General features: G+C 71.0%; 40 protein-coding genes and 1 pseudogene. 19 read left to right on the top strand and 22 right to left on the bottom strand.

The features are described from left to right. Positions 1-115: 115 nt before the first annotated feature. Complete coding sequence (locus AB0E05_RS34740; RefSeq protein WP_361971264.1) at positions 116-739, bottom strand: hypothetical protein; 624 nt, start codon at positions 737-739, stop codon at positions 116-118. Positions 740-1,108: 369 nt separating this feature from the next. Between AB0E05_RS34740 and AB0E05_RS34735 the strand changes: the two genes are divergently transcribed. The 5 genes from AB0E05_RS34735 to AB0E05_RS34715 all read left to right on the top strand — a co-directional run bounded on the left by AB0E05_RS34735 (position 1,109) and on the right by AB0E05_RS34715 (position 6,934). Then, positions 1,109-1,765, top strand: coding sequence for a class F sortase (locus tag AB0E05_RS34735; RefSeq protein WP_361971262.1), 657 nt, complete (start codon positions 1,109-1,111; stop codon positions 1,763-1,765). Positions 1,766-2,160: 395 nt separating this feature from the next. Further along, on the top strand, positions 2,161-3,723 hold the full coding sequence (locus AB0E05_RS34730) for a recombinase family protein (RefSeq protein WP_361971260.1): 1,563 nt from the start codon (positions 2,161-2,163) through the stop codon (positions 3,721-3,723). 547 nt (positions 3,724-4,270) lie between these two features. Next, positions 4,271-4,645: an HNH endonuclease signature motif containing protein gene (locus AB0E05_RS34725; protein WP_361971258.1), complete on the top strand. Its 375-nt coding sequence runs from the start codon at positions 4,271-4,273 to the stop codon at positions 4,643-4,645. An 811-nt stretch (positions 4,646-5,456) separates the two neighbouring features. Further along, positions 5,457-5,954: a phage terminase small subunit P27 family gene (locus AB0E05_RS34720; protein ID WP_361971257.1), complete on the top strand. Its 498-nt coding sequence runs from the start codon at positions 5,457-5,459 to the stop codon at positions 5,952-5,954. Between the two features lie 44 nt (positions 5,955-5,998). After that, positions 5,999-6,934: a major capsid protein gene (locus AB0E05_RS34715; RefSeq protein WP_361971255.1), complete on the top strand. Its 936-nt coding sequence runs from the start codon at positions 5,999-6,001 to the stop codon at positions 6,932-6,934. 75 nt (positions 6,935-7,009) lie between these two features. On the opposite strand, the gene AB0E05_RS34710 is transcribed toward AB0E05_RS34715, so the two are convergent. Continuing rightward, a complete protein-coding gene (locus AB0E05_RS34710) occupies positions 7,010-7,513 on the bottom strand; it encodes a GNAT family N-acetyltransferase (protein ID WP_361971254.1) in 504 nt (167 codons plus the stop codon). A gap of 1,568 nt (positions 7,514-9,081) precedes the next feature. Here AB0E05_RS34710 and AB0E05_RS34705 point away from each other — a divergent pair. The 4 genes from AB0E05_RS34705 (at position 9,082) to AB0E05_RS34690 (ending at position 10,195) form a co-directional block, all read left to right on the top strand. Then, positions 9,082-9,261: a hypothetical protein gene (locus AB0E05_RS34705; RefSeq protein ID WP_361971252.1), complete on the top strand. Its 180-nt coding sequence runs from the start codon at positions 9,082-9,084 to the stop codon at positions 9,259-9,261. A gap of 205 nt (positions 9,262-9,466) precedes the next feature. Beyond that, the gene (locus tag AB0E05_RS34700; RefSeq protein WP_361971250.1) at positions 9,467-9,706 is read left to right on the top strand and encodes a hypothetical protein; all 240 of its coding nucleotides are present in this window, start codon (positions 9,467-9,469) and stop codon (positions 9,704-9,706) included. Further along, positions 9,703-9,870: a hypothetical protein gene (locus tag AB0E05_RS34695; protein WP_361971248.1), complete on the top strand. Its 168-nt coding sequence runs from the start codon at positions 9,703-9,705 to the stop codon at positions 9,868-9,870. Before AB0E05_RS34700 ends, AB0E05_RS34695 begins: the two co-directional genes overlap by 4 nt. A 112-nt stretch (positions 9,871-9,982) precedes the next feature. Further along, a complete protein-coding gene (locus tag AB0E05_RS34690; RefSeq protein WP_361971246.1) occupies positions 9,983-10,195 on the top strand; it encodes a DUF397 domain-containing protein in 213 nt (70 codons plus the stop codon). 556 nt (positions 10,196-10,751) lie between these two features. Here AB0E05_RS34690 and AB0E05_RS34685 read toward each other — a convergent pair. After that, entirely contained in the window at positions 10,752-11,597 is an 846-nt protein-coding gene (locus tag AB0E05_RS34685) for a polysaccharide deacetylase family protein (protein WP_361971244.1), read from the bottom strand. 196 nt (positions 11,598-11,793) lie between these two features. Between AB0E05_RS34685 and AB0E05_RS34680 the strand changes: the two genes are divergently transcribed. Continuing rightward, positions 11,794-12,291 carry a universal stress protein gene (locus tag AB0E05_RS34680; RefSeq protein WP_361971242.1) on the top strand — a complete coding sequence of 166 codons (498 nt, stop codon included), beginning with the start codon at positions 11,794-11,796 and terminating at the stop codon, positions 12,289-12,291. 25 nt (positions 12,292-12,316) lie between these two features. Here the strand turns inward: AB0E05_RS34680 and AB0E05_RS34675 are convergent, their stop codons facing one another. Continuing rightward, the gene (locus AB0E05_RS34675) at positions 12,317-13,534 is read right to left on the bottom strand and encodes a CapA family protein (protein ID WP_361971240.1); all 1,218 of its coding nucleotides are present in this window, start codon (positions 13,532-13,534) and stop codon (positions 12,317-12,319) included. 407 nt (positions 13,535-13,941) lie between these two features. Here AB0E05_RS34675 and AB0E05_RS34670 point away from each other — a divergent pair, with 407 nt between their 5' ends. Both AB0E05_RS34670 and AB0E05_RS34665 read left to right on the top strand, forming a co-directional pair. Next, positions 13,942-14,493, top strand: a complete 552-nt coding sequence (locus AB0E05_RS34670) for a sigma-70 family RNA polymerase sigma factor (protein WP_361971238.1) — start codon at positions 13,942-13,944, stop codon at positions 14,491-14,493. 246 nt (positions 14,494-14,739) lie between these two features. Then, positions 14,740-15,261 carry a hypothetical protein gene (locus tag AB0E05_RS34665; RefSeq protein ID WP_361971237.1) on the top strand — a complete coding sequence of 174 codons (522 nt, stop codon included), beginning with the start codon at positions 14,740-14,742 and terminating at the stop codon, positions 15,259-15,261. A gap of 99 nt (positions 15,262-15,360) precedes the next feature. On the opposite strand, the gene AB0E05_RS34660 is transcribed toward AB0E05_RS34665, so the two are convergent. The 5 genes from AB0E05_RS34660 to AB0E05_RS34640 form a co-directional block, all read right to left on the bottom strand. Beyond that, the gene (locus tag AB0E05_RS34660; RefSeq protein ID WP_361971235.1) at positions 15,361-16,578 is read right to left on the bottom strand and encodes a histidine kinase; all 1,218 of its coding nucleotides are present in this window, start codon (positions 16,576-16,578) and stop codon (positions 15,361-15,363) included. After that, on the bottom strand, positions 16,575-18,353 hold the full coding sequence (locus AB0E05_RS34655) for a cation acetate symporter (RefSeq protein ID WP_361971233.1): 1,779 nt from the start codon (positions 18,351-18,353) through the stop codon (positions 16,575-16,577). The genes AB0E05_RS34660 and AB0E05_RS34655 overlap by 4 nt, the downstream gene beginning before the upstream one ends. Positions 18,354-18,441: 88 nt before the next feature. Beyond that, complete coding sequence (locus AB0E05_RS34650; protein ID WP_361971231.1) at positions 18,442-18,822, bottom strand: hypothetical protein; 381 nt, start codon at positions 18,820-18,822, stop codon at positions 18,442-18,444. Positions 18,823-18,952: 130 nt separating this feature from the next. Then, positions 18,953-19,231: a hypothetical protein gene (locus tag AB0E05_RS34645; protein ID WP_361971229.1), complete on the bottom strand. Its 279-nt coding sequence runs from the start codon at positions 19,229-19,231 to the stop codon at positions 18,953-18,955. A gap of 163 nt (positions 19,232-19,394) precedes the next feature. Continuing rightward, positions 19,395-20,195: a LytTR family DNA-binding domain-containing protein gene (locus AB0E05_RS34640; RefSeq protein ID WP_361971227.1), complete on the bottom strand. Its 801-nt coding sequence runs from the start codon at positions 20,193-20,195 to the stop codon at positions 19,395-19,397. Positions 20,196-20,749: 554 nt separating this feature from the next. Between AB0E05_RS34640 and AB0E05_RS34635 the strand changes: the two genes are divergently transcribed. Next, positions 20,750-21,445: a zf-HC2 domain-containing protein gene (locus AB0E05_RS34635; RefSeq protein WP_361971225.1), complete on the top strand. Its 696-nt coding sequence runs from the start codon at positions 20,750-20,752 to the stop codon at positions 21,443-21,445. Positions 21,446-21,470: 25 nt separating this feature from the next. Here the strand turns inward: AB0E05_RS34635 and AB0E05_RS34630 are convergent, their stop codons facing one another. The 4 genes from AB0E05_RS34630 to AB0E05_RS34615 all read right to left on the bottom strand — a co-directional run bounded on the left by AB0E05_RS34630 (position 21,471) and on the right by AB0E05_RS34615 (position 27,702). Continuing rightward, on the bottom strand, positions 21,471-22,331 hold the full coding sequence (locus tag AB0E05_RS34630; protein ID WP_361971223.1) for a DNA-formamidopyrimidine glycosylase family protein: 861 nt from the start codon (positions 22,329-22,331) through the stop codon (positions 21,471-21,473). Between the two features lie 315 nt (positions 22,332-22,646). Then, entirely contained in the window at positions 22,647-24,026 is a 1,380-nt protein-coding gene (locus AB0E05_RS34625; RefSeq protein WP_361971221.1) for a wax ester/triacylglycerol synthase family O-acyltransferase, read from the bottom strand. 178 nt (positions 24,027-24,204) lie between these two features. Continuing rightward, entirely contained in the window at positions 24,205-26,271 is a 2,067-nt protein-coding gene (locus AB0E05_RS34620) for a SpoIIE family protein phosphatase (RefSeq protein WP_361971219.1), read from the bottom strand. Between the two features lie 231 nt (positions 26,272-26,502). Continuing rightward, positions 26,503-27,702: a DUF6777 domain-containing protein gene (locus AB0E05_RS34615; RefSeq protein WP_361971218.1), complete on the bottom strand. Its 1,200-nt coding sequence runs from the start codon at positions 27,700-27,702 to the stop codon at positions 26,503-26,505. Positions 27,703-27,930: 228 nt separating this feature from the next. On the opposite strand from AB0E05_RS34615, the gene AB0E05_RS34610 reads away from it, so the two are divergent. Then, on the top strand, positions 27,931-28,479 hold the full coding sequence (locus AB0E05_RS34610; protein WP_361971265.1) for a DUF1990 domain-containing protein: 549 nt from the start codon (positions 27,931-27,933) through the stop codon (positions 28,477-28,479). Then, positions 28,463-29,872: a lipase maturation factor family protein gene (locus tag AB0E05_RS34605; protein ID WP_361971216.1), complete on the top strand. Its 1,410-nt coding sequence runs from the start codon at positions 28,463-28,465 to the stop codon at positions 29,870-29,872. The genes AB0E05_RS34610 and AB0E05_RS34605 overlap by 17 nt, the downstream gene beginning before the upstream one ends. Before the next feature lie 47 nt (positions 29,873-29,919). Here AB0E05_RS34605 and AB0E05_RS34600 read toward each other — a convergent pair whose 3' ends face one another. The 3 genes from AB0E05_RS34600 to AB0E05_RS34590 all read right to left on the bottom strand — a co-directional run bounded on the left by AB0E05_RS34600 (position 29,920) and on the right by AB0E05_RS34590 (position 32,716). Then, on the bottom strand, positions 29,920-30,093 hold the full coding sequence (locus AB0E05_RS34600; protein WP_361971215.1) for a hypothetical protein: 174 nt from the start codon (positions 30,091-30,093) through the stop codon (positions 29,920-29,922). A gap of 277 nt (positions 30,094-30,370) precedes the next feature. Beyond that, positions 30,371-31,834, bottom strand: coding sequence for an SDR family NAD(P)-dependent oxidoreductase (locus tag AB0E05_RS34595; protein WP_361971214.1), 1,464 nt, complete (start codon positions 31,832-31,834; stop codon positions 30,371-30,373). A gap of 186 nt (positions 31,835-32,020) precedes the next feature. Continuing rightward, complete coding sequence (locus tag AB0E05_RS34590; protein ID WP_361971212.1) at positions 32,021-32,716, bottom strand: IucA/IucC family C-terminal-domain containing protein; 696 nt, start codon at positions 32,714-32,716, stop codon at positions 32,021-32,023. Between the two features lie 231 nt (positions 32,717-32,947). Here AB0E05_RS34590 and AB0E05_RS34585 point away from each other — a divergent pair, with 231 nt between their 5' ends. Continuing rightward, positions 32,948-34,288: a DMT family transporter gene (locus AB0E05_RS34585; RefSeq protein WP_361971210.1), complete on the top strand. Its 1,341-nt coding sequence runs from the start codon at positions 32,948-32,950 to the stop codon at positions 34,286-34,288. On the opposite strand, the gene AB0E05_RS34580 is transcribed toward AB0E05_RS34585, so the two are convergent. Further along, complete coding sequence (locus tag AB0E05_RS34580; protein WP_361971208.1) at positions 34,190-35,581, bottom strand: transglycosylase family protein; 1,392 nt, start codon at positions 35,579-35,581, stop codon at positions 34,190-34,192. The genes AB0E05_RS34585 and AB0E05_RS34580 overlap by 99 nt on opposite strands. A gap of 340 nt (positions 35,582-35,921) precedes the next feature. Between AB0E05_RS34580 and gndA the strand changes: the two genes are divergently transcribed. Further along, entirely contained in the window at positions 35,922-37,364 is a 1,443-nt protein-coding gene (gene gndA, locus AB0E05_RS34575; RefSeq protein ID WP_361971206.1) for an NADP-dependent phosphogluconate dehydrogenase, read from the top strand. 12 nt (positions 37,365-37,376) lie between these two features. Here gndA and AB0E05_RS34570 read toward each other — a convergent pair whose 3' ends face one another. From AB0E05_RS34570 to AB0E05_RS34550, 5 genes and pseudogenes are all read right to left on the bottom strand, one after another. After that, positions 37,377-37,574 carry a hypothetical protein gene (locus AB0E05_RS34570; RefSeq protein ID WP_361537311.1) on the bottom strand — a complete coding sequence of 66 codons (198 nt, stop codon included), beginning with the start codon at positions 37,572-37,574 and terminating at the stop codon, positions 37,377-37,379. A gap of 112 nt (positions 37,575-37,686) precedes the next feature. Continuing rightward, positions 37,687-38,046: pseudogene (locus AB0E05_RS34565) on the bottom strand (GNAT family N-acetyltransferase); the annotation flags it as partial. Positions 38,047-38,116: 70 nt separating this feature from the next. Then, positions 38,117-38,536 (bottom strand): aspartate 1-decarboxylase, encoded by a 420-nt coding sequence (panD, locus tag AB0E05_RS34560; protein ID WP_361971205.1) that lies wholly within the window; start codon positions 38,534-38,536, stop codon positions 38,117-38,119. Between the two features lie 153 nt (positions 38,537-38,689). Continuing rightward, a complete protein-coding gene (locus AB0E05_RS34555) occupies positions 38,690-40,444 on the bottom strand; it encodes an FG-GAP-like repeat-containing protein (RefSeq protein ID WP_361971203.1) in 1,755 nt (584 codons plus the stop codon). 115 nt (positions 40,445-40,559) lie between these two features. Further along, positions 40,560-42,215, bottom strand: a complete 1,656-nt coding sequence (locus tag AB0E05_RS34550; protein ID WP_361971201.1) for an RICIN domain-containing protein — start codon at positions 42,213-42,215, stop codon at positions 40,560-40,562. 537 nt (positions 42,216-42,752) lie between these two features. Here AB0E05_RS34550 and AB0E05_RS34545 point away from each other — a divergent pair. Both AB0E05_RS34545 and AB0E05_RS34540 read left to right on the top strand, forming a co-directional pair. Further along, on the top strand, positions 42,753-43,442 hold the full coding sequence (locus tag AB0E05_RS34545) for a type 1 glutamine amidotransferase domain-containing protein (protein ID WP_361971199.1): 690 nt from the start codon (positions 42,753-42,755) through the stop codon (positions 43,440-43,442). A 343-nt stretch (positions 43,443-43,785) separates the two neighbouring features. Beyond that, positions 43,786-44,144: helix-turn-helix domain-containing protein (locus tag AB0E05_RS34540; protein WP_361971198.1), on the top strand; the 359-nt coding region annotated here is incomplete at its 3' end.

The raw sequence follows: 44,144 nt of genomic DNA, 5'->3' as shown, positions 1-44,144 counted from the left end.
AACACTGGGATGGGTTTTTCTTTGTTGTGCTTTCCCTACACCCCGCGGCCGGCCCGTTTGCCCGCAGCGGGGGGGGGGCCCGGGGCGGTTGCGCCGACCGGGAGGTTCGATGCGGTCAGGCCCGTCCGCCGGCGGCCCCGCGACGTCGGGTCAGCGCGAAGGCGCCGCCGGCCAGCGCAACGGCCACGAGCCCGCCGCCGACCGCCATTTCGGCGGTGGTGGGGGCGACGGTGCCACCGAGGCCGCCGTGCGCCCCGCGCCCTCGGAGCACGGTGAACTCGGCCGTCTCGACGCGGTTGCTGCCGTGGCAGCGGACCGCGAGGTTGTAGTCGCCGGGGGCCGTGTTGTCGCGGACGCGGGCGAAGGCGGTCAGCTCGCCGCGCTCCCGCCCGTCCCTGTTGTCCCGGGCCTCGCGGTTGTCCCCGCCGTCCCTGTTGTCACGGTTGTCGCCACGGTTGTCACGGTTATCGCGGTTGTCCCGGGCATCTCGGTTGTCACGGCCGTCGCGGTTCTCCAGGCGGGCCGTGGGAAAGGCGTTCGACGTCACCGTCCCGCCGCGGTTGCAGCCGTTCACCGTGATGGTCAGGGTGCCGCCCTCGTGGACGGCGCGCGGGTGGACGGAGATGTTGAACGGCCCCAGATCCTGGTTGTCGCCGCCGCCGGCCGCGGCCAGCGGGGCCGGGACCCCGATGGCCGCGCACGCGACCGCGGCCACGGCGAGAGCGCGTGAAGCACGCATCGTGAACCTCCATCGGAAGACGCCCGGAGCGGTGCTCCGGGTAAGTCGACGAGTACGCCTTCCATGACGAACCCTCACCAGGCTCGCCACCCGCCGCATGTCGACGCTCGTCCGGCCCGGTGAGCCGACACGCCCACGTCACGCCCAATGGATTCCACGGAGCCGCAGGTCACGGACCGTCACACCGGTCCGGAAGTTTTATCGGACCGATGGCACGGATGGGTCACCCCGGGTGGCGGTCGCCACCCGTTCGCCCCTTCCTCCTCGCCAAGATCGCCTCTCTCCCCTAACGTGCCGTTGAAAATCAATAAAAGTGACATGTCATAAGAAAAGCCCGAAGTGCGGCGAAGGACATGAAGGGGAGTGCCCATGGGCGCGGAGTACCGCGACCCGGAGGCGAGACGGCGACGCTCGCCCTGGGGAGTGCTGGCGCTGGTGATGCTCACCGGCATCGCGCTGATGAAGAACGGCGTGGACGTGGCCCTCGGCCCGCCGCAGCCCGCTGCCGCCGCCTCCCTCGGCCGTTCGCAGGGGGAGACCTTCGCCCCCGTGACCGCGGTCGAGACGCTGGAGCACGCGCCCGCCGACCGGATCCGCATCCCCTCGCTCGACATCGACGCCCCGCTCATGAACGTCGGCCTCGACCCCGACGGCTGGATCGAGGCGCCGCCTGCCGAGGACCCCGACATCGCCGGCTGGTACCAGAACGGTGTCGCCCCCGGCCAGCGCGGCACCGCCGTGGTCGTCGGCCACGTCGACAACGCCACCGGCCCCGCCGTCTTCTACGGCCTCGGCTCCGTGAAGACGGGCCGGCGCATCGAGGTGCCCCGGCTCGACGGCAGCACGGCGGTGTTCGAGGTGTACGGCGTGGAGGTGTACGACAAGGAGGAGTTCCCCGGCTCCCAGGTGTACGGGGACACCGGCTACCCCGAGCTGCGCGTGATCACCTGCGGCGGCGCGTACTCCCGCGAGCGCGGCTACGACGCGAACGTGGTCGTCTTCGCCCGCATGGTCTCCTCCCGCTGACGCGCTCCACCGGCAGCCAGTCGTGCGCTCGGCCGCTCCCGGGGCGCCCCGACGCGGCCGTCAGGTCGCGCCCTCTTGCGCCTCTGGGCGAAGCCGCCGTTTCCCTCCGGGAGCGCCGGTCCCTGCGGCCCGGTGGTGGGTTGTTCGCGCAGGTAGTCCCAACACCCTGGGAACTGCCCGGCACGGGCCGAACCCGCAGGTCAGAAGGGGTAGCCATGACTACCGCCACCCTCCCCGCGCGCTCCCGTAGGACATCCTCGGTCTCTACCAGGGCCATGAAGAAGCATTCAGGCAGCAGCACGGACCGTGGTCCCGGGAACCCCTCGCACTCCACCGAGCGGACGAAGGGAACTACCGAGGTCATGGGGGTGTGCACGTGCCACGGTCGCCCCCAGGTGGATCTACTGCTGCGAAAGTCCAAGGTGGTGCGCGAGGGCGAGCGGGCTTTGTCCATCCGGGACCAGGAAGACCGGGGCCGACGTTGGGCCGACGAGAACGGCTACTGCGTTCGCAAGGTGTGGAAAGAGAACCTGTCGGCTTGGTCTGACATCCGGCGCCCGAAGTACGACGCGGCGATGACTGCGGTACTGGCCGGTGAGGTGCCGTGCCTGTGGGTGTTCGCGCTCGACCGGTTCAGCCGCAAGGGCGCGGAAGCAGTCGTTCCGATCCTCGGCAAGGCCCGAGTCATCTTCGACTACGAGCGCCTGGACAGCATGGACGAGCGTGACCGGCGGTGGATCATCGACCGCGCCGAGAACGCACGCGAGTACAGCCAGCGGCTGAGCTACAACGTCAAGAGCACCAAGGCGACGCAGCGGCGCGAGGGCAAGTGGCTCGGGCGCGCCCCCTTCGGGCTGACGGTTGACCCCGGAACCCGGAAGCTGCGCCCCAACACAACCCCCTACATGTGTCTGGTGAAGGGGCAGAAGGAAGTCACCCCGTGGGAAGTGATCGTTCGCGTCTTCACGGAGATAGCCGAGGGTGTGTCCTCGCATGCGCTGTCCCGCAAGTTCAACGCTGAAGGGCTCCGGACACCGTTGGGGGCGGTGTGGCGGGCTGACTCCATCCGCGCCATCATCATCCACCCCGTGTATGAGGGGTGGCTCACACACTCCCCGGGCGGGAAGTCCCACACCGACCGGGTTCCGTTCCTCAACGAGAAGGGCGAGAAGGTCCGCGTCGTCACCCCCAACGTGCTGCCCGACATGATCCCCGCCGAACTCGCCGCCCGAGCCCGCCGCGTACTGTCCGGCAACCAGGTGCCCAGCATGGCCCCGCGCACCGAGCGACCGGGCCGCGTCGCACACAGCATGTCCGGGCGCATGCGGTGCGCCGGATGCGGCGGTTCGATGACCCTCAACGGCGCGTCGTACGTCTGCCTGCGCAGGGCCGACGGACCCGAAGCATGCCCCGCACCCGCCACGGTGAGCCGCGCTGTCATAGAGCGGTACATCGTGCCCACGTGGTCCGATCGTCTGTACCGAGCCGGTGAAGACGATCCGTTGTTGGTCGCCGTGGGCGAGCGCTGGCAGGCATGGAGGCAGCCCGACGAGACACAGGATGTCGCCGACGCACGCGCCGAAGTACGAGCCGCACAAGCCGCGCTCGACCAGTGGCACAGCGATGACCGGGCCGGCTTCTACACGGGACGCTCCGCCAAGTACCGCATCCCCCACAAGAACGCAGCAGAAGCACGGTTGGACGCGGCGGAGGAACGCCTCACCGAGCTTGCCGGCTCCGGCACGGTCGACCTGTCGCTACTCGTCAACGGCCGCGCTTACGGGATGTGGGAAGCGTCCGACCCGATTGCGCGTAGGGACCTCATCGGGTTGGCGATTGACACGGTGACGGTCACCAAAGCCCCTTCCCGTGGCGTGCGGTTCGACGGAGCCGCGCGGGTTTCGATCCAGTGGGCTGAGCCCGAGTCCGACCCGGACAGGTTCGCTGAAGCCGCGTAGCCACCCCGTCGCACCACCTACGATCACCTGTAGTCCGTGCCGACATGGGTGCACGGGTCAGGCTCGGTCCCCGGTGACGGGGCGCAGTACGGCCGTAGCCGCCCTAACAGCCCCGGATGGTCCCCGTGACCGTCCGGGGCTTTCCCATACCCGCACACGGTTGCTCGGAGCCATGAGGAGCAAGCCGGCTCGGGTTCGGCAGCGGGGGCAGTCAGCAGACGGAGCCATGACGGTATGACGTTTTGATAGGTGTTTTTGATTGCACATAAAAAATTATAGAGAAAACGAGAAACGCCATCGAACCGTCATGTCGTCATGGTCGGGACGTGACAGGCCACTGTCGGTCCTTACTACTAGTGCAACCGAGAGAACGGGACTACCGCACACCCGCCCGACAGGGGGACACAGGTGGTCTGAGTGCCCGGGGCTCTCGCCCGAAGCTTCGTCCGCTGCGAAGCGCGCACCGGACAGAGCGCGGGGAGACCACAGGAACGCGTAGTTCGTGGTCTCCCCATGGTGTCCGAGTACACGACATGAGGGGGCGCCCATGCCTTGTATCGACTGCACCGAGCCGGCGACCCATCGGGGCCGCTGTGAACAGCACCACCGCATGTACGAGGGGCGGGCTCCGGTCCGGTCCCGTGCACGCCGAGGACGACGCAGAGCGGCCCGGTACGACGGTGCGGCACGGCTCCGGGCCAGGGTGGACGCTCGCGGCTCGGGCTGGTGCGCGTGGTGTCTCGGAGACTTCCCCGCTGATGGCCTGGAGATTGACCACGTGAAGCCGCTCGCCCTTGGCGGGGACGACACAGACCGGAACGTCCATGCGCTCTGTGTCGAGTGCCACGGGCTCAAGACGAGTGCGGAGTTCCGTCGTGTTGCACCACTGGTGACACCCTCACGCCTGAGCACGTACCTCTAGGGCTCTGACAGTGAGTGCCGCGAGAGCGACAAGAAAGACCATTGTGAGTCCAGCCATCTGCACGTGCTCCGACACTCCCTTGAGACGCAAGTAGCTCTTCCCAAAGCCGATTTCAATGCAGCCGTCCGCGTCCGCGTCCGCGTCGCGCTCGGTCTCGTGTGTAGACATGGCAGCAGGAGACAGGGTTTCGTCCGGTCCGTCAAATTCATCTATGTGGGCCGCGCGGATGTGCGAAAGGCACTCTGCATATCGCACGATTGCGCTCCCCGTTGGGAGGTGATCCCCCTGCCCCGTAGACCCCGCCGGCCCTGCACCATCCCGGGGTGCCCTGAGCTGACCCCCCGTGGTGGTCGGTGTCCCGCTCATGAGCGTGAGGCGACTCGACTCCGTGAGACTCCGGGCACCAGCGCGTACGGCCCGCAGTGGCCCGGTGCCCGCCGTAGGTACCTGTACGCGAACCCGTGGTGCGTGCTCTGCTCTGCCGCTGCGACGGTTGCCGACCATCACCCTGTGAGCCGGCGAGAGCTGGTGGCGAGGGGCGAGCCGAACCCTGATGCGTGGAAGCACCTTCGGCCCTTGTGCACGTCGTGCCATGGCCGCGAGACGGCTCGGCACCAGCCTGGCGGGTTCGCTGCTGAGCGACGTTCGCAGCGTGAGTCAGGCGAGCGTCCGCCGTTCTGACGCGGTGGCCCCGGGCGGGGTCCCCCTGCCCCTCCCACAGCCGCACGAGTGGGAGCGAAAAAACTTTCTCCGGGGCTGAAAGTGTTTTTGGGTGCCCGAAATCGGGTCCATCGTCGTAAAGGGAGAGTGAATGGCAGACCGATATAGACCGAAACCCGCGATCCAGCGGGCACGTGAAGGGAACCCTTCCAAGACAGCGATCACGGAAGGTGTAGTTGTTCCGTGCGCTGTCCTCGCCGAACCGGATTGGGTGGGAGTCTTCCGGTTCTCGTCCGATCCCAAGGTTGAATCAGCGAACGTCCGTTGTCGTGACATGGCTTTGCAAGAGTGGCGACGCGTGGTCCCCGTTCTGGAAGTAGCGGCCGGTATCGGGGAAGTCGACCACACCACCGTGAATGACATGTGCGTGTGCGTCGCGCGTATCGACCAAGCCGAGCGGGACATTTCCGAACGCGGGCTCATGGTCACCGCTGAGCGCGGAACGGTGAAGAACGGGGCCGCAACCATCGCGGGGCAGTACCGGACGCAGCTCGCCCGCTACATCCGAGAACTGGGGCTCTCGCCGAGTTCCCGCGCCGCGATCAAAGCACCGGAATTCGATGAAGACGACGACGGAATCTTTGACTGATCTTTCAGTCAGTAACAACATTTCACTAGATAAGGGAGTTCATCATGGCGTTGACGCTTGCCGAGTCCGCGAAGCTTTGCACCGAGCATCTTCAGATGGGAGTGATCCAAACCTTCGTTGAGGAGTCGCCCATTCTTGACCGCCTGCCGCTGATCACGTTCGAGGGCTCCGCCTACGCCTACAACGAGGAATCATCGCTTCCCGGTGTTTCCTTCCGGGCCGTAAATGAGGCATACCCGGAGAGCACGGGTTCGGTGAACCAACGAATAGAGACGCTGGCAATCCTCGGCGGTGACGCGGACGTTGACCGATTCATCGTCAAGACCCGGGGCGACAAGAACGATCAGCGGGTAGTCCAAACCGTGATGAAGGTCAAGGCTGCGTCCATGCATTTCTCGGACCAGTTCTTCCACGGTGACACCATGGTGAACCCGAAGGGGTTTGACGGTCTGCGAAAGCGGCTCATTGGGCGCCAGGTCATCGACGCGAACGGAGTCGGACCTATCGCCAACGGCCATGAGTTCTTTGATGCCCTTGATAGGCTCGCCGCTTCCGTGCGCGGTATCAACGGGTCGAACGGCGCGCTCTACATGAACAGCCAGCTTATCGCACGAATTCGCTCCGGATTCCGCCGCTTGGGCGGTGGTGAACTCTTGATGAGCGACATCGCAGGGAAGCGCACCATAATGTGGAATGGCATCCCACTGCTGGACGCTGGCCAAAAGCTGGACGGTACGGATGTGCTGCCGTTGACTGCCGGTACGGGTGGCAAGGAAACCGGGGATATCTACGCTGTTCGCTTCGGGACCAACGAGGCTGACGCGGCGGTCACGGGCCTGACGAACGGCGGAATCCAGGCGACCGATCTCGGTGAGGCACACGACAAGCCGGTATATCGAACCCGGATCGAATTCTACTGCGGCATCGCCGTATTTGGTGGGAAGGGCGCCGCGCGTCTGATGAATGTACTGAACGGCTGATGCAGAGGATAATTATCCGCCCCGGCCGTTATGGTCGGGGTTTCCTTTGTTATGGCATCCCAGCAGGGTGCCTGTTTACAGTTGCCGGACCATGACTGCGTATGTCGGGGAGTCGTCAGAAGGCTTCGCTTCGCCTACCTTTGTATATTTCCAGCGCTCATACATGGCCTGGATTCTGGGGCGTTGGGTTTCCACTGTAAGCGAGACCATGTCGGCCGTCACTTCATTGAGTAGCGTGTCGTGAAGTGTCTGTGCGCGCCCACCGCCGCGCCATTTTGGAATTACCATGAGTTCCGACAGGGCGAAGACGGATCCTCTGAGCATCCGGGGGCGGGGGTGCCCCTTCCACCAACCGCCCGGTTTGAACATGGAGCCGTAAGCAAAGCCAACTGGGCCACCCTCCTCCCAACCTGAAATGCATAGCCAGTCTTCTCGCGAAGACCAGCGGTCAACGAAGTGGGAGAAGCGCTCCCGCGAGTGGAACTCGTCCGAGGTATCGGCGTACGCCTCGTCGTGGATGTCCAAGAGAAGGGAGCGCACATCCCGTGCGTCCGCGTGCGTGTAGCACTTCAGGTCCATTCGGCAGACTCCTCAATCCATTCGACCACTTCGGAGACCTTTGACCCTGAGGCTACGAGCATCTTGCGCGTGGCAGTCAAAGTACGAATCGTGCGCCCTGACTCAGACGTAAAAGGTAGCGTCACATACGCCTGTCGACTTGTCGCGCTGGCTAGCTCCAAATCGCCTTGTCTGGCCTGAGCGAGAGACAAATGCGCGGTATACAAGGCTCGATCGCGAGTCTTTTCCTTCGAGATGGATGCAAGAGTGCGATGGAGGCAATACTCAGACCTCTCGTGCTCCCCCAGTGCCACCCATACGAAAGCGGACAGGGCATCAAACTCGCTGCTGTCGTAGAACCTGATCCACACGGGCCGCTCTTGGTCGGAAGCACGCGCAAAGGCGCGTTCGGCATCGCTGAGGGCTCGCAGAGCGTCGGACCGCCGTGCCGGTACGCGGGCAAGTCCGTTGGCGTTGCGTAGGTGCCCGAGAGAGGCGTATAGGGGATCTCGCCGTGCGATTGACGAGCGCTTCATCACCTCTGCCCCTGCCACAGCTTCAGGGTGGTTCTCCCGCATGCTGGACGCTAGGAACATGTGGTTCCAGACATGAAACGCTGCCTCGCTGTCCCGAGACAGGACAGCGAAGGTCAGGGCCCTGTCGAGGTGCGTACGCGCCCGCTTCGGTGCCTTAGCGTCAAGCGAAGCGAACGCAGCGGAGCAAGTGACCTCCGCGACAAGCCGATGCAGCATGCCTTGTACGCGGGCTGAGGCCGTGGACTGCACCAGGGCAGACTGGATTCGAGAAGCCAGCTCGACCGCCAGGTTCTCCACCCTCTTCGAGCCCCGCCCTACGTCGTCGTCCCGAAGAATGGCCACGTAGTCCTGATGAAAGCGCCGAACATCGTTGATGCCAAGTCGCTGAGAGGCGGTGGCGTCCGGGGCCCCTACGGCCAGGGTTGCCCCGCCCGCAGCGCTGAGGAGTGTGCGACGACGCATGGGGTCTTCCTCCGTGGGGACAGCTCGCTTCTTGCGCGGCACGAACCCTAGATCCACAGCACTCGCAGAGAGAACCCTCTCCAGACCGATCCTGATTCGCTCCTGCGGCCACTTGGTCTCGCCGCGTAACCATCGGCGCACATCTGCGTCAGTGACGTTGCCCGACTTCCCTGTTAGAGCGCCGATCTCAGTATTGATGAGACGTGCTAACTCTCTCTGTTTGAGCCGGAGTTCTTCCATCCGAGCTGCAAGCTTCCGGTTCGGCTGTGGCATGCCCCCAAGGTAGCTCTGAGCGACGCCAGAAACACGAGCGAAGGTAAAATTCACCGGTGTCACGCGAGGACGTACCTCGCCTTTTCACCTGTCCCGGGTGCTGCAACGGCCGTTGACTGTGTGTCACAAGGACCCCCGCGACGCGCGAACGTCCGGGGGCGTGGTCACCAACCCTCGTGGAGGTTGACGACAGTGCCCAAACTTACAAGCGGACTTCCCGTACGTCCTCGGGATCGAGACGTCGTGAGTGTCGGCGGTTGTTCTGAGTCGCTGCCTGATGGCTGGTCGTGGTTCACGTCGATCCCGTATCGCGACGCGTTGCCGTCCCACTGGTACGCGACGTCTCCGTACCCGGTGGACGGGCTGAAGGAGAAGTACGGGAAGCGCGCGTGGGACCTGTGCTCCACGGTCTCGGGTGAGTCGTGGGAGTCGCTGTGCGCCGAGGTTCAGGCGCAGGTGGAGTTGTATCGGGAGTTCACGGGTGGTGGTGCGGTGTGACTGCACCCGTCCATCACACGGGCGCTCTCGTGGCTCCGGGGCTGGTGGGTTTCGCCAGCGGCTCCGTGGACCCGAGGACGCCTGACGGTCGTCCGTGGTGGGAGGCGTACGGCGGTCGGCGAGACGAGGCGTCCGGAATGATCGCGTTCCCGGCTGTCTCGCTGCCTCAGTGCCCGTTCCCGTGCCCGCAGTGCAGGGGGCAGTGATGGCACGCTCCACGTACCGATTCCGGGAACACGCTCTGGGCCCGGACACGTCGCCCGACGCTGAACCCTTCCTGCACGCCATGGAGTGCAAGGAGTGCGGAAGCAGTAGCGACACGTCCGAGGAGTCCGGACACGGCTCCGTGTGGGCGGTCGCTCACCTCAAGGCCCACCCCGGTCATCTGACCTACCGGGCGTACATCATGCGCCCTTACCGATTCGAGCCGGGAGAGTGGCTGTGAAGGACCGACACTCACCCGCTGTTCGAGAGTTCACCGGCACGGCGGGCGATGATCTGCTGACCGTTCACCTCCTCAAGGACGGACAGCCCAAGTGCGGGGCGCCCGGCAAGGTCGATCAGTGGCAGCGCACTGCGAACTGCCCCGCCTGCCTGGCGTCCGAGTGAGCCCCCGCCCTGGTGGACGCTCCGAACGGGCAAGGGGGTGAGCGTTTGCCGGGGCGGGTCGCATGACGGCGCGGGGACCGACTCCCCGCAGCACGACGAAGGGAAACGAACCATGGCCGAGCGGCCCGCATTCGAGTTCGTCGGCATGACCATGTGCCGCCCCCGCTCCGGTGTGCAGAACTGCCCGGAGGTGGCCACCAACGTTCCCGGCACGGTCGCGTTCCGGGACAGCAACGCCCCGGAGGCCGTCGTTACCATGACGTCGGAGTCGTGGGCGTTGTTCACGGCCGCTGTGAAGGCCGGGGAGTACGACATCACGGCATGACCTGAGAGGGCGACCATGCAGGAGTGCCCGCACTGCCACGCCGAGTGTGTGACAGACCCCGAGACGGGGTGGGGCTACTGCCTGCCGTGCGGTGAGCCTGTCTCCGCTCCGGAACCTGCGCCGTGTTCCGGTCCGGAGCCGTGGCGGGGCAGGCTCACTCGGTTGCCATACCGGCCACGCGAACACTGAGCCGGTACTCACGCGACGGTCGTACGCCCTCTCTGGTGTGCGACAGAGGTAGCAACGTATCCGGCCAAGCCGTACCCACCGGACCAAGCTGAACCCGTGCAACGTGATCAGCTAGCCCCGAACCAGACCACAGAACGCCCCGTTCGGCCACGCGCCGGACGGGGCTTTTTCTGCATCTGACCTGGCGCTTTTCGAGTTATAAGGGTGTAGGGTCTGCGCAGTTCCCCGCGCCCCTCAATGCCTCCGCCTCACGCCCGCAGATGAATGACGGGGCAGCGAAGCATGTGGCGCTGGCGGAACTGCGCGACAAGCCACAGGCGGCCCGCGGACGCCAACACGGCACACGTGCCCCGGCGTGCCGGGCGCGTCAGCGCTGGGGGACCGTGATGCGGTACCCCGCCTCCAGGAGCCTCGGCAGATAGTTCCGCAGCGCCACCACGCTCTGCGAGCGGTCGCCGCCCGCGTCGTGCGAGAGCACCACCACGCCCGGCCCCGCCCCGTCCAGCACCCGGCTCACGATCGTGCCGGCGCCCGGCTCGGTCCAGTCCAGGGTGTCCACCGTCCACCCCAGCGGTTCCATGCCCAACTCGGCCCCGATCTGGAACGAGAGCCGGTTCCAGGCGCCGAAGGGGGCCCGATACCACAGCGGCGGATGCCCCAGCACCCCCTCGACGGCGTCGCTGGTGCGCCCCATCTCGCTGCGGATCCGCGCCGCCGACAACGACGGCATCAGGGGGTGCGACCAGGTGTGGTTGCCGATGACGTGACCGTCCTCGGACATCTGGCGCAGCAGGTCCCGGTGTTGGGCGACCATCTCGCCGCAGACGAAGAACATCGCGGGCACGCCGTACCGGCGCAACGTGGTCAAGATGTCCGGGGTGTAGCTCGGATCGGGCCCGTCGTCGAAGGTCAGCACCATGCTGCGGCCCTCGGCGGGCAGGCTGAGGAACGGGTGCTCACGCACGGGCGGCCTGGTCCGGCGCGCCCGCCGCGGCACGGTGGTCATCGGCTGGAGCCGGTAGGCGGAGGCCCGGACCCGGTGCGCCGAGGTGCCCGGCGCCCCCGCAGCCCCGGCCCCGACCGGGCCCGCCTTGGGCGCGGCGGACTGTTCCCCGGTCCCTTCGGTGACGAGGAGGCCGGCCGTGGCGAGCGCGCCGAGGCCCGCGGCGATGCGGAGCACCGAGCGGCGCTCCGGCGTCTGATCCTTCTTCATGACCAACTGCTCGCACGAGTGCGCGGTCGGTTCGCACACCAACACGCCACCGCACGGGAAAGCACCCGATGAGAGCAGTCGAACAAGCCTCGCCAGAACACGCCATCGACCGCCGGGGTCCCTCGCCCTGGACGGGCCCGGCGACCTGACGGCATCCCGGGTCCGTCCCTGCGGACGACGGCATAGCCTCGGTGGTGTGACAGAGCCCGAGCCTCCGCAGCCCCCACGCTCCCCCGACCCGGGAAGCTCCTCCCGCTTCGAACGCGGCACCGACGGTCCGAAGGTGATCCTCGCCGGCGTGGACGGCTCCGACGCGTCCTTGCGCGCGGTCGCCTACGCCAGCGGGCTGGCCCGCCGGCAGAACGCGCTGCTCGCCATCGTGTACGTGCAGCCGGTGGTGGCGGCGGGCGCGGCGCTCGGCGCCCCGGTCGTGGACGTCACCGAGGAGATCGCGGAGGGCCTGGTCGCCGAGATCCGGGACGCCACGGAACGCGTCCGGGGCATCTGGGACGTCCGGTGGGAGTTCCACACCTTCCGCGGGGACCCGTACGGCGGGCTGACGCGGGCCGCGGAGGAGCTGACCGCGGACGCGGTGGTCGTCGGCCTGTCGGAGTCCGCGGGACACCGGTTCATCGGTTCGGTCGCGGTACGGCTGGTGAAGGCGGGCCGGTGGCCGGTGACGGTGGTGCCCTGATCCACCGTCCGACTACGGGCCGGGGTCAGCGGGCGAGGACGAGGCCGTCCCGGTCCGCGCCCCGGCTGAGGACGGCTGCGCTGATCGCGTCGTGGATCGCCTGGTGGTCCTCCCGCTCGGGGTCCTCGGCGAGGGCGGCGGGCAGGTTGACGACCCGGCCGGCCGAGGTGTCGTACCACTGGGGGACGAACTCGGCCTTGGTGACGGCCCACCGCTCCCCCGGCCGGGCGGGCGGGGCGAAGGTGAAGCGGCCGATGGAGCCCTGGTTGCCGCGGTGGTCGCGGGCGCCGGTGTGGTCGAACATCGGGCCGGCGATCTGGTCCCCCATGCCGTAGATCACCCAGGTGCCGTTCACCTTCTCGTACGCCTGGGGGACGTGGGCGTGGGTGCCGAGGATCAGGTCGACGTCGGGTCGGCCCTCGGTGGTGGACGCAGTGAGGCCGCGGGCGAGGGCGATCTGCTGCTCGTCCGGTTCCGTCTGCCATTCGGTGCCCCAGTGCAGGCTGAGGACGACCACGTCCGCGCCGGCGCCGCGCGCCGCCCGGGCATCGGCGACGATCTTCGCCTCGTCGATCAGCTGGACGGCCCAGGGCTGGTCTTCGGGGGTGTCGTTGCCGTTGGTGCCGTACGTGTAGGCGAGGTGGGCGACCTTGGCGCCGCCGGCCTTCAGCCACCCGGGGGTGGTGGCCTCCTGCGGCGTACGGGCCGATCCGTGGTGGGCGAGCCCGGCGGTGTCCATGGCGTCCAGGGTGCGCCGGATGCCGTCGGCCCCGTCGTCGAGGGAGTGGTTGGAGGCGGTGGAGCAGGCGTCGTAGCCGGTGGCGGCGAGGCCCCGGGCGACCTCGGGCGGCGAGGTGAAGGCGGGGTAGCCGCGGTAGTCGCCGTCCGCGCCGTACACGGTCTCCATGTGACAGATCGCCAGGTCCGCTGTGGACACCACCGGGCGGACGGCGGCGAGCATCGGCCGGAAGTCGTGGTCGCCGCTCGATGCGCTGGTGGAGTCGCTGGCGGCCTGGGCGATGACGGAGTCGTGCGGCAGGACGTCGCCGCTGGCGACGAGCGTGAAGCTGCGCGTGGGGTCGGCGCCGCCGCCTCCGGTGGAGGGCCGGGCGGCGCCCGGGGCGGAGCCGCGGTCCCGCTCGCCGCCGGGCGCGCTGCAGGCCGCGGCGGTGACGGCGGTCAGGAGGAGGGCGGCGAGGACGACCGTCCGACGTCGTCTGCGCGGTGTGGTGCGCTCTCCCATGGACCGACTCCCGGTGCAACAAGCGAAGGAAACAGACAAAAGCCACTCAATATGACTATGTGACTGCACAGGGCGCCCGAGCGGGAGTCAAGCGTCACGGCCCGATCGGTCACTCAATCGGAGTTCCGCAATCCGGTTTTCGGCCGTTCATCGATCCGCTTCCCCGGCCGTCCGGATCCGGCCGCCCGTTCACCGCACCACTCGCCGCGGCAAGCGACCGCTCGCCGACGACCGCGCCCGGCCGTCTGTCCCTCGCCGTGCGGATGGGTTCGGATACGCCACAACCCCGAAAGCACCACCCAGAGCACGCCCCGAACCGCACCCCCACCCCACGACCCCGGCGGCCGATCCGGACCGGACGCCCGACCGACCTCGACCGACAGCGAGCACGCGAAAGGGCGTTGGCCATGACGACGGCGACCGCGACCGCTCCCTCGACCGCCGACGAGGGGACCATCGTCGATCTGCACCGCCAGCACGGACCGGCGCTGCTCAGCTTCCTCCAGGGCCTGACCTACGGAGACCAGCAGCGGGCCGAGGACCTGCTCCAGGAGACCCTGGTACGGGCCTGGCAGCACCCCGAGGCGTTCGAGGGCCCCTACGAGTCCATGCGCCCGTGGCTGTTCACCGTGGGCCGCCGGCTGGCGATCGACGCCCGCCGCTCCCGGCTCGCCCGGCCCGCCGAGATCGGCGACGGCGTGCTCGCCACCACCCCGGACCCCTGCGACGTCACCGAGACCGCCGTGGCGCAACTCGACGTCCGCGCCGCCGTCGGCACCCTCAGCGACGACCACCGCGCCGTCCTGGACCGGCTCTACTTCCAGGGACTCAGCGTCAACGAAGCCGCCGAGTCCCTGGGCATCCCCCCGGGCACGGTCAAGTCGCGTACGCACTATGCGCTGCGCGCCCTCGCCCGCTGTCTACCCGGCTATGCGCGCCCCGGCCGCACGGCGGCCTGACCCGGGCGGCCGGCTCCCCGCCCCGGGTCCCGGCCGTGCCGCTGCGTCCCGCCCCTCCCCACCTCCCGATCCGGCCCGTGGGCACCCTGCGCCCCGCTGGCACCGCCTCTCCCCGGGGCCACGGCGCGGGACCGCAGAGTGCGGAACCTCACGGGTGAATTGAGTAAAGACCCGTCCCCAGCCGTGCTACTCGGAGGAGGCTCGTCTCCGAGTCAAGAGAAGGTCGCCCGGAAGAAGGTGGGAAGGGTGCAGCCCGAACGTACGAACGGCACCAGCGGAGAAGCGCTGGCCATCCCGATGGCGTGGCTATGCGCCGAGTACATCGCGGACGAGGTGTTGCGCACCGGCGACCTCGTCGACGCCGGCACGTTGGAGTACCGTGCCGGTCGCCGGACGCTGGCGCTCACGGTGTACCTGTGCGACGGCGCCGACGAGGTGGCCGGGGTGCAGGCGGTGGCGCGGATCGAGGAGTGGCTGAACCTCACCTCGTACGACCACCCCTGGGCCGCGTGGGTGGACGAGCAGTTGGCGGCGCGCGAGGAACGCGCGCGCGAGGCCGGTGGGCCAGCGGGGCCCGACCTCGTGCTGGCCCGGGAGTCCTGGCGTTGGCTGCGGCAGACCGAGCTGCTCGCCACCGACCTCGGCGACGAAGGACCCCGGCGCGCCACGGACGCGCCACCGCGGACCGTGGACGAGGACACCCGGTCGTGGACCCCGGCCTGGCAGCTCGGGCTGCCGCTCAGCCATCTGGCGATCCACCTGTTCTGACCGCGCGACCTCCCCCGCGTCTCCCCGACGTTCCCCGCTCCCCCACGCTCCGCGCGCACGGGCGGTCCGCCCGCCGGACCCGGTGCCGACGGCGCGCGGTCACACCGCCCTGCGGCCGGGTGACGAGTGCACCCCGGCCCGGTACTTGGGCACCCGCACCGTGATCTTCATCCCGGCGCCGACCCCGGTCTCGATGACCAGCCCGTGGTCGTCCCCGTACACCTGGCGCAGCCGCTCGTCCACGTTCGACAGGCCGATGCCGGACGATCCGTTGCGCTCCCCCGCCAGGATGCGGCGCAGTTCGCCCGGGTCCATGCCGACGCCGTCGTCCTCGATGGTCACCACCGCCTCCGCGCCCGCGTCCTGCGCCGCGATCGTGATCCGCCGCTGGCCCGTGGAGTCCTCCAGGCCGTGCTTGACCGCGTTCTCCACGAGCGGCTGGAGGCAGAGGAAGGGCAGCGCCACCGGCAGCACCTCCGGCGCGACCTGGAGGGTCACCTTCAGCCGCCGGCCGAAGCGCGCCCCGGCGAGGGCGAGGTACTGCTCGATGGAGCGCAGTTCGTCGGCGAGGGTGGTGAACTCGCCGTGCCGCCGGAACGAGTAGCGGGTGAAGTCGGCGAACTCCAGCAGCAGTTCCCGGGCCCGCTCGGGGTCGGTGCGGACGAACGAGGCGATCGCGGCGAGCGAGTTGAAGATGAAGTGCGGGGAGATCTGGGCGCGCAGGGCCCGGATCTCGGCCTCGATCAGCCGGGTGCGGGAGCGGTCCAGCTCCGCCAGCTCCAGCTGTACGGACACCCAGCGCGCCACTTCGGTCGCCGCCCGCACCAGGACGGCCGACTCCCGGGAGCCGTACGCCACCAGCGCTCCGAGCACCCCCTGGTCGCCGGTGAGCGGGGCGATCACGGCCCACCGCAGGGGGCACTCCAGGTCCTCGCACCGGGTCTCGATGCTCTGGCTGCGGCCCGAGTCCAGCACCGCGCCGACGCGGGCCATCACCCGCTGCTCGTGGTGGTTTCCGCCCGGCCCGTCCCAGGCCAGCACCTTCTCCCGGTCGGTCAGGCACAGTGCTTCCGTGCCGAGCAGGGAGCGCAGTCGACGGGCCGCCTTGCGCGCGGTGTCCTCGGTGAGCCCGGCCCGCAGCGGGGGCGCGGCGAGGGAGGCGGTGTGCAGGGTGTGGAAGGTGGCGCGCTCCACGGGGGTGCCGAGGTCGAGGTCGGCGGTGGGGCGCCGGCGGGCGGTCAGCCGGCCCAGGGCGACGCCCGCGACCAGGAGGACGACCCCGGCGGCGGCCAGCGCCGCCAGTCCCGTACCGGTCATCGCCCGTCTCCCTCTGCTCCGGCGGGGCCTTCGGACGCGTGCGGCGCTTCGGGGTGCGGCTGCGGCCGTCCACCGGCCAGGTCCTCCGGCAGGTGCAGCCGGGCGAGGATCGCGGTGGTGTCGGCGGGCACGTGGCGCGCGGTGGCGAGCGACACCAGGACCATGGTGAGGAAGCCCAGCGGCACGGACCAGACGGCGGGCCAGGCCATCAGGGTGTGGGCCCAGCCCTCGGGCGGGAGCCCGGCGCGGGTGGCCATCACGGCAGTGAGCGCCGAGCCGCCGCCGACGACGAGGCCGGCGGCGGCACCGGGCGGGGTGAGCCGGCGCCACCAGATGCCGAGGACGAGCAGCGGGCAGAACGAGGACGCGGAGACGGCGAAGGCCAGTCCGACGGCGTCGGCGACGGGCACGTTGGTGGCCACCACGCTCACCGCCAGGGGCACGACCATCGCGAGGACGGTGGCGAGCCGGAAGTAGCGCACCCCCCGCGAGGGCAGGACGTCCTGGGAGATCACCCCGGCGACCGACATCGTCAGCCCGGAGGCGGTGGACAGGAAGGCGGCGAAGGCGCCGCCGGCGAGCAGCGCGCCGAGCAGGTCCCCCGCGACCCCGCCGACGACCCGTTCCGGCAGGACGAGCACGGCGGCGTCCGCCTGGCCGGTGAGGGCGAGTTCGGGCGCGTAGATCCGGCCGAGCGCGCCGTAGACGGGCGGCAGCAGGTAGAAGGCGCCGATGAGTCCGAGGACGACGAGGGTGGTGCGGCGGGCGGCGCGCCCGTCGGGGCTGGTGTAGAAGCGGACGGCGACGTGCGGCAGGCCCATGGTGCCGAGGAAGGTGGCGAGGATCAGCCCGTAGGTGGCGTACAGGTGGTAGCCGTCGCGACCGCCGGACAGGGGCTGCGACCAACTCGCCGGGTCGGAGCCGGAGGTGGTCCGCTCGGGGACTTCGGCGCCGCGGGGCAGGGTCAGGCTCGTCCCCGCGCCGACCCGGTGCGCGCCCTCGTCCAGGGTGACGCGCTCGTCGGCGTACGCGGTGCCGTCGACGGTCCCGTCGACGGTGAGGAGCAGCGGCCCGGCCAGTTCGATCCGTACGGTGTCGGCGACCTTCACGGTGGTGTGCTCGCGCAGCACGGCGGGGGCGTCGAAGCGGGCGCGGGGCGCGTCCGCGGAGGCCCACGCCCCGATCAGGAACAGCGCGGGCACGAGCAGCGCGGTCAGTTTCAGCCAGTACTGGAACGCCTGGACGAAGGTGATGCTCCGCATGCCGCCCGCCGCGACCGCACCGGTGACGACGACGGCGACCACCACTCCGCCGACCCAGCCGGGGGCCCCGGTGAGGATCTCCAGCGTCAGCCCGGCGCCCTGGAGTTGCGGCAGCAGGTAGAGCCAGCCGATGCCGACGACGAAGAGCGAGGCCAGGCGGCGCACCGCGGCGGACTCCAGCCGGGCCTCGGCGAAGTCGGAGAGGGTGTACGCGCCGGAGCGCCGCAGCGGAGCGGCGACCAGGACCAGCAGCACCAGGTACCCCGCGGTGTAGCCGACCGGGTACCAGAGCATGTCCGGGCCCTGGAGGAGCACCAGGCCCGCGATGCCGAGGAAGGACGCGGCGGAGAGGTACTCGCCGCTGATGGCGGCGGCGTTCAGGCGCGGGCCGACGGTGCGGGAGGCGACGTAGAAGTCCGAGGTGGTGCGGGAGATCCGCAGCCCGAGCCCGCCGATGAGGAGGGTGGCGAGGACGACGACGGTCACGGCCGTCACCGCGTACGTCTGGTTCACCGGGCCCCGTCCGGGCGGTGGGCAAGGGACCTGTGGGGCGGGCGGGGTATGTCGGGATCGGCGGGGGCCGGCAGGCGCGCGGTCACGGTCAGCGGCCTTCCACGAGCCGGGTGAAGTCCCGTTCGTTGCGCTCGGCCCGGCGCACGTACCAGCGGGCGGTCAGCCACATCACGGGGTGCACGGCGACGCCGAGCGCGGCCCACACGAAGGGCTGGGGGGACAGCGCGTGGCCGTCGAAGGCGGCCGGGAGCGCGAAGAGCAGCGGCAGGGTGCCGACGAGCAGGGCGAGGGTGCCCAGGGCGTAGAGCGCGGAGCGCAGTTGGCTGCGCATCAGGGAGCGGACGTACGTGGCGCCGAGGGTGGTCTGTTCGGTGATCTCGGACCGGGCGGGCGCGTGCCCGGGCGCGCGGCGGGTGCCCCGGGGCACTCCGGTGACCACCTCACGGCGGGGCCGCTGCTCTGCAGACATCGTCGTCCGCTCTCTCGCGTCGTCGGTGAGCCGCCACGGGCTCGGTCGGGCGTGGGGCCACGGAGTCTACGCAGGTGGGACTAGCGACGGTAGACGTCGAGGAGGGCCCGGTCGGCACGACCGGCGGGCGTCATCGGCGCTGGCACGGGCCCGTGTCGTTCAGGTCCCGCAGCGCGATCTCCAGTTCGACGTAGGACTCCTCGGCCCTGCGGAAGGCGACTTCGAGTGCGGCCTCGGCGCGCGGGCCGACGAATCCGCGGGCCGACTCCTGGATCCCGTACAGCACGTCGGCCCAGCGCCCGGCGGCGCTCTTGACGGCGGTGAGCCGTGCGTGGACCTCTTGGGAACTGACGGCCGGGGCGTCCGGCAGGCCCCGCAACTCCTTGAGCAGTGCTTCGATGTCGGACATCAGACCCCTTCGCTCTGCGATCAAGGCTAGGCGGGGTCGGGGCGCGCGGCGGGCCCCCGGGCGCCCTCGCTCGGTGGGCGGGGCCGGCGGATCGCCGGACGGGCGTACGGGACGACGAACGGTCGACGGCGCCCGGCGAACGGCGGCCCCTCACGGCGGCGGGTCAGCCGTGGGCCCTGCGCACCAGCAACTCCCTGAGTTGGCGGGCGTGCCGGCGGCTGACGGCCAGCTCCGCCGAGCCGACCCGCACCGTGGTGGCGCCGCCGTCCAGGCGCAGCTCGTCGATCCGGTCCAGGGCGACGAGGTGACTGCGGTGGATGCGGACGAAGCCGCGCGAGGCCCAGCGCTCCTCCAGGGTGGACAGCGGGATGCGGACCAGGTGGCTGCCGTCGGCGGTGTGCAGCCGGGCGTAGTCGCCCTGGGCTTCGACGTAGGCGATGGAGTCGATCGGGACGAAGCGGGTGACACCGCCGAGTTCGACGGCGATCTGGCCGGCGCTGCTCTGGACGGGGCCCGGTGCGGGCGCGGCGGCGGGGCCCTGCGGAAGGTCGGTCTTGCGCGGTTCGCGGGCGGTGGCGACCTGGTCGCGCACCCGTCGTACGGCTTCCGCCAGCCGCTCGCGGCGCACCGGCTTCAGGACGTAGTCCACCGCCTTCAGGTCGAACGCCTGGACGGCGAAGCCCTCGTGCGCGGTGACGAAGACGATCAGCGGCGGGCGGGCGAAGCGGGCGAGCAGCTTGGCCACGTCGAGTCCGGTGAGCCCGGCCATGTGGATGTCGAGGAAGACGACGTCGATGCCGTCGTCGCCGTCGGCTCCGGCGTCGAGGGCGCGGGTGATGCGGCGCAGGGCGTCGGTGGCGTCGGTGGCCCCTTCGGCGCGGGTGATCCGCGGGTCGGAGCGCAGCAGGTAGAGCAGTTCCGCCAGGGCGGGTTCCTCGTCGTCGACGGCCAGTGCGCGCAGCATGGTGCGGAGTGTAGGCGGGGCGGCGGCGCCCGGCCACGGCGCGGATGCGTCTGTTGCGTGGGGACAGGGCCGCCGTTTCCCTGCGGGAGCGTTGGTCTCCACCGGCCGGTGGTGGGCTCGTCACGTAGTTCCCCGCGCCCCTGGAATCCTCTGCCGCCAGCCCTTGGATGACTGACGGGCCGAGCGAATCAGGGGCGCTGGGGGTGTCCCCCCACCACACACACGCCCTCTGGGCGTTGGGGGCGGAACTGCGCGACAGGCCCACCACCGGGCCGCAGACGCAGTGACGACAGCCCGCCGTACGGCGAAACCGCGCTTGCCGAGGCAGAAGGGCCCCACGGACTCCGTGTTCCCGGCCGGCCGGGAACACGGCTGTGCGGGCGGCGCGGGGTGAAGGAATCGCGGAAGAAGGGGGGCTTCCGTGTCGACTTGAGCGCTTTCGGTTTCCGGTACGTATACATCCATGCCACGCGGGGCGGGACGCAGTGGCACACCCGGCGATGTGCGGCGCCGGACATCCGTGTGCACCGACCCTGAGAGGAAGCGAAGACGTCGTGATCATCCCGCAGCGGCACGAGGACGTGGCGGCCTATGCGCTGGGCGTCCTGGAACCCGCGGACGCCCACCGTTTCGAGGACCACCTTGCGAGGTGCGGTCCCTGTCGGGTCAAGCTGTCCGGGTTCGCCGCGACCGTCGGAGCGCTGCGGGAACTCGCGGCGCTCGGCCCGGCCGGCGTCGACACCGCCATGCCGCCGCCGTCGCGGCGCCGGCTGGTCCAGGAGGTCGGGCGGGCGCGGCGGCGAGCCCGCATGCGTCGGCGCAAGGTCGTGGTGGCGGTGCTCGCGCTGGCGTTCGCGGTGCTCGTGGGGGCGTACGCGGCCCGACCGCCCGGGAAGCCGGCCCCGGCGCCGCGCAGTGCGGCCGGGGAGCGGCTCACGGCCGTCGACGCCGGCACGGGCGTCACGGCGTGGGCGGCGGTGACCGACCGCGGCTGGGGTACGGAGGTGGAGTTACGGCTCGCCGGACTGCGCGGGCCGGCGGCGTGTCGGCTGGTCGCGGTCGGCCGCGACGGCGTCGAACACCCCGTGCTGAGCTGGCGGGTGCCGCCGCAGGGCCACGGCACGGGGGCGCCGGACGGCGGCGCCGCGCTGGAGGTCCAGGGCGGTACGAACGTCCCGTCCTGGGAGATCGACCGCTGGGAGGTCCGGGAGGACGGCACGGGACGTCTCCTGGTGACCCTGCGGAGCTGAGGACGGGCGGACGGGACGGCGCCGGCTACTTCAGCAGGCGCGACATCCGGCGGTCGGCGAGGGGCTTGCCGCCGGTCTGGCAGGTCGGGCAGTACTGGAGGGACGAGTCGCTGAACGACACCTCGCGGATGGTGTCCCCGCACACCGGGCACGGCTGCCCCGTCCGTCCGTGCACCCGCAGCCCGCTCTTCTTCTCCGCCTTCAGCCGCCCGGCCGCCACGCCCCGCGAGCGTTCCAGCGCCTCCCCGAGGGTGCTGCGCAGCGCCTCGTACACCGCGGTGACCTCCTCCTCGTCGAGGTTCTGCACCGGTTTGAACGGCGACATCTTCGCCGCGTGCAGGATCTCGTCGCTGTACGCGTTGCCGATCCCGGCGATCAGGCCCTGGTCGCGCAGGGCGCCCTTGATCTGGCGGCGCTCGTCGGCGAGCAGCGCCGCGAAGGCGTCCCGGTCGAAGTCCGCGGCCAGCGGGTCGGGGCCGAGCCGGGCCACCCCGGGGACCTGCGCCACGTCCCGGACGAGGTGGACGGCGAGCCGTTTCGTGGTGCCCGCCTCGGTGAGGTCGAAGCCGGCGCCGGAGGCGAGGACGGTGCGCAGGGCGAGCGGCCCCTTGCCCGGGCGCGGCGGCGCGGCCGGGAACTCGTCGCTCCAGCGCAGCCAGCCCGCGCGGGCCAGGTGGATCACCAGGTGCAGCCCGCCCGCGGTGATGTCCAGCCACTTGCCGTGCCGCTGCACGGCGGTGACGGTGGCACCCTCGACGGCGGTGAGCGGCGGGTCGTACGTCTTCAGGACGCTGATGTTCAGCGGGAGGACGCGGGCGATCTCCTGTCCCGTCAGATGGGTGTCGAGGAACTCTCTCAGGGATTCCACTTCGGGCAGTTCCGGCATGCGTCCAGGGTGCCGCAGCGGGCGGGAAGCCGCAGGTTCACGGGGTGCCCAGCCCGTGGACACGCTGCGCGGTCAGGGTGAAGACCTCGTTCCGCTCAGGGAGGCTGAGGTGCTCGGTGAGGGCACGGGCCACGACCAGCGTGCGCACAGCGGTTCGCCGGGCGTGCGCTGTCGCACCGTGCCGCGTCCCCTCGCCGTGGACCCGCCGAACGACGGTCGGTTGCTCCGGGTGCTCACCCGCCCAGCCGCATGTTCATCGGATCACTTCCCCTGTCGACGGCGAGGAAGCGGCCGAATTCCGGTACCTGCCGGCCATCAGTCCGATGTCTCCCGACCTCCGTCGATCGCGGCCAGCTCCGTCAGCTCCTCCCGCATGCCCACCGCGATCCGGTCCACGTCGGGCACGGCCTTGCCGTCGACCACCAGCCCCACGTGGACCTGTCCGCCGTACTGCGTCAGCGCCACCGCCAGCGACTGGCCGCGCGCCAGGGGCGCCATCGGATAGAGGGAGTGCAGCGGGCAGCCGCCGAGGGAGAGTTCCGTACGGGGCAGCGGCACGCTGGTCACCAGCAGGTCGAAGAGCATCCGCGCGGCGCCGCCCGCCAGCGGCGCCCCGAAGCGGTGTGCGACCGGGGGCAGTTGGTCGGCGATGACCGCGAGCGCCCCCGCGCCGCGCAGCGGCCCGGCCTCCTTGTTGCGGTCCATCGCGGTGCGCACGGCGGTGAGCCGCAGGCCCGGATCGGGCTCCCCGACGGGCAGGTCGAGAAGGTACGCCGAGAGCTCGTTGCCGGGGCCGAGCGGGGCACCCGGCCGCCGTCTCGATACGGGGACCAGGGCGCGCGGCCCGTCCGGCGGCGGGCTCTCGCCGCGCTCGACGAGCCAGCGGCGCAGTCCCCCGGCGACCGTGGCGAGCAGCACGTCGTTGGAGGTGCCGCCGACCGCCTTGCGCACCAGCCGCACCTCCTCCAGGTCGAGGACGGCGGTGCCGAGGCGCCGCGTGCCGCTGGCGGCGGCCGACAGCGAGGGCAGCCCCCGCGGGTCGAGCCGGCTGGCGCGGACGAGGGAGGCGCCGACGCCGACGGCCAGGTGCAGGTCGTCGATGCGGTCGCGGGCGGTGCCGACGAGCCGGCCGGGGTCGCGGAACCAGGGGCGCTCGGGCGGCTGCGGCGCCCGGCGCATCCGCGCCCGGGCCCGCGCCCGCACTCCCCGCGGATCCGCGACCTCGTCGAAGATGCCGGAGCCGATGGCGACCGCGCGCATCCCGTCCGCGAGGGCGTGGTGCAGCTTGACGAGGACGGCGAAGCCGCCGCCGGCCGCGCCGGTGATCAGATACATCTCCCAGGGCGGCAGGCCGCGCTCCAGGGGGCGTTCCATCAGTCCGCCGGCGAGCGCGGTGGCGCCGGCCGCGAAGTCCTCGGCGGGCAGCCGGATCCGATGGAGGTGGCGGGTGACGTCGAAGTCCTTGTCGACGGACCAGGCCGCCCCGCCGAGGGGCAGCAGAACGTCGTGCACCCTCCTGCGCAGCCGGCGGATCGCGCTGGTGCGGCTCGCGAGCAGGTCGAGGAGGTCGTCGTCGACGGGTGGTGCGTCGTCGGCGGGGGCGAAGAGGGCGAGCGCGCCGAGGTGTATCGGGTGGCCGACGGACTCCATGCGCCAGAACGCCAGGTCGAGGGGGGCGAGGGGCTCGCTGGTCACGGTGTCCTCACGTCTGTACCTCCGGTCCTCTGGTTCCTCTCACTACAGCCAATCCTCACGATCAGTCACGTTCAAGTGCGATCGTTTCACGGACAGTTAACACAGTTGCCGGACACGCTTCGCTGTCACGGACCCGTTACGTCCGGCCGTCGCCCCCGAAGCGCGTCGGGGTGCCGCGTCACCGGTTCGGCACGGCGAACTCGCACCACACGCTCTTTCCGCTGCCCCGTGAGTCCACGCCCCAGGCGTCCGTCAGCCGGTCCACCAGCAGCAGGCCCCGACCCGAGACCCCGGACTCCCCCGCGTCCCGGCGCCGCGGCAGCGCGCTGGAGAGGTCTTCGACCTCCACCCGCAGCCGGCGCTGCGACCCGGACAGGATCCGTACGGTGACGCTGGCCCCGCCGTCGGTGTGCATCAGGGCGTTGGTGGTCAGCTCGTCCGCGACCAGCTCGATCTCCCCGGCGCGCGCCCGGCCGCCCCACGCCTCGGCCGCCGAGCGCACCATCCGACGGGCCGAGCGCAGCGCCTGGGGGTCGTTCTGGGCGACGTACTGCTGGAGCCGGCCGCCGGACTGCGGGGTCAGCGCACCACGTCGACGCAGCAGCAGGAGGGCGACGTCGTCGTCACCGCCGCGTTCGTCGACGACCTCGCACAGGCGGTCGGCGAGTTCCTGGATGTCGCGGGGGCCGTTGCGCACCAGCGCGGTGAGCTGCTGCATGCCGTCGTCGAGGTCGGCGCCCGGCAGCTCCACCAGGCCGTCGGTGTACAGCAGCAGGGCCTGCCCCGGGTCCAGTTCCACGGTCGTGACGGGGTAGTCCAGCCGGCCGAACTCGGCCGACAGCCCGAGCGGCATCCCGCCGTCCACCGGGATCCGCCGGCAGCTCCCGTCGGTGTCGCGCAGCAGCGGGTCCACGTGTCCGGCGCGCACGACCTGGACGACTCCGCTGGACAGGTCCGCCTCCGCGTACAGACAGGTGGCGAAGCGGTCGGTGTCCAGTTCGTGCAGGAAGGCCGACGCGCGGGCCATCACGGTCGCGGGCGCGTGGCCCTCGGCGGCGTAGGCGCGCAGCACGATCCGCAGCTGCCCCATCACCGCCGCCGCGTCCGTGTCGTGGCCCTGGACGTCCCCGATGACGGCGCCGACGCGTCCACCGGGCAGCGGGATGACGTCGTACCAGTCGCCGCCGATGTCCCGGCCGATGCGCGCCGACCGGTAGCGGACGGCGATCTGCGCACCGGGCACGTCCGGGATCCGGCGCGGCAGCATGGCCTGCTGGAGCCCTTCGGCGAGGTCGTGCTCCTGGTCGTAGAGCACCGCCCGCTGCACGCTCTGCGCGATGGTGCTGCCGAGCGCGATCAGCACGTTGCGCTCCGCCGGGGTGAAGCCGCTGCGGTCGTTGTAGAGCAGGCCGAAGGCGCCGATCGGCCGTCCCTGGGCGATCAGCGGCAGATAGGCGGCGGCCTCGATGTCCAGGTCCTCGATGTGCGGCCACAGGATCGGGTACGAGTCGGCGAAGTCCCGCGGGCCCTCGATGAAGCGGGGCGCCAGCGTGCGGATCACCTCGCTCATGGGGTACTGCTCGTCCACCCTGGTGAAGCGGGTGCCGGGGACGAAGGCTTCCTCGGGCCCCTCGGCGACCAGGTGGATCCGGCCGCCGGGCTCCAACAGGCCCATGACCAGGCTGGTGGCGCCGAAGATCTCCAGGCCGTGGACGTCCTTGAGGACGTCGATGACGTCCTGGACGGTGCGGGCGTGGGCCAGCGCCGCCGTGGTGGCCTCGACCACGCTGGTCTGCCAGCGCCGCTCGTTGTCGGCCGCAAAGCGCGCCGTGGCGTCCGCGAGTTCGACCGTGGCGTCCCGGACGATGCCGATGACGCGCACCGGGCGGCCTTCGGCGTCGCGCCGCACGCAGCCCTGGGAGTGGGTCCAGCGCAGGCCGCCGTCGCGGCGGCGGATGCGGAAGTACGCGCCGTAGTTCTCGCTGCTGTTCTTCAGCGCCTGGGCCACCAGCGCGTCGAGCCGGGCCGCGTCCTCGGAGGGCATCCGGGCCATCAGGGTGGCGCGCCGTCCGTCGTACTCCTCGGGCTGCATGTCGAGCACGTGGTGGGCGGGTTCGTCGAGGTGCATCAGGCCGCTCGCCAGGTCCCAGTCGAAGCTGCCCATCCGGTTCAGCGTGAGGCTCGTGTCCGGTCCGGCAGGCCAGTCGTCGGGTAGCGTCGGCGCCCCCGCTGCCCGATCAACCATGCGGCCACTCTGCCATCATTTGTCGGATTCTTCGACTGGTTGCGGGAGCGCTAGGTCCTGTCTGGAGTTCCAGCGCGGGAGAAGGAGCGGCGACTGGTGCCGTCGAGTCCAAGGCGGAGGAGGGAGCCGACGCGGAGTGTCGGCGAGTGACGACAACGCCGGAGGCGGCGGTGCCGGGCGTCGCGACGCCGCGGGGGAACTCCAGACAGGACCTAGGGAACGTCCGGAGTCTCAGGCGGCGACCCCGCCCGCGCCGGGGCCGGCCTGATCGGCGCCCTGGAAGAGAACGCCCTCGTCAGAGGGGATGTCCATGCCGCCGGCGTCGAGGAGGTCGAGGTCGAAGGGGTCGAGGGAGTCCAGCGGGTCCTGCGCGTCCGCGGAGTCGCCCGAGCCCACGGAGTCGGGGGCGTCGAAGGGGTCGAGCGGGTCCACCGGGTCGTTGAGGGCTTCGGCGTCGGCGCCGTCCTGGGCCGGCGGCACCAGCGCACCGCCCGGATCCGACTCCTCGGCCTGCGGCTCCGGGTTCGGCTCCGAGGGGTACGCGTAGATGTCGTCGGGCGACACGGGCGGCACCACGTCGGGGCGCCGGTCGTCCTCGCCGTCCGTGCCGGTGCGCCGGTCGATCCAGGTGTCCTGCGAGACGTCCACGATCACCAGGCTGTCCAGGTCCTGGGTGGTGGGCTTGACGACCACCACCCGGTCCAGCCGGTAGCCGTGCCACGGAGTGCCCTTCTGGATCACCCCGCCCTTGACCGCCACCGGTGAGGCGAGCGGGGTGCCGGACGCACAGCGCACCCGCGGCGCGCCGCGCTGGTCCACCAGCACGGCGGTGCCGGCCTGGAGCACCGCCTGCCGGGCGGCCGTCGCCTTGCCGTCCCGGAAGCCGCGGCTGGTGACCCGGGTGTCGGCGCGCAGCACCACGGGGGTCAGGTCGCGCAGGAAGCCGGCGAGGTCCTTCTGCGAGACGTCGGCGCCGTCCGCGAAAGCGCGCGCCTTCTTCCCGTCGGCGCGCAGCAGGGTGATCTGCTGCTGCACGTCGCAGCTGCCGACCGACTCCGTGCCGCCGTACAGGCCGGGGGTGGCACCGGAGAGCACGCGCAGGGTCTGGCCGCGGGTGGGCTTCTGGCTCCCGATGGCCGCCGGCACGACGGGCTCGGGCACCGGCGCGGCCAGCGCCCGCGCGGTCGTCGCCGTGTACGGATCGGGCCCCTGTTCCGTCGCGGGCTGGAGGAAGACCTCCTCGTCCCTGTCCGTCTCCGGTGCGCCGTCGCCGCCGCAGCCGGACACGAGGAGCCCGAGAGAGCCGACGGCGAGGAGCGCGGTGGCCGACGTCCATCGACGGCGGGCGGACCACCGGTCGCGGTCGGTCGGGTGACGACGGGCGGTCCACCGACGACGAATGGGGCCCACGAACATCTCCCGCCTCTTCACGCGCTGTAGCTCACCTGGCTTCGACCTGCCCCCACGGTGTGCCGGACACCGCACCACCCGCGACTTGAACACGTTCAAGTCGGCACATAGGCTCGGCCGTCAGGGGGATCAGCTCGATGGGACCCGGGGGTGGCAGTGGAGTTGTCCGTGCTGGTCAACCTGGTCGCGCGGCTACGCGACCGACTGTCGCGCAGCCGTCGGCGCACCCCCTCCGTCAGGCCCGCGCCCATTCGGCGCACGCTGACGTACCCGCAGGTCGGAGCGGCCCGACTGGGGCCGCTGCCCGACGGCTACCACCATCTGCACCACACCACCCGCATCGGCCGGGGCCGGGCGGCGTACGAGAGCGCCGCCGACGCCGTCATGAGCTGGCGGATGCACCGGAACTCGGGCGTCCGACTGCGGACCCCGGCGCCGCGCGCGGAACCGGGCGTACGGGTCGCGGTGTCGATCGGCCTCGGACCGGTCCGGCTCACCGCGCCCTGCGAGATCGTCTGGACCGTGCACGACCGCCGGCGCACCGGTTTCGGGTACGGCACGCTCACCGGCCACCCCGAGTGCGGTGAGGAGTCCTTCGTCGTCGACATCCGCGACGACGGATCGGTCTGGTTCACCGTGCTGGCCTTCAGCCGACCGGCCCGCTGGTACACCCGCCTCGCCGGCCCCCTGGTGCCGCCGTTCCAACGGGCGTACGCCCGCCGGCTCGGTCGTACGGTGCGGCGGCTGACGACGACGCCCTCGGCGTTCGATACTGGACGTGATGGAGTGGTTCGGTGACGACGCCTACTGGCTGAGCCGGCTGGTCTTCCAGCGGGCCCTGGCCGCCGTCTACGTGGTGGCGTTCCTCAGCGCCGCCCTCCAGTTCCGGGCGCTGATCGGCGAGAAGGGCATGCTCCCCGCCCCCGCCCTGCTGCGCCGCGTCCCGTTCCGGCACGCCCCGAGCGTCTTCCATCTGCACTACTCCGACCGCTTCTTCGCCGGCTGCGCCTGGGCGGGCGCGGCCGGAGCCGCGGCCCTGGTGACGGGCGCGGCGGACGGGCTGCCGCTCGCGGTGGCCATGGCCTGGTGGGCGGCGCTGTGGGTGCTGTACCTGTCGATCGTCAATGTGGGACAGACCTGGTACGGCTTCGGCTGGGAGTCACTGCTGCTGGAGACCGGCTTCCTCGCGGTCTTCCTCGGCAACGACCGCACCGCTCCCCCGGTCCTGGTGCTCGTCCTGTTGCGGTGGGTGCTGTTCCGGGTGGAGTTCGGCGCCGGGCTGATCAAGTTGCGCGGCGACCGTTGTTGGCGCGATCTGACCTGTCTGTACTACCACCACGAGACCCAGCCGATGCCGAATCCGCTGAGTTGGTTCTTCCACCGGCTGCCGCGTCCGCTGCACCGGGTGGAGGTCGCCGCCAACCACGTGGCCCAACTCGTGGTGCCGTTCGCGCTCTTCACCCCGCAGCCGATCGCCACCGTCGCGGCGGCCCTGGTCATCTGCACCCAGCTGTGGCTGGTGCTCTCGGGCAACTTCGCCTGGCTGAACTGGCTGACGATCGTGCTCGCGCTCTCCGCCGTCGACGGCTCCCTCATCGCCGCGCCGCCCGACCTGCCCGCCCCGCCGACGTGGTACGCCGTCCTGGTCCTCGCGCTCACCGCGCTGGTGCTGGTCCGCAGCTACCGCCCGGCCCGCAATCTGCTCTCCCGGGGGCAGCGCATGAACACCTCGTACGACCCCTGCCACCTGGTGAACTCCTACGGCGCCTTCGGCACGGTGGGCCGGGTGCGCCGGGAGGTGGTGGTGGAGGGCACGGACGAGCCGGTGATCCACCCGGGCACGGTGTGGAAGGAGTACGGGTTCAAGGGCAAGCCGACCGATCCCCGCCGGATGCCGCGCCAGTTCGCCCCGTACCACCTGCGGCTGGACTGGCTGATGTGGTTCGCCGCGCTCTCCCCCGCGTACGCCGGGTCCTGGTTCGGCCCCTTCGTCGAGCGGCTGCTCGACGGCGACCGGGACACCCTGCGGCTGCTGCGGCACAACCCCTTCCCCGACGCCCCGCCCACCTACGTGCGGGCCAGGATCTGGCGCTACCGCTTCACGACGTGGCGGGAGTTGCGGGCCACCGGGGCCTGGTGGCACCGGGACCAGGAGCGGGAGTTCTTCCCACCGACCCGGCTGCGGCGCTGACACGGCCCGTGCCCCCTGCCGCGGGGGCAGGGGGCACGGGCCGTTGCTCAGTCGATGCCGGGCAGGATGTGCGGCTCGGCGAGGTCGTCCTCGTAGCCGGCGAGCCGGATGGGGGCCGAGCGGGCCCACACTTCCAGGCTGCCGAGCTCCTTGGAACGTGCGCTGCGCTCTCGGGTCCGTTCCGGAGGGTGCTTCTCCTGCTGCTTCACGTCTGGTGTCACCGCGCACTCCTCTGTGTCGCGTAACTGGGACAGGGCGATTCGGTCGCGGTGGCGCCGGCTTTCGGGCGGGACCGCAGCCTGGTTGCAGACCTGTCCCAGGACGGCCAAGGGGCTTTCGTGGATCCTCTTGGTGGCGCCCGTACGCCTCAGCGTAACCACATGAGCGCGCGTCTGCTCGATGGGGCCCGTAAACATGTCATTTCAGGCCGCACGTATCGGTGCGGACGTCGGACCTTGACGGGCCCGTGCCCCAACTGTCACACGGTGACGGACCGGCTCACCACTTGGCGGGCGCGTAGTCCTTCAGGAAGCAGCCGTACAGGTCCTCGCCGGCCTCGCCGCGCACGATCGGGTCGTACACCCGGGCCGCGCCGTCCACCAGGTCGAGGGGGGCGTGGAAGCCCTCCTCGGCCAGCCGCATCTTGTCGAAGTGCGGGCGCTCGTCGGTGATCCAGCCGGTGTCGACCGCCGTCATCAGGATGCGGTCGGCGGTGAAGAGCTCCTCGGCGCTGGTGCGGGTGAGCATGTTCAGGGCGGCCTTCGCCATGTTGGTGTGCGGGTGGCCGGCGCCCTTGTAGCCGCGGCTGAACACCCCCTCCATCGCGGAGACGTTCACGACGTACCGACGGCGGGCCGAGGACGCGGCCATCGCCGCCCGCAACCGGCTGATCAGGATGAACGGCGCGGTGGAGTTGCAGAGCTGGACCTCCAGCAGCTCCACCGGGTCGACCTCGGAGACCGTCTGGATCCAGCTGTTGGTGTCGACGAGGTCGGGCACCAGCCCGCCCGCGTCGATCGCCGTGCCGGCCTCGATGCGGGCCGGCGTCGCGGAGCCGGAGACCAGCGCGAGGGAGGTGACGTCCGCCGCGCTCAGACCCTGGCCCGCGGCGCTCGGCAGGGCCGCCACCGAATCCACGGCGCCGCTGCCGAAGGCGCCGATCACCTGCGCCGACGGCAGCTCGCCGGCGGGCAGCGGGGCGGACTCGGCCGCGACCAGTTCCCGGTAGGCCCCCGGGGAGCGGCGCACGGTCTGGGCGGCGTTGTTGATCAGGATGTCCAGCGGCCCCTCGGCGGCGACCGAGTCGGCGAGCGCGACGACCTGCGCCGGGTCGCGCAGGTCGATGCCGACGACCTTCAGCCGGTGGATCCACTCGTCGCTGTCCGGCATCGCCTTGAAGCGGCGGATGGCGTCGTTGGGGAAACGGGTGGTGATGGTGGTGTGCGCGCCGTCCCGCAGCAGCCGCAGCGCGATGTACATCCCGATCTTGGCGCGTCCGCCGGTGAGCAGGGCGCGGCGGCCGGTCAGGTCGGTGCGGGCGTCGCGCCGGCCCCGGTTGAAGTCGGCGCACTCGCGGCAGAGCTGGTGGTAGAAGGCGTCCACCTCGACGTAGCGCGCCTTGCAGACGTAACAGGACCGCGGGCGCTGCAGTATGCCCGCGAGGTCCCCGACGCTGGTGGAGGACGGCAGCAGCCCCTCCGTCTCGTCGTCGATCCGCTGGGCGGAGCCGGTGGCCGTCGCCTCGGTCACGGCCTTGTCGTGCGCGGTCTTCGCGGCCCGGCGCTCCTGACGGCGGCGCTGCTTGACCGTGCGGTAGACGCCCGCGGTCGCCCGGCGGACCGTGATCGCGTCCGGGTGGTCGACCTCCAACGCGTCCAGCTCTTCCAGCACGCTCAGGCAGACGGCCAGCCGCTCCGGGTCGATCCCGGGTCCGAACACGGAGCTGTCCTCTGTCACCGTCATGGGTCTTGCCGTTTCTCGATCGCGGGGCGCGCTGGCCGTTACTGGTCGATACGTGTCGACAGGGTGGTCGCGCCGTCAGGGGTCCGCCGGACGTGTTCGCCAGGAGGAGGTTTCAAAAGCGCAACTGTACTGAGCGGTCGAGTGCGGGCCAAATGGGGGAGGTCGCCGCGACCGGGACCGGCGCGCTCAGCCGCGGGCCCCCGCCGTCGGGGGCGCGTCGAAGGTGCAGTCGCCGCAGAGTCCGCCCCCGGCCCGGTAGTACAGACAGCAGCTCGTGCGCCGCATCGCGGGGCCGCGGACGGTGCCGGCGAGGTCGGGGTGGGCGAAGAGGCCGGCCGCCAGCGCCCGGGCCCGCTCGACGACCTCGGGCCGGCCCCGGGCGCCGGCCCAGGTGTCGAGTTCGCGCACGGCCCCGGCGAGCGCCGAGCCGGCGTTGCCCCACAGCAGCCGGGGCGAGATCCGGGTGTCCCGGCGCAGCGCCGTCGCCAGGGGTACGAGGTGGTCGCGCTGCACGACGTCGCGGATCGCGGCGACGGAGGCGGGCCGGCTGCGGACCTCCGTGAGCACCAGGTCGTCGGGGGACGAGCGGTCCGGGGTCCAGTACAGCCGCTCGGGGTCCAGTACGGGAACCAGGCCGTGCAGGGCGGCCGAGCCGAGGGCGACGGACCACAGCCGGGCGGCGAGCCCGAGGTGGGCGATGGAGGCGGCGACGCGCCGCTCCCGTGCGCCGAGCCGGGTGGCCACCAGGTCGACACGCAGAGTGAGGGGGGCGCCGTCGCCCCCGTAGATCCCGGCGAGCGGAGTCCCGCCGTCCGGCTCACCGGTGCGCAGCGCGAAGAAACCGCCGACGGACGCCACCTCGTGCCGCTGATCCGGACGCATTCCGCAGGTCACCCCCTTGTCGTTATCAGATCCATTCACAGGTCTCATTGATCGTCAAGGCCGCCCGGAGGGCCTGGTTCCGCGTCGGTCCGGTTCTTTCTCCACCCGGGCTGACCTGCGACGAAGACTTCAGTAGCACTTTGGTCCCATGGTCGTACTCCGTCGGCAGTACGACCAAGTGCCTGCTCAAGGACGACGACGGGAGGACATTTTGGAGAGATCGTAGGGAGTATGAGTCCCCTTGCGCTGGCGGTGCTGCTCTCCCTGGTCTCCGCGGTCGCCTATGCGGCCGGGGCGATCGTGCAGGAGCAGGTCGCCGCATCCACCGCCGCCCGGCCCTACGCTCCGTTGCACCACGCCGGGTGGTGGGGGGCCGTCGCCCTGAACGGCACCGGTGCGCTGTTGCACGTCGTCGCCCTGGCGTACGGCCCGCTGAGCGTGGTGCAGCCGCTCGGCGCGCTGACGATCGTGTTCGCCCTGCCGATGGCCGCGATGTTCGTGGGGCGGCGGGCCGGGGCGACCGCGTGGCGCGGCGCGCTGCTCGCCACGATCGGCCTCGCCGGGCTGATGTCGCTCAGCGGCAACACGGACTCCGGGTCGCTCGGGTCGGGCGAGCGCGGGGTGCTGGCGGCGGTGACCTTCGGCGTCGTCGCGCTGGTCTTCCTGGTGGCGCAGACCATCCACCGGCCGGTGCTGCGCAGCGTGCTGCTGGCGACCTGTGCGGGCGTGGCGTTCGGCATCGCCTCGGTGTTCACCAAGACGGTGGCGGTGGACTGGGAGTGGTCCGCGCCGCTCGCCCAGTGGTCCAGCCTGCTCACAGTGGCGGTGCTGGCGATCGGCGGGCTGCTGCTGTCGCAGGCCTCGTACCGCGGCGCGGGGCTCGCCGCGCCGCTGGCGACCGTGACGGTGGTCAATCCGGTGGTCGCGGCGGCCGTCGGCGTGACGATGTTCGGGGAGACGTTCCGCTACGGGTTCGCCGGCACGCTGCTGGCCATGGGCTTCGGCGCCATGGCGGCGGCCGGGCTGGTCCTGCTGACCGTCGAGCGGATGAGCGCTGCGGGGCGCGAGGCGGCTGTTGCGGCCCAGGACGCGGCCGAGGTGGACACGGAGGCCGGGGCGGCGGCGGAGGACGCGCAGGGCGCGGTCGTGGCGGAGGCGCTGGCGCAGCCGGTGCAGCCGGTGCAGCCGGTGCAGCAGCGGGACGCGGCAGGGGACGCCGACGAGGGCGTGGACGGCAAGGACCCCGCTCAGCACGCGCACCGCGCTGATGACGGGGTGGGCGGCGCCGCGCTCGTGGAGGGGCGGGCGCCGGCCGGCGCCCGCGCCGTGACCCCCGCCGCCGTTCGCATCGCGGAGCAGCGGAGGTCCGGTTTCCGTACGTGCCGCAGCGGGCGGCCGAAGAACCGCAGCTCCGTGGAGCGCCGCCCGGCCCCCGCGCCGGGCCCGGACCTCACCACGTCCCCGGCGCAGCGCTCAGAGCGTGACGCCGCCCGACCTGAGGTAGGCCACGGGGTCGATGTCAGCCCCGTATCCCGGTCCCGTGCGGACTTCGAAGTGAAGATGGGGCCCTGAGCTGTTGCCGGTGGAGCCGGAGCGCCCGATGCGCTGACCGCTGGCCACCTGCTGCCCGGAGCGCACGGTCAGCGCCGACAGGTGTGCGTACTGGCTGTACTTGCCGTCGGTGTGCCGGATGACGACCTGATAGCCGTAGGACCCGGCCCACCCGGCCGAGATGACGCGCCCGGGGGCGACGGACTTGACCGAGGTGCCGGTGGGGACGGGGAAGTCGACGCCGGTGTGGTAGCCGCTGGACCAGGCGGTGCCGGCCTTGCGATACGGGGTGCCGGTGGAGGCGTCCACGGGGGCGCTCATGCCCGCCTTCTGGGTCGGCCGATCGGCGGACCTGTTGGTGGACGCGGCGGGCTTGGTGCGGGTCTCGGCGGCACGCACCGGCTTGGTCGACGGCTTGGTGACCTTCTTCTCGACCTGCCGCGGCTTTGCGGCCTGCTCCGTCTTCTCGGTCTTGGGAGCGCTCTTTGGCTTCTCGGCCTTCTTCTGGAGCTTCTTCTCCGGGGCGGCCTCGGGCTTCGGGGTCTGCTGCCGGGGGGTCGTGCCGGGCGAGGCCGGCTTCCCCTCGGTCTTGGGCGCCGCCATCCGGATGACGAGCCGCTGGCCGGGGATGATCAGGTCCGGGTCGGAGCCGACGGTGGCCCGGTTCATCTCGTACAGCCGCGGCCAACCGCCCTGTATGTCCTTCTGCACCGCGATCCGGGAGAGCGAGTCGCCCCGGGCCACCGTGTAGCCCTCGCGGTGGGTGGGCACCGTCGTCGGGGTCGCCTTCGGCGGCGTCGACTGCTTCTGCAGCTTGTTCCCCTGCGGGGTGGCCGTCCGCTGGCCGCTCCCGGACGCGGTCGCCTTGCGCTCGCCCTGCGCCGCGGCTCCCTGTGTCGACTGCCGGCCGTCGGGCGTGATGTTCGGCGCGTCCCCTCCGCGGGTGAGCCCGGAGCGCACCGAGCAGGAGGGCCAGGCCCCGGGGCCCTGTCCCTTGAGGACCCGCTCGGCTATCGCGATCTGCTGGTCCTTGCTGGCCAGGTCCGCGCGCGGCGCGTACTCCCGGCCGCCGTGGGCGTCCCAGGTGGACTGGGTGAACTGGAGTCCGCCGTAGTAGCCGTTACCTGTGTTGATCTTCCAGTTGTTCGTGGACTCGCAGGCGGCGACCTTCTCCCAGACGTCCACCGACGCCGCCTGGGCGGTCCCCGCGCCGATCAACGGCAGCGCCATTCCCGCACCACCGGCGGTGAGGGTGAGCGAGGCGCGGTTGATGCGGCTCGGCTGTTGCCGGCGGTGCCGACCGGTTGCGGCCATGGAGGTCTCCCCCTACGTACAGGCAGAACGACAGATAACAAGAAGGTCACATACCAAGCGGTCAACTTAAGTGCTGCGCACGGACGATGACAAGGGCTCAATCCCCGCGCACGGGGCGCAGCGGGGGCGGAAGTCCACGGGGCGGGTCCGGGGACAGCGCCGCCGCCCGTCGCGCCATCGGGACGAAAATCGCCGGGACCGGGGAAATTTTCCCTGCCAGCCCGGGATTGATGATCGGTGAACGGTCGGGCCGCAACCACGCCGGACGCGCGTGCGCCCCCGGTCCCCACGGACACGCATCCGTACGACGACGCATACGACGGACACATCAGGAGCAGTGATGGACGCTACAGCCCAGATCGGTGTCACCGGACTCGCGGTGATGGGCCGCAACCTCGCCCGCAACCTCGCCCGCAACGGCCTCACGGTGGCGGTGCACAACCGCACGGCGGCCAGGACCCGGGCGCTGGTGGAGGAGTTCGGCGACGAGGGCGCCTTCGTCCCCGCCGAGTCCGCCGAGGAGTTCGTCGCCGCGCTGGAGCGTCCGCGGCGGCTGGTCGTCATGGTGAAGGCGGGCGAGGCGACCGATGCGGTGATCGAGGAGTTCGCGCCGCTGCTGGAGGGGGGCGACGTCATCATCGACGGCGGCAACGCCCACTTCGCCGACACCCGCCGCCGGGAGAAGGAGCTGCGCGAGCGCGGCATCCACTTCGTCGGGGTCGGGATCTCCGGCGGCGAGGAGGGGGCCCTGCACGGCCCGAGCATCATGCCGGGCGGCTCGGCCGAGTCGTACGCCTCCCTCGGGCCGCTGCTGGAGAAGATCGCGGCGAAGGCGCCCGACGGCACGCCGACCGTCGCGCACATCGGCCCCGACGGCGCCGGCCACTTCGTGAAGATGGTGCACAACGGCATCGAGTACGCGGACATGCAGCTCATCGCCGAGGCGTACGACCTGCTGCGGAGCGTCGCCGGCTACTCCCCCGCGAAGATCGCGGAGACCTTCCGCTCCTGGAACACCGGCCGGCTGGACTCGTATCTGATCGAGATCACCGCGGAGGTGCTGGCGCACGTGGACGCCGCGACGGGCGAGCCGTTCGTCGACGTCGTCGCCGACCGGGCGGAGCAGAAGGGCACGGGCCGCTGGACCGTACAGATCGCGCTGGACCTCGGCGTGCCGGTGTCCGGGATCGCGGAGGCCGTCTTCGCCCGGTCTCTGTCGGGCCACGCGGACCTGCGCGGGGCTTCGCGCGCGCTGCCCGGCCCGGCGCCGAAGCCGCTGGACGAGGCGGAGGCGGCCCGGTTCGCCCAGCGGGTGGAGCAGGCGCTGTACGCGTCGAAGATCGTCTCGTACACCCAGGGCTTCCACCAGATCCAGGCGGGCAGCGAGGCGTACGACTGGGACGTCGACCCGGGCTCCGTGGCCTCGATCTGGCGGGCCGGCTGCATCATCCGCGCGGCCTTCCTCGACCGGATCCGCGCCGCCTACGACGCCCGGCCCGACCTGCCGAGCCTGCTGTCGGACGAGCAGTTCGCGCAGGAGATCGGGCAGGCCCAGGACGACTGGCGCGAGGTGGTGGCGACGGCGGCCCGGCAGGGCGTGCCGACGCCGGGCTTCGCGGCGGCGCTGGCGTACTACGACGCGCTGCGGGCGCAGCGGCTGCCGGCCGCGCTCACCCAGGGCCAGCGCGACTTCTTCGGTGCGCACACCTACCGGCGCACGGACCGCGAGGGCTCGTTCCACACCCTGTGGGGCGGGGACCGCTCCGAGGTGTCCACCGACTGACGGCCGGGTCGGTCAGGCCGGGCCCGGCGCGGGCTGGGGCTCCGGCTGCGGCTCGGGCGCGGGGTTCGGGTCGGGCCCCGGCTGCGGGATCGGGTCCGGGGGCACCGGCGGCGGCTGCGGCGTCGGTACGGGCCCGGGCAGCGGGCCGGGGTCCGGTCCCGGTGGCCCCGGGGTCGGGATCGGTGAGGGCGGTACGGGCGGCTGGGTCATGCCGGTCCTCCAGGGTCGCCGTCGAATGTGTGGCGAGTACCCCCGTCACGGCAGCGTACCCACCGTTCCGGCGGCACGGCACGGCCGGGAGCGCCGTCCGTGCCGCCGCGGCTCACCACCGTTCGGGGCGCTCCCGCAGCTGCGCCTTCGCCGTGGCCACCAGCTCCGCCGGGGCGGCCGGGGCCTGCTCGGGGTGGCGCTCGGCCCATGCGGCGGCGTACGGGCACAGCGGCACGACCGGCACGCCCTCGCGGGCCGCCATCGCGTAGAACTCGCCCACCAGCGCCCCGGCGATGCCACGGCCCTCGTACTGCGGTTCGACGACGGTGTGCACGGCGACGAGCGCCGCCGGCTCCGCGTCCAGCACGAAGTACGCGATGCGACCGGTGACGCTCCCCTCGTCGTACGCCTCCAGGAGCCCCCGGCTCCGGTCGTCCCGCAGGTCGTGCTTCCGCTCGTCGGCCATGGCCGCCTCCTCTGGTCCTTCCGGACCTTCTCGTCCTTCTCGTCCTGTGGACGGACTCGCCCTGTGGACGGAACGATCAGATCACGGCGGCGTGCGGGCTGCGCTCGGTGCGGCTCCCCGGGACGGGGGCTCCGGCGTCCGTGCCCGTGGCCACGATGCGGTTGTCCGCGTCGACGTGCACCACCGAGGGCACCAGCGAGCGGGCCTCGGCGTGGTCCACCTGGGCGTAGCTGATGAGGATGACGAGGTCACCGGGGTGGACGAGATGGGCGGCGGCGCCGTTGATCCCGATGACGCCGGAGCCGCGCTCGCCCTCGATGACGTACGTCTCCAGCCGGGCGCCGTTGGTGATGTCCACGATGTGGACCAGCTCGCCGGGCAACAGGTCGGCCGCGTCCATCAGATCGGCGTCGATGGTGACCGAGCCGACGTAGTGCAGATCGGCCTGGGTCACCGTGGCGCGGTGGATCTTGGATTTAAACATGGTGCGCAGCATGGAAATGCTCCTGGTTTTGGGCTCCCTGCCTGCGTTATTGCAGGTCAAGTGCGTTCGCTCAGCCTACAACGAGTGACGTGCCTGGGGCAGCCCTCCCATGGCTGCCGGCCCGGACGCGGTGCGTCCGGGCCGGCGGTTGTTCGATGGCGACGATCAGGCGATCAGCTCGTCGGTGGGGAACCCCCATCCGCTCTTGACCCGGGCCGCGAAGGGGCCGGAGCCGGCGAGGGATCCGGTGCCGGCGTAGAACCAGACGTCGCCGGCGGCGTCGCGGGCGAGGAGGTCCGGCTTCCCGTCGCCGTTCACGTCACCGGGGGCGGCCACGGCGTTGTAGACCTGCCAGCTGAAGCCGACCTCCGTCGGGGTGCCGAGAGAGCCGGTGCCGGTGCCCGGGTAGGCCCAGAGTTCACCGGCGGCGTTCCGCGCGAGGACGTCCGGCTTTCCGTCGCCGGTCACGTCGCCGGGGGCGAGGACGAGGTTGTGGATCTGCCAGCCGTGGCCGATCTGCGCCTTGGGGCCGACTTCGCCGTTGCCCGTGCCGGGGACCAGGTACAGCTTGCCGTCGTCGAAGCGCGCGACGAGGTCCCGCTTGCCGTCGCCGTTCATGTCGCCGGCGGACACCAGCGAGGTGGTCGGGCCCCAGCCCCAACCGACCTTGCGCGGTGGGATGAAGAAGAGTTCCGTGCGGTGTCCGGGGTAGAAGTACAGGTCGCCGGCGGCGTCGATCGCGTACAGGTCGGCGTGGCCGTCGCCGTCGTGGTCGCCGCCGCGGGCGATGTGCCGCATGCCGCTCCAACCGGCACCCACCTTGCAGTGCAGGGCCTGCAAGGTGCCGTCGGCCCGGCCGAAGTGCCGCCACAGGTCGCCGGCCGAGTCGCGGCGCAGCAGGTCGGCCCGGCCGTCGGCCGGGTTGTTGCAGAAGTCCCAGGAGGCCGCGCCCCGGTAGGGATAGTGGTCGGAGATGGCGGCGTCACGGGGCAGCGCGTCGGCCGCGACGTTCTTGAAGTGGCTCTCGCTCAGGAAGATGTAGTCCAGCTTGGCCTCGGGGTCCGTGCCCTTGGCGCGCAGCGTGGGCTCGCCCGACCGGCAGCGCGGCGGCAGGGGCGTGGCCGCCCTGCAGGTGGCGTCGTAGTAGTCGGTGTCCGTCGAGTCCGCCTCGATGAACTGGCCCGAGCCCGGGCCCTCGGGCTTGCTGTAGATGCTGTCCAGCGTGGTCGAGCGCGGCGCGGTTGCCTGGGTGTGGTCGTCGTGCCGGGGGTTGAAGTCACCGCCGAGCACCATCGGGATGCCCTCCGCGCTCCACTCCTTCGCCTTCTTGGCCACTTCGCCCGCCTGCGCCTTGGTGACCTTGCCGTCGTACGAGTACAGGTGCACCGAGCAGGCCCGGGTCAACCGTCCCTGCAAGGGCGTGTCGATGCAGGCGGTGCGCCAGTCCGTCGCCTTCGTCGGGTCCTCAAGACCCGTCGTCAGGTCGATGGACTGCCGGTTGGACACCGGCGCCTTGGACAGGACCGCGATCCCGAACGGGCCCTCCAGTCCGGTTGCCTTGCACAGGTCCTTCTCGCGCGGGTCCTGCCCCGGCCGCTTCATCACGACGAAGTGCCCGGTGTAGCCGTGGTTCGCGAGCCTCGTCAGCAGGGCGTCGTACTGGGACTGGCAGACCTCCTGGAGGAAGAGCAGGTCCGTCTTCCACGCCAGCGTCTCGTGGGCGATCTTCCCCACCCGCTGCGTCACCTCGTCCGACAGCGTGCAGTCGTCCGTGATGTCACTGCTGCCGCAGATGTTGTACGTGAGGAAGCGCAGGACCGGTGCCGTGCTGGGTGAGACGGTGTCGGCGGTGGCCGACGGGGCGAGGCCGATGAGCCCCGCCATGGACATCAACATGACCAGAAGTGCGCGCCATCGCATGCTCGTCCTTTCGTCGTTCCTTCGGCTTTCTGTCACGTGCTCGGCCGTCTCGGTGCTCGACGGCCCGGTGCGGGTGAGAACAGGGAGGGGAACCTGCTCGGAGCGCCCTGCCGCATCAGACGTTCCGGGCCACCCGGGACCACTTCTCGTCCGCCGCTCCGTTGCAGGTCCACTGGATCAACTGGGATCCCTTGGTCGCGTTCGCGCCGATGCCGAGGCAATGGCCCGAGTAGACGTTCCGCAGTTCGCCGGTCTGCGGCGTCCACCACCACTTCTCGTCGACCGCGCCGTTGCAGGTGTACTGGATGATCCCGGCACCCGGAGCCAGGCTCGATCCGGTGCCCATGCACTTCCCGGAGTGGGCGTTGCGCAGGAAGTAGGCGCGGTTGCCGTGGGAGTCGGTGGTGTCCTCGAACAGCCAGCGTTCGTCCTGGGCGTGGTTGCAGCCCCACTGGATGACCTTCGCGCCGTTGGCGATGCCGCTGCCCACTCCGGCGCAGAGCGCGCTGTGGTCGTTGCTCAGGGGAAGGGCTGCGTCGGCCTCCCGGGGGCGCAGGGAGAAGACCGTGCGTTTGCCGGTGAGTTCGTTCGAGCCCCAGAGGCGCCCGGAGGTGTGGGCGTAGGACAGGTTCTGGGTGAGTGCCGGTGAGCGGGTCAGCACGGTCGGGGAGATTCCCGGTCTGGCCTGCCAGATGCAGGAGTAGCTGCCCTGGTCGGAGGTGTCGGCGTCGCCCAGGTAGCCGTCGGGGCACTGCCCCGACACGTAGTAGTGGGTGCCGTCGGTGGCCACGCCCTGGACCTGGCGGACGTTCGTGGTGTGGGCGCTCACCGCCCGGACGGCGGCGGTGCCGCCTTCACCGATGTGCTCCAGTGGCCACTTCACGAGGTGCGCCGGGTGGCTCGCCTCCAGTTTTCCCGTCGCGCTGTTCCTCCTGTTGGACCAGTACTCACCGGACACCAGCCGGGGCGTCGGGCCGCTGCGGTCCAGGCTGAGGGAGCCCAGGCAGGCCCGGGAGGAGGGTTCGCACGCCCGGGGGTGGGGATTGCCGGACGCGGCTTCCTGGGCCTTGGTGCGGGTGCCGTAGCGCGCGATCATGGGCAGGGCCCACTGGTGGTGCGCGGCGGACGAGGGGCCGCCGCCGACGCCCACCCGGCCGGAGAGGGACGACATCTTCCACAGGTGGTTCAGGTCGTAGATCTGCAACTCGCCACCGTTGGCGACGAACAAGCGGTTTCCGTACCACGCCATGCCGTCCGCATGGACCTTGTCGACGGCCTCGAAGTCGGGGTTGGTGCGGCTGCCCGTCGGCCGGACGAGCAGGACGTGGCCGTAGCTCCAGTCCGTGCCGGTGGACCTGACGAGGGAGATCCGGGCCCTGTGGTCGCGGTCGCCCTCGTCCTTTCCGTAGCCGTAGAACCAGGAGGCCATGTACAGGTGGTGGCCGTCCACCGTGCCGCCCGGGTGGGCGTCGTGCGAGGCCGTCAGGCCCTGCGGGTGCCACCCGCCCGTGTCCGGTGTGGCCTCCGCCCAGGCGCTGGTGTTGTCGTCCGCGGCGTCCCAGCAGAAGCCGTTGTACTTGAAGGTGCCGTTGATGCCGGTCGTATGGCACAGTGCCCGGCCGACGTGCTGTCGCGACTGGGCGACGCTCAGCGCCGATGCCGGAGTCACCGCGCGGGCGGCCTCAAGGGCTTCGACAACGCCCCTGGCCGAGTTCGCCGGGTCGACTCCCGGCATTTCGCGCGGATGCAGGAGGAGCGTGGATGTGTTCACCTCCTTCAGGGGGTCGCTTTCGGCGGCTGCGGCCTTCGGGATGGCCGCGGTGAGCGCGGCCACCGAAGCCAACGCGATCAGTACCGCGTGAATTCGGAAGCCCCGTCGAGTCCCTGGAGTGACCATCACGAGGCCGGACCATATCCCAGGAACTCCCGCCAGCCCACTATCACTTGCGCTATTACGGACCGCCGCGACGGGCAGCGGCGATCGATTCTCGACGGCATCGACGATTCGACCACGGGATACCGCGGCAGGGCGGTTCGGTCGGATGCTCCGGCCATCACGCGGTGGCCGCTGGGATTTCAGCCAGTCCACAGACCGCGGAAGTCACGCCCTTCACTTTGCGAAGTCCGAACGGCAATCCCTGCTCCCACCTGTGTATCCACCACGCCCGGCAATCGGTTGTCACGCGTTTGCCGCGGCCGGGGTACCCCTCCCCTACGGCCTCGACACGGATAGCTTTGAGCAGTCGGGGGCGGGGCGGCCCTTGCGCGGGTCGGACGGATGTCGTCGGTCCATCTGAACGGGAGTGTCATGAAGGTCCTGATCGTTCTCACCTCGCACGACGCGTTGGGGGACACCGGCCGCAAGACCGGGTTCTGGTTGGAGGAGTTGGCGGCGCCGTACTACCGGTTCCTGGAGGCCGGCGCGCAACTCGTGCTCGCCTCGCCCGAGGGCGGGCAGCCGCCGCTGGACCCCAAGAGCAACGAACCCCGGTTCCAGACGGACTTGACCCGGCGGTTCGAGGCCGATCCGGAGGCGACCGGGGCGCTGGCGCGGACCGTGCGTCTCGACTCGGTCGCGGCCGGCGACTTCGACGCGGTCTTCTATCCCGGCGGTCACGGGCCGCTCTGGGACCTCGCCGACGACCCGGTCTCCGCGCGGCTGATCGAAACGACCCTGCGCTCGGGCCGGCCGGTGGCGCTGGTGTGCCACGCCCCGGGCGTCCTGCGGCACGTCGTCGAGGAGGACGGCTCACCGCTGGTCGCCGGCCGGCGGGTCACCGGGTTCGCCAATTCCGAAGAGGAGGCCGTGCAGCTCACCGACATCGTCCCCTTCCTGGTCGAGGACGAGCTGGTGGGGCTCGGCGGGGTGTATTCCCAGGCCGACGACTGGCAGCCGTACGTCCTGCGCGACGGTCTGCTGATCACCGGGCAGAACCCGGCCTCTTCGGGTCCGGCGGCCGACGCGTTGGTGGCGCTTCTCAAGGAGGGCGGGGCGTGAGCCGCGTGCGCTGAAGCAAGGAATTCCGTGCCCGGGGCGGCACGGACACGGAAACGGGCCCGGACGCCACAGGAGTGGCATCCGGGCCCGTCATGCGGGGCGACCGTTCACAATCGAGCAGGAATTCTTCCCCTAATTCCCTCCCCTGCCCTTCCCGCCCTTGCCCTTTCCGCCTTCGCCACGCTTGTTGGCGATTTTGACGACGACGGGCTCGTCGGCGTTCTCGGCATTGATGGTGTACGGGCCGGTGACCGGGTTGTCGGGCAGGACGTAGCCCTCGGGGACGTCGGTCTCCCGCAGGTATTGATCCGAAACGCTTTGGGTTCGGGTTCGTTGACAGCATGTGAGTGATCTGGTGGGGGATGCGCGGACGTGGTCGCCGGACGTGCAGGAGGCTGTGCGGTTGCTGGCGGTGTCTGCGCTGGTGGAGGGTCGGGACCGGGTGGAGGTCGCGGTCTTGTTCAAGGTGTCGGTCAGGGCTGTGGACAACTGGTGGGCGAGGTGGCAGGCGGGTGGCCGGGAGGCGCTGCTGTCCCGGCCGCGAGGCCGTCGCGCGGGCGAGCATCAGGTGTTGTCCGAGGCCGAGCAGACTGCCGTGCGGCAGGCAGTCCTCGATCACATCCCCTGTGACCTGGGGCTTTCTGGTCAGCTGTGGACGCGGGGGCTGATAGGTGAACTGATCTTCAAGCTGTACCGGGTCCG

Origin of the sequence: Streptomyces sp. NPDC048057, from assembly GCF_040653095.1 — a bacterium.
GTDB lineage: Bacteria > Actinomycetota > Actinomycetes > Streptomycetales > Streptomycetaceae > Streptomyces.
This window is presented reverse-complemented; position numbering and strand designations above follow the sequence as displayed.

Bases quoted from the DNA above. Each gene is read 5' to 3' on its own strand.
- AB0E05_RS34735 (WP_361971262.1), top strand. From the start codon at position 1,109: ATGGGCGCGGAGTACCGCGACCCGGAGGCGAGACGGCGACGCTCGCCC.
- AB0E05_RS34585 (WP_361971210.1), top strand. From the start codon at position 32,948: ATGAGTCCCCTTGCGCTGGCGGTGCTGCTCTCCCTGGTCTCCGCGGTC.
- AB0E05_RS34590 (WP_361971212.1), bottom strand. From the start codon at position 32,716: ATGCGTCCGGATCAGCGGCACGAGGTGGCGTCCGTCGGCGGTTTCTTC.
- AB0E05_RS34710 (WP_361971254.1), bottom strand. From the start codon at position 7,513: ATGGACCTGAAGTGCTACACGCACGCGGACGCACGGGATGTGCGCTCC.
- AB0E05_RS34685 (WP_361971244.1), bottom strand. From the start codon at position 11,597: ATGAAGAAGGATCAGACGCCGGAGCGCCGCTCGGTGCTCCGCATCGCC.
- AB0E05_RS34740 (WP_361971264.1), bottom strand. From the start codon at position 739: ATGCGTGCTTCACGCGCTCTCGCCGTGGCCGCGGTCGCGTGCGCGGCC.
- AB0E05_RS34725 (WP_361971258.1), top strand. From the start codon at position 4,271: ATGCCTTGTATCGACTGCACCGAGCCGGCGACCCATCGGGGCCGCTGT.
- AB0E05_RS34675 (WP_361971240.1), bottom strand. From the start codon at position 13,534: ATGGGAGAGCGCACCACACCGCGCAGACGACGTCGGACGGTCGTCCTC.
- AB0E05_RS34630 (WP_361971223.1), bottom strand. From the start codon at position 22,331: ATGCCGGAACTGCCCGAAGTGGAATCCCTGAGAGAGTTCCTCGACACC.
- AB0E05_RS34715 (WP_361971255.1), top strand. From the start codon at position 5,999: ATGGCGTTGACGCTTGCCGAGTCCGCGAAGCTTTGCACCGAGCATCTT.
- AB0E05_RS34580 (WP_361971208.1), bottom strand. From the start codon at position 35,581: ATGGCCGCAACCGGTCGGCACCGCCGGCAACAGCCGAGCCGCATCAAC.
- AB0E05_RS34700 (WP_361971250.1), top strand. From the start codon at position 9,467: ATGGCACGCTCCACGTACCGATTCCGGGAACACGCTCTGGGCCCGGAC.
- AB0E05_RS34660 (WP_361971235.1), bottom strand. From the start codon at position 16,578: ATGACCGGTACGGGACTGGCGGCGCTGGCCGCCGCCGGGGTCGTCCTC.
- AB0E05_RS34690 (WP_361971246.1), top strand. From the start codon at position 9,983: ATGGCCGAGCGGCCCGCATTCGAGTTCGTCGGCATGACCATGTGCCGC.
- AB0E05_RS34650 (WP_361971231.1), bottom strand. From the start codon at position 18,822: ATGTCTGCAGAGCAGCGGCCCCGCCGTGAGGTGGTCACCGGAGTGCCC.
- AB0E05_RS34640 (WP_361971227.1), bottom strand. From the start codon at position 20,195: ATGCTGCGCGCACTGGCCGTCGACGACGAGGAACCCGCCCTGGCGGAA.
- AB0E05_RS34595 (WP_361971214.1), bottom strand. From the start codon at position 31,834: ATGACGGTGACAGAGGACAGCTCCGTGTTCGGACCCGGGATCGACCCG.
- AB0E05_RS34645 (WP_361971229.1), bottom strand. From the start codon at position 19,231: ATGTCCGACATCGAAGCACTGCTCAAGGAGTTGCGGGGCCTGCCGGAC.
- AB0E05_RS34620 (WP_361971219.1), bottom strand. From the start codon at position 26,271: ATGGTTGATCGGGCAGCGGGGGCGCCGACGCTACCCGACGACTGGCCT.
- AB0E05_RS34545 (WP_361971199.1), top strand. From the start codon at position 42,753: ATGAAGGTCCTGATCGTTCTCACCTCGCACGACGCGTTGGGGGACACC.
- AB0E05_RS34605 (WP_361971216.1), top strand. From the start codon at position 28,463: ATGGAGTGGTTCGGTGACGACGCCTACTGGCTGAGCCGGCTGGTCTTC.
- gndA (WP_361971206.1), top strand. From the start codon at position 35,922: ATGGACGCTACAGCCCAGATCGGTGTCACCGGACTCGCGGTGATGGGC.
- AB0E05_RS34670 (WP_361971238.1), top strand. From the start codon at position 13,942: ATGACGACGGCGACCGCGACCGCTCCCTCGACCGCCGACGAGGGGACC.
- AB0E05_RS34570 (WP_361537311.1), bottom strand. From the start codon at position 37,574: ATGACCCAGCCGCCCGTACCGCCCTCACCGATCCCGACCCCGGGGCCA.
- AB0E05_RS34720 (WP_361971257.1), top strand. From the start codon at position 5,457: ATGGCAGACCGATATAGACCGAAACCCGCGATCCAGCGGGCACGTGAA.
- AB0E05_RS34555 (WP_361971203.1), bottom strand. From the start codon at position 40,444: ATGCGATGGCGCGCACTTCTGGTCATGTTGATGTCCATGGCGGGGCTC.
- panD (WP_361971205.1), bottom strand. From the start codon at position 38,536: ATGCTGCGCACCATGTTTAAATCCAAGATCCACCGCGCCACGGTGACC.